Source organism: Gemmatimonadaceae bacterium (assembly GCA_037721215.1).
GTDB lineage: Bacteria > Gemmatimonadota > Gemmatimonadetes > Gemmatimonadales > Gemmatimonadaceae > UBA4720.
The window spans coordinates 1-57,130 of record JBBJNV010000006.1 but is presented as its reverse complement, the minus strand read 5'-3'; the positions used below and the strand labels follow the sequence as shown (position 1 = coordinate 57,130).

At 59.6% G+C, this 57,130-nt stretch carries 56 protein-coding genes and 3 pseudogenes (1 of these 59 cut by a window edge); 19 read left to right on the top strand and 40 right to left on the bottom strand.

The window, feature by feature from the left end; all coding sequences use genetic code 11:
- Positions 1-2,302, top strand: the 3' portion of a protein-coding gene (locus tag WKF55_04345) for a glycoside hydrolase family 9 protein (GenBank protein MEJ7758802.1). The gene continues 428 nt to the left of window position 1, outside the view; the window shows 2,302 of its 2,730 coding nt (coding positions 429-2,730); the start codon falls outside the window, past its left edge; the stop codon is at positions 2,300-2,302.
- Here WKF55_04345 and WKF55_04340 read toward each other — a convergent pair.
- The 4 genes from WKF55_04340 to WKF55_04325 all read right to left on the bottom strand — a co-directional run bounded on the left by WKF55_04340 (position 2,235) and on the right by WKF55_04325 (position 5,256).
- Positions 2,235-3,119, bottom strand: coding sequence for a VOC family protein (locus WKF55_04340; protein ID MEJ7758801.1), 885 nt, complete (start codon positions 3,117-3,119; stop codon positions 2,235-2,237). The two genes, WKF55_04345 and WKF55_04340, sit on opposite strands and share 68 nt — an antisense overlap.
- A gap of 67 nt (positions 3,120-3,186) precedes the next feature.
- Positions 3,187-3,858, bottom strand: coding sequence for a hypothetical protein (locus WKF55_04335; protein MEJ7758800.1), 672 nt, complete (start codon positions 3,856-3,858; stop codon positions 3,187-3,189).
- 125 nt (positions 3,859-3,983) lie between these two features.
- Entirely contained in the window at positions 3,984-4,166 is a 183-nt protein-coding gene (locus tag WKF55_04330) for a hypothetical protein (protein MEJ7758799.1), read from the bottom strand.
- Positions 4,167-4,311: 145 nt separating this feature from the next.
- Positions 4,312-5,256 carry a MerR family transcriptional regulator gene (locus WKF55_04325; GenBank protein ID MEJ7758798.1) on the bottom strand — a complete coding sequence of 315 codons (945 nt, stop codon included), beginning with the start codon at positions 5,254-5,256 and terminating at the stop codon, positions 4,312-4,314.
- A 129-nt stretch (positions 5,257-5,385) separates the two neighbouring features.
- Between WKF55_04325 and WKF55_04320 the strand changes: the two genes are divergently transcribed.
- The 8 genes from WKF55_04320 (at position 5,386) to WKF55_04285 (ending at position 15,036) form a co-directional block, all read left to right on the top strand.
- Entirely contained in the window at positions 5,386-5,862 is a 477-nt protein-coding gene (locus WKF55_04320; GenBank protein ID MEJ7758797.1) for an SRPBCC family protein, read from the top strand.
- 389 nt (positions 5,863-6,251) lie between these two features.
- Positions 6,252-7,460 (top strand): glycosyltransferase, encoded by a 1,209-nt coding sequence (locus WKF55_04315; protein MEJ7758796.1) that lies wholly within the window; start codon positions 6,252-6,254, stop codon positions 7,458-7,460.
- The gene (locus WKF55_04310) at positions 7,438-8,709 is read left to right on the top strand and encodes a glycosyltransferase family 4 protein (protein ID MEJ7758795.1); all 1,272 of its coding nucleotides are present in this window, start codon (positions 7,438-7,440) and stop codon (positions 8,707-8,709) included. The genes WKF55_04315 and WKF55_04310 overlap by 23 nt, the downstream gene beginning before the upstream one ends.
- Positions 8,709-9,890: a glycosyltransferase family 4 protein gene (locus WKF55_04305; GenBank protein MEJ7758794.1), complete on the top strand. Its 1,182-nt coding sequence runs from the start codon at positions 8,709-8,711 to the stop codon at positions 9,888-9,890. The genes WKF55_04310 and WKF55_04305 overlap by 1 nt, the downstream gene beginning before the upstream one ends.
- Positions 9,890-11,725, top strand: a complete 1,836-nt coding sequence (locus WKF55_04300) for an ABC transporter ATP-binding protein (GenBank protein MEJ7758793.1) — start codon at positions 9,890-9,892, stop codon at positions 11,723-11,725. The genes WKF55_04305 and WKF55_04300 overlap by 1 nt, the downstream gene beginning before the upstream one ends.
- Positions 11,709-12,989: a phosphotransferase gene (locus WKF55_04295; protein ID MEJ7758792.1), complete on the top strand. Its 1,281-nt coding sequence runs from the start codon at positions 11,709-11,711 to the stop codon at positions 12,987-12,989. The genes WKF55_04300 and WKF55_04295 overlap by 17 nt, the downstream gene beginning before the upstream one ends.
- Positions 12,986-13,990, top strand: a complete 1,005-nt coding sequence (locus WKF55_04290; protein MEJ7758791.1) for a phosphotransferase — start codon at positions 12,986-12,988, stop codon at positions 13,988-13,990. The genes WKF55_04295 and WKF55_04290 overlap by 4 nt, the downstream gene beginning before the upstream one ends.
- Positions 13,987-15,036: a hypothetical protein gene (locus WKF55_04285; GenBank protein MEJ7758790.1), complete on the top strand. Its 1,050-nt coding sequence runs from the start codon at positions 13,987-13,989 to the stop codon at positions 15,034-15,036. Before WKF55_04290 ends, WKF55_04285 begins: the two co-directional genes overlap by 4 nt.
- A 91-nt stretch (positions 15,037-15,127) precedes the next feature.
- Here WKF55_04285 and WKF55_04280 read toward each other — a convergent pair whose 3' ends face one another.
- From WKF55_04280 to WKF55_04250, 7 genes are all read right to left on the bottom strand, one after another.
- Positions 15,128-16,189 carry a WYL domain-containing protein gene (locus WKF55_04280; GenBank protein MEJ7758789.1) on the bottom strand — a complete coding sequence of 354 codons (1,062 nt, stop codon included), beginning with the start codon at positions 16,187-16,189 and terminating at the stop codon, positions 15,128-15,130.
- Complete coding sequence (locus WKF55_04275) at positions 16,179-17,348, bottom strand: WYL domain-containing protein (protein ID MEJ7758788.1); 1,170 nt, start codon at positions 17,346-17,348, stop codon at positions 16,179-16,181. Before WKF55_04275 ends, WKF55_04280 begins: the two co-directional genes overlap by 11 nt.
- Positions 17,349-17,468: 120 nt before the next feature.
- On the bottom strand, positions 17,469-18,881 hold the full coding sequence (locus WKF55_04270) for a Glu/Leu/Phe/Val dehydrogenase (protein ID MEJ7758787.1): 1,413 nt from the start codon (positions 18,879-18,881) through the stop codon (positions 17,469-17,471).
- A gap of 102 nt (positions 18,882-18,983) precedes the next feature.
- Entirely contained in the window at positions 18,984-19,592 is a 609-nt protein-coding gene (locus tag WKF55_04265) for a DUF1697 domain-containing protein (GenBank protein MEJ7758786.1), read from the bottom strand.
- A gap of 66 nt (positions 19,593-19,658) precedes the next feature.
- Positions 19,659-20,603, bottom strand: a complete 945-nt coding sequence (locus WKF55_04260; GenBank protein MEJ7758785.1) for an NmrA/HSCARG family protein — start codon at positions 20,601-20,603, stop codon at positions 19,659-19,661.
- Positions 20,600-22,729, bottom strand: coding sequence for a M3 family metallopeptidase (locus WKF55_04255; protein MEJ7758784.1), 2,130 nt, complete (start codon positions 22,727-22,729; stop codon positions 20,600-20,602). The genes WKF55_04260 and WKF55_04255 overlap by 4 nt, the downstream gene beginning before the upstream one ends.
- The gene (locus WKF55_04250) at positions 22,726-23,208 is read right to left on the bottom strand and encodes an MOSC domain-containing protein (protein MEJ7758783.1); all 483 of its coding nucleotides are present in this window, start codon (positions 23,206-23,208) and stop codon (positions 22,726-22,728) included. The genes WKF55_04255 and WKF55_04250 overlap by 4 nt, the downstream gene beginning before the upstream one ends.
- On the opposite strand from WKF55_04250, the gene WKF55_04245 reads away from it, so the two are divergent.
- Positions 23,198-23,473, top strand: a complete 276-nt coding sequence (locus WKF55_04245; protein ID MEJ7758782.1) for a hypothetical protein — start codon at positions 23,198-23,200, stop codon at positions 23,471-23,473. The genes WKF55_04250 and WKF55_04245 overlap by 11 nt on opposite strands.
- A 14-nt stretch (positions 23,474-23,487) precedes the next feature.
- On the opposite strand, the gene WKF55_04240 is transcribed toward WKF55_04245, so the two are convergent.
- From WKF55_04240 to WKF55_04225, 4 genes are all read right to left on the bottom strand, one after another.
- On the bottom strand, positions 23,488-23,856 hold the full coding sequence (locus WKF55_04240) for a BlaI/MecI/CopY family transcriptional regulator (protein ID MEJ7758781.1): 369 nt from the start codon (positions 23,854-23,856) through the stop codon (positions 23,488-23,490).
- A gap of 84 nt (positions 23,857-23,940) precedes the next feature.
- Positions 23,941-24,753, bottom strand: a complete 813-nt coding sequence (locus WKF55_04235; protein MEJ7758780.1) for an SDR family oxidoreductase — start codon at positions 24,751-24,753, stop codon at positions 23,941-23,943.
- 79 nt (positions 24,754-24,832) lie between these two features.
- On the bottom strand, positions 24,833-25,984 hold the full coding sequence (locus tag WKF55_04230) for a DUF5937 family protein (GenBank protein MEJ7758779.1): 1,152 nt from the start codon (positions 25,982-25,984) through the stop codon (positions 24,833-24,835).
- 23 nt (positions 25,985-26,007) lie between these two features.
- Positions 26,008-27,381, bottom strand: coding sequence for a retropepsin-like aspartic protease (locus tag WKF55_04225; GenBank protein MEJ7758778.1), 1,374 nt, complete (start codon positions 27,379-27,381; stop codon positions 26,008-26,010).
- Between the two features lie 142 nt (positions 27,382-27,523).
- On the opposite strand from WKF55_04225, the gene msrB reads away from it, so the two are divergent.
- Positions 27,524-27,925, top strand: a complete 402-nt coding sequence (gene msrB / locus WKF55_04220; GenBank protein MEJ7758777.1) for a peptide-methionine (R)-S-oxide reductase MsrB — start codon at positions 27,524-27,526, stop codon at positions 27,923-27,925.
- Positions 27,926-27,993: 68 nt separating this feature from the next.
- On the opposite strand, the gene WKF55_04215 is transcribed toward msrB, so the two are convergent.
- A complete protein-coding gene (locus tag WKF55_04215) occupies positions 27,994-29,511 on the bottom strand; it encodes a family 10 glycosylhydrolase (protein MEJ7758776.1) in 1,518 nt (505 codons plus the stop codon).
- A 213-nt stretch (positions 29,512-29,724) separates the two neighbouring features.
- On the opposite strand from WKF55_04215, the gene WKF55_04210 reads away from it, so the two are divergent.
- Positions 29,725-30,531, top strand: coding sequence for a hypothetical protein (locus tag WKF55_04210; GenBank protein MEJ7758775.1), 807 nt, complete (start codon positions 29,725-29,727; stop codon positions 30,529-30,531).
- A gap of 126 nt (positions 30,532-30,657) precedes the next feature.
- Here the strand turns inward: WKF55_04210 and WKF55_04205 are convergent, their stop codons facing one another.
- The 13 genes and pseudogenes from WKF55_04205 to WKF55_04145 form a co-directional block, all read right to left on the bottom strand.
- Positions 30,658-31,818, bottom strand: a complete 1,161-nt coding sequence (locus WKF55_04205; GenBank protein MEJ7758774.1) for a serine hydrolase domain-containing protein — start codon at positions 31,816-31,818, stop codon at positions 30,658-30,660.
- A gap of 119 nt (positions 31,819-31,937) precedes the next feature.
- Complete coding sequence (locus WKF55_04200) at positions 31,938-32,492, bottom strand: hypothetical protein (GenBank protein MEJ7758773.1); 555 nt, start codon at positions 32,490-32,492, stop codon at positions 31,938-31,940.
- A gap of 1 nt (position 32,493) precedes the next feature.
- On the bottom strand, positions 32,494-32,790 hold the full coding sequence (locus WKF55_04195) for a hypothetical protein (protein ID MEJ7758772.1): 297 nt from the start codon (positions 32,788-32,790) through the stop codon (positions 32,494-32,496).
- A gap of 174 nt (positions 32,791-32,964) precedes the next feature.
- Positions 32,965-33,931: pseudogene (locus tag WKF55_04190) on the bottom strand (AMP-binding protein).
- 98 nt (positions 33,932-34,029) lie between these two features.
- The gene (locus WKF55_04185) at positions 34,030-34,998 is read right to left on the bottom strand and encodes a PHB depolymerase family esterase (GenBank protein MEJ7758771.1); all 969 of its coding nucleotides are present in this window, start codon (positions 34,996-34,998) and stop codon (positions 34,030-34,032) included.
- Positions 34,988-35,407, bottom strand: coding sequence for a MaoC family dehydratase (locus tag WKF55_04180; GenBank protein MEJ7758770.1), 420 nt, complete (start codon positions 35,405-35,407; stop codon positions 34,988-34,990). Before WKF55_04180 ends, WKF55_04185 begins: the two co-directional genes overlap by 11 nt.
- 3 nt (positions 35,408-35,410) lie before the next feature.
- Complete coding sequence (locus WKF55_04175; GenBank protein ID MEJ7758769.1) at positions 35,411-36,940, bottom strand: hypothetical protein; 1,530 nt, start codon at positions 36,938-36,940, stop codon at positions 35,411-35,413.
- Complete coding sequence (locus WKF55_04170) at positions 36,937-37,398, bottom strand: hypothetical protein (protein MEJ7758768.1); 462 nt, start codon at positions 37,396-37,398, stop codon at positions 36,937-36,939. Before WKF55_04170 ends, WKF55_04175 begins: the two co-directional genes overlap by 4 nt.
- Before the next feature lie 53 nt (positions 37,399-37,451).
- Positions 37,452-38,450, bottom strand: a complete 999-nt coding sequence (locus WKF55_04165; protein MEJ7758767.1) for a ketoacyl-ACP synthase III — start codon at positions 38,448-38,450, stop codon at positions 37,452-37,454.
- Positions 38,447-39,187 carry a substrate-binding domain-containing protein gene (locus WKF55_04160; protein MEJ7758766.1) on the bottom strand — a complete coding sequence of 247 codons (741 nt, stop codon included), beginning with the start codon at positions 39,185-39,187 and terminating at the stop codon, positions 38,447-38,449. The genes WKF55_04165 and WKF55_04160 overlap by 4 nt, the downstream gene beginning before the upstream one ends.
- Before the next feature lie 36 nt (positions 39,188-39,223).
- Positions 39,224-39,466, bottom strand: coding sequence for a methyltransferase domain-containing protein (locus WKF55_04155; GenBank protein MEJ7758765.1), 243 nt, complete (start codon positions 39,464-39,466; stop codon positions 39,224-39,226).
- A gap of 15 nt (positions 39,467-39,481) precedes the next feature.
- The gene (locus WKF55_04150) at positions 39,482-39,856 is read right to left on the bottom strand and encodes a hypothetical protein (protein ID MEJ7758764.1); all 375 of its coding nucleotides are present in this window, start codon (positions 39,854-39,856) and stop codon (positions 39,482-39,484) included.
- 214 nt (positions 39,857-40,070) lie between these two features.
- Entirely contained in the window at positions 40,071-40,532 is a 462-nt protein-coding gene (locus tag WKF55_04145; GenBank protein MEJ7758763.1) for a hypothetical protein, read from the bottom strand.
- A gap of 6 nt (positions 40,533-40,538) precedes the next feature.
- Here WKF55_04145 and WKF55_04140 point away from each other — a divergent pair, with 6 nt between their 5' ends.
- Positions 40,539-41,336 (top strand): tetratricopeptide repeat protein, encoded by a 798-nt coding sequence (locus WKF55_04140; protein MEJ7758762.1) that lies wholly within the window; start codon positions 40,539-40,541, stop codon positions 41,334-41,336.
- Positions 41,337-41,412: 76 nt separating this feature from the next.
- Entirely contained in the window at positions 41,413-42,423 is a 1,011-nt protein-coding gene (locus tag WKF55_04135) for a hypothetical protein (protein ID MEJ7758761.1), read from the top strand.
- Here the strand turns inward: WKF55_04135 and WKF55_04130 are convergent.
- Positions 42,405-43,472, bottom strand: coding sequence for a glycosyltransferase family 4 protein (locus tag WKF55_04130; GenBank protein ID MEJ7758760.1), 1,068 nt, complete (start codon positions 43,470-43,472; stop codon positions 42,405-42,407). The genes WKF55_04135 and WKF55_04130 overlap by 19 nt on opposite strands.
- A 191-nt stretch (positions 43,473-43,663) precedes the next feature.
- Between WKF55_04130 and WKF55_04125 the strand changes: the two genes are divergently transcribed.
- Positions 43,664-44,620, top strand: a complete 957-nt coding sequence (locus WKF55_04125; protein ID MEJ7758759.1) for an NAD-dependent epimerase/dehydratase family protein — start codon at positions 43,664-43,666, stop codon at positions 44,618-44,620.
- 21 nt (positions 44,621-44,641) lie between these two features.
- Here the strand turns inward: WKF55_04125 and WKF55_04120 are convergent, their stop codons facing one another.
- A complete protein-coding gene (locus tag WKF55_04120) occupies positions 44,642-45,721 on the bottom strand; it encodes a hypothetical protein (GenBank protein ID MEJ7758758.1) in 1,080 nt (359 codons plus the stop codon).
- On the opposite strand from WKF55_04120, the gene WKF55_04115 reads away from it, so the two are divergent.
- Together WKF55_04115 and WKF55_04110 are read left to right on the top strand one after the other, a co-directional pair.
- Positions 45,700-46,539 carry a glycosyltransferase family A protein gene (locus WKF55_04115; protein ID MEJ7758757.1) on the top strand — a complete coding sequence of 280 codons (840 nt, stop codon included), beginning with the start codon at positions 45,700-45,702 and terminating at the stop codon, positions 46,537-46,539. The two genes, WKF55_04120 and WKF55_04115, sit on opposite strands and share 22 nt — an antisense overlap.
- Before the next feature lie 73 nt (positions 46,540-46,612).
- Complete coding sequence (locus WKF55_04110; protein MEJ7758756.1) at positions 46,613-46,888, top strand: PqqD family protein; 276 nt, start codon at positions 46,613-46,615, stop codon at positions 46,886-46,888.
- A 10-nt stretch (positions 46,889-46,898) separates the two neighbouring features.
- Here WKF55_04110 and WKF55_04105 read toward each other — a convergent pair whose 3' ends face one another.
- The 5 genes and pseudogenes from WKF55_04105 to WKF55_04085 all read right to left on the bottom strand — a co-directional run bounded on the left by WKF55_04105 (position 46,899) and on the right by WKF55_04085 (position 52,331).
- On the bottom strand, positions 46,899-47,024 hold the full coding sequence (locus tag WKF55_04105) for a hypothetical protein (protein MEJ7758755.1): 126 nt from the start codon (positions 47,022-47,024) through the stop codon (positions 46,899-46,901).
- 63 nt (positions 47,025-47,087) lie between these two features.
- Positions 47,088-48,809, bottom strand: a complete 1,722-nt coding sequence (gene asnB, locus WKF55_04100) for an asparagine synthase (glutamine-hydrolyzing) (GenBank protein MEJ7758754.1) — start codon at positions 48,807-48,809, stop codon at positions 47,088-47,090.
- Positions 48,810-49,143: 334 nt separating this feature from the next.
- Positions 49,144-50,403, bottom strand: coding sequence for an ABC transporter ATP-binding protein (locus tag WKF55_04095; GenBank protein MEJ7758753.1), 1,260 nt, complete (start codon positions 50,401-50,403; stop codon positions 49,144-49,146).
- On the bottom strand, positions 50,400-51,272 hold the full coding sequence (locus tag WKF55_04090; protein MEJ7758752.1) for an ABC transporter permease: 873 nt from the start codon (positions 51,270-51,272) through the stop codon (positions 50,400-50,402). The genes WKF55_04095 and WKF55_04090 overlap by 4 nt, the downstream gene beginning before the upstream one ends.
- A gap of 382 nt (positions 51,273-51,654) precedes the next feature.
- Positions 51,655-52,331 (bottom strand): annotated as a pseudogene (locus WKF55_04085) (transposase).
- 216 nt (positions 52,332-52,547) lie between these two features.
- On the opposite strand from WKF55_04085, the gene WKF55_04080 reads away from it, so the two are divergent.
- Positions 52,548-53,741 (top strand): nucleotidyltransferase family protein, encoded by a 1,194-nt coding sequence (locus WKF55_04080; GenBank protein MEJ7758751.1) that lies wholly within the window; start codon positions 52,548-52,550, stop codon positions 53,739-53,741.
- A 241-nt stretch (positions 53,742-53,982) separates the two neighbouring features.
- Here the strand turns inward: WKF55_04080 and WKF55_04075 are convergent, their stop codons facing one another.
- Positions 53,983-54,294, bottom strand: a complete 312-nt coding sequence (locus WKF55_04075) for an integrase core domain-containing protein (protein MEJ7758750.1) — start codon at positions 54,292-54,294, stop codon at positions 53,983-53,985.
- Positions 54,291-54,557 (bottom strand): transposase family protein, encoded by a 267-nt coding sequence (locus tag WKF55_04070; GenBank protein MEJ7758749.1) that lies wholly within the window; start codon positions 54,555-54,557, stop codon positions 54,291-54,293. The genes WKF55_04075 and WKF55_04070 overlap by 4 nt, the downstream gene beginning before the upstream one ends.
- A 59-nt stretch (positions 54,558-54,616) precedes the next feature.
- Between WKF55_04070 and WKF55_04065 the strand changes: the two are divergent.
- Positions 54,617-54,979, top strand: a pseudogene (locus tag WKF55_04065) (IS3 family transposase).
- A gap of 415 nt (positions 54,980-55,394) precedes the next feature.
- Here the strand turns inward: WKF55_04065 and WKF55_04060 are convergent.
- Positions 55,395-56,564: an SGNH/GDSL hydrolase family protein gene (locus tag WKF55_04060; protein ID MEJ7758748.1), complete on the bottom strand. Its 1,170-nt coding sequence runs from the start codon at positions 56,562-56,564 to the stop codon at positions 55,395-55,397.
- Between the two features lie 338 nt (positions 56,565-56,902).
- Positions 56,903-57,130 (bottom strand): hypothetical protein (locus tag WKF55_04055; protein MEJ7758747.1); only part of this gene is annotated, 228 nt, incomplete at its 5' end.

Genomic DNA, 57,130 nt, shown 5'->3' with positions numbered 1-57,130 from the left:
TCACAATGACGGAAAGGAGAAAGTGCCGGATGCGTACTACCGTGAAGGCATCCACTACGTAACGCTGGAGAACGACAAGTGGCAGCAGGTGGTCTGGGAGATCACCCCCCTCGCGCGGGACAAGGTCACGTCGCTCGAGATTGGCTATTGGGTAAACAAGATGCTGGCGGCGCCGACCGACCGGGTGGCATTCGAAATCGGCAGCGTCGAGTTGCAGCGAGTGACCCCTGATCACTATGAAGGATGGAAAGTTGCTCCGGGCAAAATCGCTTACAGTCACACGGGATATCAGTCGGGGTCACAGAAAACCGCGCTTGCCAGCGGTCTCTCCGCCCGCCGCTTCAGTTTGATCCGTATCGGTGATGGCACGTCAGAAAAAGTGGTTCTCGAGAAGCCGGTCCAGACTGTGAACACGCGCTTCGGCGAATTCCAGCGAATTGATTTTTCCGAGGTTCGCGATGCGGGTAGCTATGTCATTGCTGCCGGCGACGTGCGTACGCGGTTGTTCCGTATCGACGACAATGTCTGGAAGGGAACCCTCTGGAAAACGATCAACTTCTTTTACGCCGAGCGCTGCGGGTATGCAGTGCCGGGACATCATGGCGTGGATCACAAGGACTGGTTCGCTACGCTGGGCGACAGGAAGATCGTTATGAACGGAGGGTGGCACGACGCGGGCGACCTGTCGCAGGGGGTGATCAACACCGGTGAAGCGACTTACGCCATGTTCGCCCTTGCCGAGCAGTTAATGGCCAGGGGCGGAGAACCGGAGTTGTCGCGACGGCTCATCGAGGAAGCGAAGTGGGGCCTCGACTGGGTGTTGAAAGTCCGGTTTCCCGGCGGATATCGCATTGCGTTTGCTTCGCACAACCTCTGGTCGAACGGGATAATCGGGGACGAGGACGACCGTTCTCGAGAAGCAAAGAACAACCCGAACGCCAACTACATTGCGGCGGCTGCCGAGGCGATTGCCTATCGCGTGCTTAAACGGACCGACCCGGTGCTCGCTGCGCGCAGTCTTGCGACCGCAGAGGAGGACTGGCGTTTCGCCATTGCGGGCACGGAAGGTCCAGGGACGTGGCACACCCCAGCATTTGCGGCGTCGCCCGTAGAGCTGGCTGGCATAGGCATCCTCGCGTCGCTCGAGCTTCACAGCGTCACTGGGAAAAAGCAGTATGCCGACAAGGGTTTCGAGCTCGCGCGGATCATTGTGGCTTCTCAGCAGAAGAGTTTCGTCGGCACGACATTTCCGCTTGCAGGTTTCTTTTACACCGGACCTGATCGGGACACGCTGTTCCATCAGTTCCATCGTGGTAACGATCAGGCTCCGATCATTGGCCTGAGCAGGCTTGTCGCCGAGTTTCCCCGGCATGAGGACTGGATGAGCTGGTATTCGGTTGTAGCGTTGTATTCTGAATATCAGAAAAAGAGCTCGCGCGCGACCGCGCCGTGGGGCGTTTTGCCTGCGTACGTTTACCACGACCGGGAATTTCTGCAGGTGCCTGAAAAGGGCGCGCTGCATATGGCAACGCGTGATGCATTTCGCGATCAGGTTCTGAACGGCATGCCAATGGGTGGCGGGTACTACCTGAAAGCCTTCCCGGTGTGGTTTGCGCGACGCGGTAACTATGGTGTGCTGCTATCTCAGGCGAAGGCGCTATCGGCAGCCTCGCAGTTACGCGGCGACCGGCTCGGACTCGAGCTGGCACAGACTCAGGCACAGTGGATTGTCGGCCGAAACCCCTTCGTTCAAAGCACCATGTATGGCGAGGGTTATGACTGGGCCCAGCAGTACAACGTTTCTTCCGGTGACATGGTTGGATCACTTCCCGTCGGAATGCAGAGTCGCGGCAACACCGATCTCCCGTACTGGCCGTCGCAGAACATGTACGTCTACAAGGAAGTCTGGATACACCCTGCAAGCCGGTGGCTGTGGCTCATGCAGGATCTGGCTGGCCCGACGTCAAGCGATGATTCTACCCCGATCGCTGCAGGCGCGGCGCTGAAGTTTGCGGTAGTCTCAGAGACGAGTGCGAAAGGGGAAGTCACAATCAATCTCGAAGCGTCGGGCTCGGGTGTTCACACCTTTTCCGTCCGTGCAGAGAACCTCGTGACGAATCCGGTTGCCAGGTCCGTATCGCTGCGGCCAGGAAAAAGCCAAAAGCTTCAATGGAGAACGCCGATACTTTCAACCAGTGCGCCCTGGGTTGCGGTTGTAATTCCGGATGGAGACGTCAAGCGCCGGCGCGAAGTGCTGGGCTCACTCCCGAGGTTCGCTGGAAAACATGTAACCGAGCTCTGATTCCCCACGGATCAGTGGCAGTCACGCATCCGTCGATGCGATCTACGGCGAATCCCGCGCTTTCGATGCTCTTCGCGGCCGATTCGGCGCTTCGCGAGTCTGGCAGCACGAGTTCCCAGTCGAGAAGGCGCGCGTCGTCATCATTCGCGAGACGGGCTCCCGCGGCCCAGGTGTTGACCGCCACATGATGATGGTAGCCCCCGGCCGCCATGAACAGCGCTCCCGGGTAGCCCCATACGGTCTTGTCCAGGCCCATTGCTGCATGATAAAAGGCAGCGGCTTCCTCCAGATCACCAACATGAAAGTGAACGTGGCCGATCCTTGTGCCTGCAGGCGGCCCGGTCCATCGCTCGCTACCCGCGGACTCGACGAGGCTTTCAGTGTCGAGCGGTTTTGTCGCAATCTCCCGCTGCCCGCCGGCCGACGTCCAGCTTTCCCGAGGCCGGTCGGCGTAGACTTCTACTCCCAGGCCGTCCGGATCAGTGAGATAAAGTGCCTCGCTTACCAGATGGTCGGCCATACCGGGCTGGATGCCGATCGCCGAAAGGTGGAGAAGAAACTGGCCGAGTGAAGCCCGATTGGGCAGCAGCACTGCGAAATGATATAGACCGATCAATCCGCGCCGGGGCATCCGCGCTACGCCATGCCTCTGGCATAATTCGATAAGCGCAGTGTTGTCGTTTGCGGCTGTAAGGGTCGCCGACCCCTCGGATCTGTGGAGCGTGCGAAATCCGAGAACCGTTTCGTAGTACGCGACTGACTGGCTGAGATCACCGATCTGAAGTCTGACCCGGCCGATGTGCGCCGATGGGGGCAATCGGTACCCAGGGGGTGGAACACCGATGTCATTCATCAAAGAGAATTCTGTCAAACTCGGCCGGGTGCTAGGTCCGGTGTGCTTCTGCCTGATGTGATATCGATCCGATCTTGCCGACGGGCGCGGCTTCGGAAAGCAACCGGGTCACGAACCGCTGGCCTTCGGCCACTCGCTCGATCTCGATTGCAATTGACTCCATTCCCTGCTCCAGGCGTTCCAGACGTTGCGCTGATTCCGGTGGAAACGACGTCTGCAAGGGAGTACGGCTGGAACCTTTCCATATCCGCCGCGCGTACGCAAGCGCGATTGGAAAGAGAACGAAGACCGTGAACGCACCGGAGAGGGCGGCGACGTTTTCGGGAATGTCGTTGCCAGGTAGCGGGCCTGCGCCTGAAACAGTTGCCAGCGGAGCAGCGGAGAGCTGGCGGCCTGTCGCCGCGATATCGGTTTCCAGCTGCATCAGGCGCGTATCGAGCACGGCAAGCTGGCCTTCAATTCCAGCGCGCGGTGCTCCCTCGGGCTGGGCGCGAAGCTCCTGTGACAGCCGGCGTCGCCGGCCTGCCGATGATTGCTGCTGGTTTGACAATTCCTCGCGCCTTGCGCGAAGGTCGGCCACGCCCTGTTTCGTGAGCGGAATAGCCAGTGTCTGGCTTGTTCCATCGGCGTTAGTGACGGTTACCGTTGCGCGACCGCTCGACGGCGCTGGTGTCGCCTGCGCGGGACCACTGGAGGCTTGCATGAGACAAACCTACGGCATGGTCACCGCCGGCGTTTCACGGCTGCAAGCGTGCTGCATCGCCCGGACAATGGCGGAGAGATTTGCCGGTGCAGCAATTCGTGGAGCGTTACAATCGCACAAATCGATTACTGGCGGGAGACCTTTCTCATTTTCGTCTCGGGGTTCGTCGAGAATCGAAAGGTGAACCAGGCGAGGTCGGTAACGAGTTCATCGTACAGAGCAGGAGTCATGGCCGAAGCCAGAGGATCGGTCCTGCCGGCGATCTCGGCTTTCAGATGGTCTATCCACTGCTGGGTGAAGTCCGCCATACAAGGGTTCCTTTGCAGATGAGATTTCGCGCCTGAAACTGTCATGTAGATCGCGCCTGCACACAAATTAGCGTGCGGCTGACTCGCCGGAGTTGCGAGCGCATCCTCGACGCTGCTGATGCTGGCGAAGCCGCAACGTCGCGGGCTACGGTGTGGGTGCCGGCGAGTGAATTCTTGCCAGCTCGTTATGAAGCTCGAACATGCTTTCGATGAAAACCATTCGGCTCCGTCTCAACCCATGACTCAGACGCTTCGATCCATCGCCACCTACAAACAGTTCCACGTCGTCGGAAATGAGGTTGTCGAGATCGCGAAGTTCTGCTGCGACACGTGATGGTTTCCCGGAAAGCACGACGCTCACGCCCACTACGCGGGCCCCGGTTCTGGTAGTCGCGTCGGCCAGGTCGGACAGCGGAAGATCCGAACCGAGGTAGATGACTTGCCAGCCGGCATTAGCAGCCGTTGCGGCCGCCATGAGTGCTCCGTTTGCATGACGTTCCCCCTGGAGCGTCGCAAGCACGATCGTCGGACTTCCCGCCGGGTACGTGGGTAAGGGCGCGGTCTGGGAAACAACTCGCTGAACCAGCGCGGTTGCAAGATGCTCCTGTGACACCGTGAGCTTTCCTGCGTGCCAGGCATCGCCGATCTCTCTAAGAAATGGTGCCGCGACAAAGTCGAGGAAATCGATCGTGCCGTAGCGGGCGAAATTTCGTCGCAGCAGAATCTCGAGGCCCGCAGGGTCGAGCATCTCTGTGAACCTGATCGCCTGTTCGACAGCAGCTTGAGGCTCGCCGGAGCTTTCGAGCGACCGGATGGAATTCCGCTCGACAGATGCGATGTCGCGCACCAGTTCATCGAGTTTCGAGCTGCTAATACTGGCGACAAGGCTGATTCCGTGACCACCCTGGGTCGCGCGGCGCAGCAACACCAGGCGTTCGATGTCCGCATCAGAGTACAGCCGCTGTCCGCCCGGTGTCCTTGTTGGTTCAACTACTCTGTGCCGGCGTTCCCAGACGCGCAGGATATCGGGGGTGAGGCCTGTTCGATCGGAGACTACTCCAATCGGGTGACGTGCTTCAACTGATGCCATAAGGGATAATCCAAGTCTGTCGAGGTAGTGTCAAGGCTATAAGCTGAACTTTTGCTTGACAGATGGCCCGATGATCGATAAATATCTCGTCCGCGCGTCCGGTTGCGTGCTTTCCACTCGGAGCATTTGATGAAAGAGTATGTGATCGAACGCAGCAGCCGGGTGCCGCGCCGCCTGCCCGAAGTATTCTCGTTTTTTGCAACCGCGGAGAATCTGGAGCGGTTGACACCGCCTGAACTCGGATTTCGTATCAGATCCGAAGTTCCTATAGTAATGAGACCGGGCGCCCTGATCGTTTACACGATCAAGCTGTACGGAATACCGATGAACTGGCTCACGGAGATTACGCGGTGGAATCCTCCCTACGCATTCGAGGACAGCCAGCTCACCGGACCCTACGAAAAGTGGGTGCATTCACACCGTTTCGTGGAAGACAAGGGCTACACGATCATCGAGGACCGCGTCGTTTACGCCCTTCCTTTCGGCGTTCTTGGAAGGCTGGCTCACCCGCTGGTGAGGCGCCAGCTGAGGCGTATTTTCGACTATCGCAACGCTGCCCTGGAGCAGATTTTCCCGCCGGGCCTGGTGCCAGAAACCGCTCGCTGAGCGCAACCATATTGATTGTGTTAATCCATTCACATAGTGTCAATGGATTAACATATTGGCGCCAGATTCTTCACGGGGGTCTCCCTCGATGTGAATTGGTTCGACTTCCTCGCGCCTTGTGCAGAGGTCGGCCACATCCTGCTTCGTAAGCGGTTGTGCTGTATTGCCCGGACACTGGTGGAGAAGATTTGCCTGTTCCGGCAAGAATTCGGTGGAACGTGACGCAGCGCATGGTGTAATCGTCCCACTCAAGACATCCCTGTTACCACATCGTGACGTTGCACGAGACGCAGGTGTGATTCGCTGCCAGCGTCACCGCGAACAAGGGATTTTTGCGGAAGGTTACCGGGTTGTTACTCAAGGCGTGGAAGATGCACTGCAATACCAGAATGACTGCACCGGACCAGGTTGCCTCCCCCGCCTGCAGAAAACCGCGAATTGCCCTTTATTCGCATGACGCCATCGGAATGGGCCACATGCGGCGTAATTCTCTCATCGCACAGACTCTTGCCGGGGCACCGGCTAATGCCGTTGTGCTGCTGATTTCAGGTGCCAAGGAAATGAACGCCATGGCGCTGGCGCCGGGGATCGACTGCATCACCCTTCCCGCGCTCACCAAGGCCGCCAGCGGCGAATACCGCCCGAGGAATCTCGAGATTCCGAGAAGCGATCTCACGAACATCAGGGCGCGGACGATCGAAGCTGCTCTTGAGGCGTTTCAGCCGGATTTGTTCATCGTGGACAAGCTGCCCCGCGGCGCCCTTGGTGAGCTGGACGCCACGCTATCGGCCCTTCGGAAGGCCGGTACGCGGTGTATTCTGGGACTTCGGGACATCCTCGACGATCCCGGCACCGTCGAGCGGGAATGGGTGCAGGGACGCAGTGAGGAAGCTATCGCCGAGCATTACGACCGGGTGTGGGTCTACGGCGATCCGACGGTTTACGACCTCCTGAACGAATACCGGATGTCCGACGAAACGGCGGAGCGCGTTCGTTTCACCGGCTATCTAGACCCGTCGGGCAGGTTTACTGGCGAGCCGGATTTTACCTCGACCACAGTTCTCGAATCCATTGACGAGTCCAGCAGAATGGTCCTCTGTCAGGTGGGCGGCGGGCAGGACGGTGAGCAGATCGTTGCGGCGTTTGTGGAGTCAGAACTTCCAGACGATACGGTCGGAGTGATTATCATGGGCCCCTTCATGCCGGAGGCTGCGCGCGCCAGGCTCACTAAGCGCGCGACCGAACACGGGAGAATGCATCTCGTCGAATTCTCGTCCGAACCCACCCATCTTCTTCGGCGAGCCGACCGTGTGATTGCGATGGGAGGCTACAACACGGTTTGCGAGCTGCTTTCAATGGAGAAGCCGGCGCTGATCGTCCCCCGAACGCGTCCGCGTACGGAGCAGCTCATTCGCGCCGAGCGATTACGAGACTTGGGCGCGCTGTCGGTCATGATGCCCGATGAGACGTCGCCTGCTGCGCTTACCGACTGGATGCGACAGGACGTTGCGTCGCCGGCAGGCATACGCGACCGCATCGACTTCAACGGTCTTGCCCGGATCCCGCATCTCGCTGATGAGCTTCTTGCCGTCGCATGATCCCGTGTTTCGGGGGGCCCCCGCGGAAACGTTCGAGCACTGCAAGGTCGCCTACATCGTCAAAATGTATCCCCGCTTCTCGGAAACTTTTATCGTTTCGGAGATCCTCGCACATGAGCGCGCCGGTCTGTCGCTCGAGATTTTCTCCCTTCGTCCGACTGTCGATACGCATTTTCAGGATATGTTGGCCCGCGTCCGGTCGCCTGTTCGCTTTGTCGCCAGTGCACGGCCAAGGACGGCCGACTTCTGGGCCGCGCTATCGACTGCAGGCAACAGTCTTCCCCGTTTCTGGCAGATGCTTGGTCAGTTCGCGGGCGAGGACGAGCGGGACGTCTATCAGGCTGCGTTGCTCGCACGCGAATTGGCAGCGGGTGGCTTCACGCACATCCACGCGCACTTTGCGAGCGTTGCGGCGACAGTCGCGCGAATGGCGTCGCGGTTGACGGGAATTCCATTTTCATTCACTGCTCACGCCAAGGACATCTATCACGAGACTGTCGACGCCGCCGAACTGAGGCGAAAGCTCGGCGATGCTGCCGCCGTCGTAACGGTCAGCGATTTCAATGAGAAGTTTCTCCGGAAAGCCTACGGTCCGGCTGCAGGCCGCGTCCGCAGGATCTACAACGGCCTGGATCTCGAGAATTTTCCGTTTTCCGCGCCCCGCAATCGGGAAAATATCGTTGTCGCCGTCGGGCGTCTTGTTGAGAAGAAGGGTTTCGACGACCTCATCCGTGCGATGGGGGTCCTGCGTGATCGCGGCGTCAGCGCGCGTTGCGAGATCATCGGATCTGGCGAGATGGACGACGAGCTGCGCGGGTTGATCGCCAATCATCGACTGGGAGAAACGGTGGCCCTCATCGGCCCGCTGCCGCAGCGCGAGATGGCGAACCGGGTTGGCTTGGCGAGTGTTCTCGCGGCGCCGTGCGTCAACGGCCTCGACGGCAACCGCGACGGACTGCCGACTGTTCTGCTCGAAGCAATGGCACTTGGAACGCCCTGTATCTCAACCGCGGTCGCCGGCATTCCCGAGGCGGTGCGCCACGGGGAGACTGGGATCCTGGTAGGTGAACGAGACGTTTCAGCACTCGCCCTGGCGATTGAATCACTGCTGTCAGACATTGACATGCGGTGCAGGCTCGCAGCCGCAGCCCGACAGATGATTGAAGCCGAGTTTAGTGTCAATCGTAACTCAGCCGCGGTGAGGAAGCTTTTCACGGTCGGCCGTATCAGCGGTGCAGAAGCGGCCTGATGAGGGTGGCTTACGTTTGCGCCGACCCGGGTGTTCCGGTCTTCGGCACCAAGGGATCGTCGGTTCACGTCCAGGAAGTCGTGCGGGCGCTGATCGCGCATGGCGCCGAAGTCGAGATCTTTGCCACGCGCTTCGATGGAGATCCTCCGGAAGATCTGCGTAACGCGGGAGTCTACTGGCTGTCGGCGCTTCCCAAAGGCGACATAGCGTCTCGCGAACGGGCGTCGCTCGGTGCCAACCTCGGACTCCAGGCCATGCTGCGCGGTGCCGGGCCGTTCGACTTCGTTTACGAGCGCTATTCCATTTGGAGCTATGCGGGAATGGAGTACGCTCGCGAGGAGGGGATACCGGGGGTGCTCGAGGTGAACGCGCCGCTGATCGAGGAACAGGCGCGGCATCGTGGGCTCGTCGACCGTGGAAGCGCGGAGCAGGTCGCGCAACGTGTGCTCGATGCGGCTTCCGCGATTGTCGTCGTATCCGCTGAAGTTGCATCATACCTCTGCCGGTACTCCGGAGTGAGCCCCCGTGTGCATGTCGTCCCGAACGGAGTGAACCCCGACCGGTTTCATCCGGGAGTCCTACCACTCTTCCCGCGCGAGCCTGGGGTCTTCACAGTCGGCTTTGTAGGGACGCTCAAGCCGTGGCATGGACTCCCGGTTCTCGCCGACGCCTTCACCCAACTGCATGCCCGTCACGCTGACACACGATTGCTTGTTGGTGGCGACGGACCTGAGCGGGCAACGCTTGGAGCACAGCTCGCTGCCGATGGCATGCAGGCCGCGGTGACGTTTACCGGGCCGCTCGAGCCGGAGTTGATTCCCGCCCTGCTCAGGTCCATGGACGTGGCGGTTGCACCATATCCGCAGGGTGATTTTTATTTTTCGCCATTGAAGGTTTACGAGTACATGGCGAGCGGACTTCCAGTGGTTGCGAGCGCCATTGGGCAGATTCCCGATATCATCCAGCACGGCGTGAACGGATTGCTGTGCCCGCCGGGCGACGCGCGGGCGTTTGCAGACGCGCTCGAGTGGGTGCGTGAGTCCCCCGGGGTGGCTGAGCGGCTTGGATCGGCAGCCCGGCAGTCGATTGTCAAGTCGCACACGTGGCGGATGGTCGCGGGGAAAATCCTTGCGTTGGTGGAAGCCGCGATGGCAACCCCGGTGCCAGCCGGAGAGCGATAATGGCCCACGCTTCGCCGTCGGGGCTGTTCAACTTCTTCCGGAGATTCCGACCGCAGATCATGGCGGAAAAAAAGTTGCTCGCCTTGTCGACTGTCGGCGTAATCGGCGAAGTCGGCATGCGCCTGCTCGAACCGTGGCCGATCAAATTCGTCATCGATCATGTCCTCGATCCTGTCGGGTCTTCCAGCGATCTTCCTCGGATCCTCCGCGGCGTATCACCCCTGACTCTCGTCACGATTTCGGCGCTGATGATCGTCACGTTCGGGGCTTTGCGGGCATTGGCGGCATACGCGAACACTGTCGGGCTTGCCCTCGTCGGTAACCGGGTATTGACGCAGGTGCGCTCGGATCTTTACCGGCATCTCCAGGCCCTGCCCCTTTCTTACCACACGAGGGCGCGGAGCGGCGACCTGCTCATCCGTGTGATCTCGGATGTCGGACTTCTGAAGGACGCCACTGTCGGCGCCATGCTGCCCTTTCTCACCAATATTCTGATGGTGACGGGAATGATCGGCGTGATGATGTGGCTCGACTGGCGCCTCGGTCTGCTGTCGCTCATGACCCTTCCGATATTCTGGCTTCGCACGGCTACGCTTACCAGGCGATTGAGGCATGTGGCCCGGGAGCAGCGGAAGCGCGAAGGAGCAATGGCCGCCACGGCGGCTGAGTCGATCGGATCGATCAAGCTCGTGAAAGCGCTGTCGCTCGAGCAGGTTTTTTCCTCTGCATTTGCGGTCGAGAACGCGAAGAGCCTGACTGACGGCGTGAAGGCAAAGCGAATCGAAGCAGCACTCGAGCGTACCGTCGATGGACTCATCGCGGTCTCATCCGCGCTGGTTCTGTGGTTCGGGGCGCGAATGGTTCTCGACGGCACAATGACGCTGGGCGGGCTGGTCGTGTTTCTCACTTACCTGAAGAACGCCTTCAAACCGGTGCGCGATTTCGCGAAGTACACGGGGCGCCTGTCGAAAGCCGGGGCGGCGGGTGAGCGCGTGCTCGACATTCTCGATACCGTGCCCGAGCTGAGAGACCGGCCGGATGCTGTTCCCGCGCATGCGCTCACGGGGGCGATCAGGTTCGAGCAGGTTCGCTTCGGTTACGAACCGGGCCATGACGTGTTGCGGGGATTCAATCTCAGCATCGAGCCCGGAGAACGAATAGCGCTCGTCGGGGAATCCGGCGCGGGCAAGTCCACAATTGCGAGTCTGATGCTTCGCCTCTATGAGGCCGGCGAAGGCAAACTGCTGGTTGACGGCCGTGATGTGCGGGAGTACACAACCGAGTCGCTGCGAGGGCAGATCAGCGTCGTGCTTCAGGATACGCTGCTCTTTGCCGGGACGATTCGCGACAACATCGCTCTTGGATCAGAGGGCGCGACGAGTGAGTCCGTCGAGGAAGCAGCACGTATCGCGAGAGCGGATGTTTTTATCCGTGCGCTGCCCGATGGCTACGATACACTGGTTGGGGAGCGCGGCGTTACACTCTCGAGCGGACAGCGGCAGCGAATTGCAATTGCCCGCGCCGCGGTCAGGAACGGTCCGATTCTTCTTCTCGACGAGCCAACCACCGGTCTCGATGAAGACAATCGGGCGATGGTTGCCACGGCCCTGGAACAGCTCGGCCGCCACCGCACCACGCTGCTCATTACCCACGACCTTGCCCTTGCTCCGTCGTGCGACCGCATTGTCTTCCTTGAGAACGGAGTAGTGGCGGAAAGCGGCGTTCATTCCGAACTCATGGCGGCCAACGGCAGGTACGCGCGGCTGTATGTCGCTCAGTCGCGCGCCCGCAACGAGCTGACAAGAACGCCGGTGCGCAGTGCTCGCATCGCCTGATCTGGGTCTGACGAAGCGCCAGCCGCTGCTCCCGGGTCTCGCGACTGCATTGGATGCCGAGGCGCTCGCAGGCGCAGCAGCCTCTTATGGTCTCACGCTGCCGGCAGATGCGGCGGTGTCCTACGTGAGATTCAAGCCATCCACGGCCTGCATTGTGGCCTATGCATCAGCGCGGGATTCGCGGCACCTACGGTACTACGCAACGGCGTTTCGGCGGGACAGCGCCAAACTCGTCAAAGCTTACCAGCGCAAGGTTGTGCACACGGCAGAAGGCCCGGGTCGCGTGGTGATGGGCGAGCATGCGATCGAGCTTTGCGTATTTCCAAACGACGACCACATCCCTGTGCTCATCCGGCTTGCCGATGCGAAAACGCGGCAGCGACTTCTGCTCCGAATCAAGCCGCTGAAGACAAGAGCCATCGAAACTGCAGTGACGGTACTCGCATACAAGCCGGAGCGGCGGTGTGTTCTCGTGCTGACGCCGGTGGAGAAACGCCCCGTCGTAATCAGAGCGTATGAGGCACGCGGCTTCGGGCCTGCCCTCGCGAGAGCCATGCACTTTTCCGACAGCGGTGCAGCTGGAATTCAGCGACTGATCGGCTGCGACATGCACCATCGTCTCCTGGCGATGGATTGGTGCGAAGGCGTGTCACTTGCCGCCGGGCTGCGTGACGGACTTTCGAGCCGAACGCGCTTAACATCAGCTGGTGGGGAACTGGCCAGCCTCCACGCACAAGACCCGGCCGCGCTCCCGGAATGGAGAGCCGACGACGCAATAAAGCGACTGAAGCAAACCGTGAAGGCGCTGGGATCACTCTGTCCGGATCTTGCACCACGAGCGGCCGCGCTCGGGCGTGATCTGGCGCGGGTCGTTGAAACGGTCGAACCTGCGCGAGCCACGATTCACGGGGATTTCGATGCAAGCCAGGTGCTGATAAACGAAACGGCGGCTACGATCATCGATCTCGATGAATGCTCGAGCGGGCCTCCTGCAATCGATATCGGCAATTTCGTTGCTAAACTGAAGGTCAGTGCAGCGAGGAGTGAAATTGCTGAATCGGACGCCCGCGAGGCAATCGACGGTCTGATCGGCGGATATGAGTCGCGCGCACCGCTCCCACCGGCGAAGGACCTGCGCACAGCGACGGCGATGGCGTTGTTCGCGATGGCGCTGGAGCCATTCCGCCGCCATCGCACCGCCTGGCCTCAGGAAATCGAAGTGATTCTCGAGATGGCGGAACGGCATCTTCGAGGCGACGAGTGACTGGATTCGCCGATCCGGCAATGCCATGGCTGGATGACGCGCTGAACCTGGAACGTGCGCAGGCGATGCTGCGAAGCTCCGTGACATTGCCCACCCTCGATCCGCCATCGCTGAAAGTCCGCGGTGTGCGCCTGGTGCGACATCATCTAGGACGAAGATGCCTGATCGAGTATTGTGTCGACGTGCAACACCGCGGCCTGCAACGCCAAATCTGTCTCCTCGGCAAGGTAAGAGCAAAGGGGCTGAACCGCGAAACGATTCGGGTCATGACCGCTCTCCGGGACGCCGGATTCGGATCGCATTCCGCAGACGGCATATCGGTCCCTGAGCTTGCCGGCGTAATTTCTGACTGGCGCATGTGGCTGGCGGTAAAGGTGGAAGGAACTCCGGTAAGCGAATATCTGGCCGGTGCGGAGCGCACATGGTTTGCGGAGCGCGCAGCGGATGTCGCGCAAAAAATTCACCTGTCAGGTGTCGCGGGTGCCACCAGGCACACAATCGAGAACGAGATTACGATCCTCGATGCAGCGCTTTCGAAGGCGGCCGACGCGAGACCTGATCTGGATCCGCGGATCCGCGATGTCGCGGCGGCGTGCGGGGAAATGGCAGGCAGTGCACCCACCGGTCGTTTCGCGGGGATACATCGCGATTTTTATGGCGACCAGATCGTAGTGGCTGGTGACCGGCTCTACATCCTCGATCTCGATCAATTCTGCGAAGGCGATCCGGCGCTCGACATCGGCAATTTTCTCGCGCACATGACGGAGCAGTCGATTCGTCTTCGCGGCGAGCCGTTCGCTTTCGACGACGCTCGAACTTCGTTGCTCGAACGCGCCGTTCGCAATGGCGTCGGGAGAACTACAATTCTGATTTATGATTTACTCACTCTGGCACGACATCTATGGATCAGCACACGAATTCCGGACCGCGGCCACATGACGCCGGCGATTCTCGCCGAGTGCGAGCGACGCCTGGAGCGGTCTTTGGTGGAGACGCGATGATCAAAACCCTGATTTTACCTCTCGTTGCCTGCATCGCTTCTGCTCCGCTCGATGCGCAAGTTCGCACTCCACCACGGAAAGCGCCGACCGCGACCAAACCTGCAAAACCGCCGGTCGCGAAGCCGCAAGCTCCTCCGGTGACTGCAACTCCTCGTGTTCCCACCGCGACTAAACCCGGGAAGACCGCCGCGAAGGATACCGTCCGTCAGGCAAGCCGCTGGCGTCCATACGGGTTTTCGGCTTTCACCGCCGAGGTCTTCGACAGCAACATCGATCGTGAGAGAGAAGATCCGACTCGCGCCAACGGTTTCGTCATTGGTGGTGTCGTGCGGTACCAGAGCGCGGAATCGCGGCCCGGATTTGCAGTGGCGTACGAGGCGGCCCGGCATTCTTACACCGCCAGCGAACAGTTCGACAGGATCAGCCAGAACCTGAGTGTTGTGCTGTCGAGGCGCCTTACGAAGCAGGTCACTGCGGAGACGATCGGAGAGGCGGCGCTGAAGGGATCGTCCGAAGATCGCGACGTGGGCAACCAGTTCCTTTTCCTGCCGCGGCTGAATTACCGGCTGGACGCGGCTCGCAGGCTCCGCGCATTCGGCGCTTATCGCATCCGCCGTTACGAAACCAATCCAGACCGGGACGCGGCTAACAGATACGTCGGCGCGGAATTGCGCAGCGACGTTGGTCGACACTCACGCGTTGACGTTGGTTACCGATATGAGACGAACAGTGCGCGGTCGGAGCGGCGAAGTTACGTCCGGCGCACGTATTCGACCGGCCTGGAGCGATCGTTTGGACGCAACGATGATATGTTCGCGGAGTTGAAGTTCCGGTCCCAGCGCTACCCTAAGCGGCTCGTCGAGGTGGATGACGAGGATGTGCCGCGACACGATTACCGTCTCACTCCGACCCTCGAATGGAATCATCGTTTCGGCGCGGGCTTTTCGCTGATCGCGAATTACAATTTCGAAAACCGGACGTCGAACGACCCGGACAACGGGTATCTGGATCACGTATTCGCGTTGACCGGGCGGTACGACTGGTAAGCTGCGGTCAGTCCTTTTTCGCCGGTTGCCCGGTTATGGAAGACCTGAGGCGGAAAGATGTACCACATCAAACGAAGGGACGACCACCGTATCAGACCGCCGTCAATCGTCTCAAAATTTCCTCTCGCAACACTGGCGGCTCCAGCACTTCTGCATCCGGCCCGTACTGCAGCACATGCCGCACCCCCCAATCCGCGTCTGCCAGCGGATGTTCGATCGTAAGAGATCCATCCGCATCCACCTCGACGCCTTCACGCTCCGCAATCCACCGCGCAATTTTCGCTGAGTAGCGGACTTTCATTCCGGCGGCCGGCGTGTCGATCTGAAGAGCTTTGCCATCCCGCAATGTCTCGCGAACGGAAAAAGTCGCAGGGATCTCGTACCTGTCCGGGAGAGATGTCAGCCCTTCCACCCGGTCCATGCGAAACACCCGGAGACCTTCGCTGGCCTCACAATACGCAACTGCATACCACATTCCGCTGGCGGGGACGATTGCGTACGGTCGCACCACCCGGGTTGTAGCGGCATTCGCTCCCGCCCGGCGATACGTAATCCGCGCCTTGTGATGATCTCGCAGCGCCTTTCGCAGCTCCTCGAGATGCGGTAACCCCTCCGTCGGTGCAAGCTCGGCGAATCGCGTCTCGATGTCGCCGTGGTCCACCGGCAGTCTCGAAATCAGCTTCCGCAGCCGGCCGCGCGCGCTTTCGATCACAGCAGTCTCATCCGGCGGCCGCTCGGCACGCAGAATGGCGAGGCCGAGCTCGAGCGCGCACAATTCATGAATTGTGAGACCCATCGGCCTCAGGAAATGGTTGGACGTGACCTCGACCATCTCGGGCCCGATGTAAATCTGCATGCCGTCGACGAAGCCACCTGGCGCACCATGACGGTCGGCAAGCGATTTCAGATCTGCGAGCAATACCGCCTTTTCAACGCCGGCACTCCTGGCGACCTTCGAGAGACGGTGTGCGTTACCGTCGGCAATCCCCGGAATAACCATGAGGATTCGTCGTAGCTGCCGGGCTGCGGTGTCGGGCACGCGAGCAGGTCGTGACATCTTCGCTGCTTTATTGCTTACCTTACCGCGGCGCGACGCCCCCGCACTACCGTCCGACTCCGCGCGGCGGGGGCGCTTCGCTCCGCTATCGCTCATCGCCCGCTCCATACAGCGCGCGCGTCGCGCGAGCCTGCCGCCTGAATTCCGCCACCAGCGCCGGCGGCTCGACCGGAATGGCTTCACCCCCGAACGACAGGAGCCACCTCGCAAACGAATCCATGCGGCGGAACTGAAACGCGCGACGATCGGGCGATCCCTCGATCTCCATTCCGAGCCGGGCAGCAGCCTGAGCCGCGCCGGTGGCATTCTGGAAATCAACGACTGCATTTTCATGCACGCCTCCGCCAATCTCCCACGCATGACGCGACTTTGCATGCTCGCGAAGATTGAACCCCAGCGGGATTTTGTAGTCCGCCGTCTGTGATGTCGCGCTGTTTACGTCGACGTTCCGCATGCGGTTCAGCCGGAAATTCCGCAGCTCGCCCTTTTGCACGTCCCGTCCAGTGACATACCAGTGCGCCGAAAGAAAAAAGAGTCCGTACGGTTCGAGCGTGCGCCGCGCATCGCTGTTCGTCGCCATGCCGCTGTAGTCGAACGTCACGATCTTGCGCCGGAATAACGCATCGTTCAAAACCGGGAACACGTCCGCAGAGGGAACGCTCCGAATTGCCGGGCTTGAATAACGCGGTTGCGGTGCATCACTGAGCATTGAAGAAACTGTCATCGCTGGCGATGCCATTACCTCCATCGCGGGCCCTTCAGCGGCATTGCCCGATTCCGGCAACGGCAAATCGAACGCGAGCTTTTTCATCGCCGATTCAGCTTCCTCAGCGAGCACCGGGTCGCCCAACGCTATCACCCGTTTTGCTGCTTCCACGATCACCGACAGCTCATCCGGCTCGAACACCAGCGACGCCAGCGCACGAAAGCCGTATTTATCCGGCTTCCTCGGCGTCGACCCTGGTTTCCCTTCGCGCGCGGCGAGCGACAGATAGGGTAGATAGAAACTCTTCGTATCCAGCCGGTACCCCACTGCCTCGCCGTCGTCGAACGCTACTGTCTCGATACCAATTCCGAACGACCGCAGCTCGTCCTTGTCGCGCTCGAACATTCGCATTCTTGCGTCGTGCCGCGTGCCTTCACTGCAATACGCGGGAACATCGGGGGCGAGCTGTTCGAAGGTGGCCGGATATCGCCGCGGCAGAAGCGCGGCAATCAGATCGGTCCAGCGTTGAAGCTTGGAGGGCCGGGCCATTTCTACTCTGCTGTCTCAGTAAAACTCGACATAACTACTTTCTGTTAGAGAATGTCCGCCGGGGACCGCTGCTCCGACAGCAGGAACATCACGCCGGTGTCTGACAGTTGGAGCAGGCACTCACGGAAAAATTCCCCGCTGCTGGTATGCCATCGCGACTTTCCCGATCGCGTTCATGAAAGCCGCCGTGCGCAGATCCACCCCGTGACCATTCTGTATCGACCGAAGCTCTGTGTACGCTGCTACCATCGTCTCCTCGAGCCCTGAATTGACGAGCTCCTCCTCGCCTGCCGCCGCGGTGGCGATTCCCCGTGCATGCGATGTAAACCTGGTACCGGTCAGCTCCTCGATGCCCTCCAGAATCCGCTCGTTGCTTCTCTCCGCGAATCGCTTCTCCATGCGACCGAACCGCATGTGCGAGAGATTCTTTACCCATTCGAAATACGAAACGGTGACGCCACCCGCATTGGCGTAGATATCCGGAATTATCAATGTGCCGCGCGAAAGCAGTCGCTCGCTCGCGTCGGCAGTTATCGGTCCATTCGCACCCTCAACGATGATCCTGGCCTTGATACGATCCACATTCTCCATGGTGATTACGTTCTCGAGCGCTGCGGGAACGAGAACGTCGCAATCGAGCTCCAGTGCATCGGAGTTCATTGCGATGTCACGGGCACCTGCAACGCCGAGGATCGAACCGGTCTCCTTTCGGTGTGCCATTACCCGATCCACGTCGAGCCCGGAGTCGTTCCAGATCGCTCCCTCACGCTCGGCAAGCGCGACGATGATGCCGCCGCCCTCCTCGATGAACTTCGCGGCGTGGTAGCCGACGTTTCCGAGTCCCTGAATTACCACACGCTTACCCGCGAGACCTGTCGCGAGCCCCATCGATTTCATGTCATCTGCATATCCGCACGCCTCGCGTAACGCAAAGTAGACGCCCCGGCCCGTGGCCTCTGCCCGCCCGCGCACTCCGCCTTGTGTCACCGGCTTCCCCGTGACGCAGCCCAGCGCATCGATGGACCCCGGCGCGAGCGTCGAATAGGTGTCCATAATCCACGCCATCTCGCGCGGTCCGGTTCCATAGTCAGGCGCGGGCACATCCAGGCCGGGACCAAGCAGGTTCTTCGCGAACAACTCATAAGTGAATCGGCGCGTGATTCGCTCCAGCTCATCGACGGAGTATCTCACTGGATCGATCCGCACTGCCCCCTTGGCACCGCCAAAGGGGACATCGACAAGCGCGCACTTGTAGGTCATCAACGCGGCAAGAGCAGAAACTTCGTCTTCATCCACCTGCGGAGCGAACCGGATACCGCCCTTCGTGGGAAGCCGATGCACGCTGTGTTGCGCACGCCAGCCGTTGATGACCTGGATTGTGCCATCATCGCGCTTGAGCGGAAAGCTCACCCGGAATACAGAATTGCAGGCCTTGATCTGCGCCAGCAGTCCAGGGGACAGATCGAGATACGCGGCGGCTTTGTCGAAGTACTTGTTGACCTGCGCGAACATCGGGACGTGTGAAGTGCTCATATGTCCTGGAGGAAGAGTAAGTGCAGCTTTCCTGTCACCGCAGGCGTCAACCGCAGCAACGCTGCCGCACCGGTATTACAGTATCGAATGGCAGGGCCCGCCTCACCGACCGGGCATTCGTTTGTTTGCCCGCGGTCCCACCGTCCGCGCTTCCGCACGAGCTCCCGCATCTCCTGCATACTTCGCAGCGAGGTTTCGTACCGTATTGATGTTGCGCAGCGTTGCCGGTGCACCGAGTGTCTTCGCCAGCAGCGGCCTGGAATACGGAGAATCCGTCATCCTGGTCCGGCATAGCCAGTAGACTTCACGCCCATTGATAGCGAAGTCATCGAGCTCGGAGCGGAAACCGCGCAGCTGCCGCTTGACTGCGTCCTTTGGCGGACTGGGAAGGAAGGCCACGAACATAGTGGTCCCCGGGGCCCTGGCGTCCGCCTCGGGAAACGCCTCATACTCGGCGATTGCCGCCACCTCGGCAGGAGTACGGATAAACACCGTCGCCTCGTAGCCGAGTGATCTCTGGAGATGCCGGCCGATTTGCTCCTCGAGCTGCGGCAAATTTCCCACGGGCGCTTCGAAAATGACATTCCCGCTCGCGATGAAAGTCTCGACGTTTCGAAATCCGAGCCGTTCGAACAGAACGCGCAGGTCCGCCATCTTCACATTGTGGCCGCCGACATTTATGGCCCGAAGAAAGGCAATGTACCGCTGCATGATCGATCAGTGACCTCCCACTGTGCTCGCCAGCTTCGAAGTCGGCGGTGCGGTGTTTTAAAGCGATTACTCTAGCGGAATCAGCTTCGCGTTGTTCTCGAGCCACATGTCGAACGACTGAAGCTCGGGATTCAATGCCCGTGATTTGTCCACGTTGCGGCTCGCATTCACGACCTCATCGAATTCGGCATAGAACTGGAACATGTTACCAAGGTCTTCTGCGCCTGGAAACCCGAAGCCGCGAAATGTCTCCGCCGAAACACCGTTATATGCAACCTCACGGCCCAGCGCCCGCGACAGCTTTGCCGCCATCTCCTCACCCGTCAGCTGCTCGCCTGCTATTCCGACCCTGTGGCCGACGAGTTCCACGCCCCGCTTGAAAATTCCATACGCACATTTGCCGATATCCTCAGTGGCAATGCCTGCCAGTTTCCTGTTCTGTAGGGGGAGCGTCAGCAGGAGCGGCCCATCACCGGATTTCTTCGGGCCGGAGTGGATGAAATTCTCCCAGTAGAACGCCACCTGCATGAATGTCGTTGGCACTCCCATCTCGTCGAACACGAAGTCTACCTGACCCTTCGAGTCGAAATGCGGAACCTTGTACTTGCCCATAAGCGTCGGCATCCGGCTATCGCTGAGTGGAATCCAGTTACGCGTATCCTCTAGTGTCGACCAGATCACGTGCTTCAAACCCGCCGCTTTGGCGGCCTCGGCCATCGTTTTTGCCTGAGCTCCCTCTGTGTCCGGCGACATGTGTGCCCAGTAGAAAGTGACACAAAAAGCACCGTAAGCTCCGACAAAGGCCTTGTTCACACTGTCGGGGTCATCAAGATCCGCCTCGACCACCTCCGCCCCCAGGTCCGCGAGCTCCCTGGCCTTGTCTGAATTGACGTTACGCGTCAGGGCCCGGGCTGCGAACCCGCCATCCGGCTCAGCCAGAATCGCACGTACGAGTCCGCCTCCCTGTGCCCCTGTAGCGCCGGCGACCGCAATGATCTTTGCCTCGCTCATGCCTGAATCTCCTGAGGTTGTCCGGGTCCCGGCGCGAAACCGCGCTTCTGCATCAACGCTTCAATCCCCGGATCACGTCCGCGAAATGAGCGGTAGGCCTCTGCAGGATCGACGGTGTTTCCCGCCGAAAAGACTCTATCGCGCAGCTTTGCCGCAACTATAGCATCGTAAGGACCGCTGCTTTCCATAAACGCCTGCCACGCATCTGCCGTCAATACATCTGCCCAGAGATAGCTGTAGTACCCGGCAGAGTAACCATCGCTCGAAAAAACGTGAAGAAAATGTGCACTGCGGTGGCGCATCGAAACTTCGTGAGGCATGCCGAGTGTGGCGAGTGTATCGCGCTCGAAGGCGCGAGGGTCGATGGGATGCCCGGTAGCCAGATGCATCTTCATGTCCATCAGAGCGCTTCCCAGATACTCGATCGTGTCGAATCCCTGATTGAAGGTCAACGACTGCTCGATGCGGTCGACGAGGACCCGCGGAATCGGCTCCCCCGTCTCATAATGAACGGCAAATCGCTGTAACACCTCTGGCGTGACGAGCCAGTGTTCCAGCAGCTGTGATGGAAACTCCACATAATCGCGCGCGACCGCAGTGCCGCTCAATGCAGGGTATGTCACGCTGGATGCGAGTCCGTGCAATGCGTGCCCGAACTCGTGAAAGAGCGTTCGCGCATCGTCCCAGGAGATCAACACCGGTTCCCCCTGCCTCCCCTCCACGAAATTGGAGTTATTCGAGACAATCGGAGTGATGCCGCCCTCGAACGTTTCCTGGCTCCGAAACGAGTTCATCCACGCGCCGGACTGTTTGCCCAAACGGGCGTAGGGGTCGAAATACCAGAGTCCCAGAGCCGTGCCGGACGACCTATCGGTCACTTCCCAGACGCGTACGTCGGGGTGATAAACCGGCACCTCCACTGAGGCAAACCGAAACCCGAACAGTTCTCCGGCTACCCAGAACATCCCCTCACGGAGCTTTTCCAGCTGCAGATACGCTTTCACCTCGTTTTGATCGAGATCGTATTTCAGCTTCCGAACTTTTTCGGCGTAATAGCGGTAATCCCATGGCTCGATCTGGAAAGTCTGCTGCTCCGAGCGAGCCAATTCCTGCATGGCCGCAATTTCCTCCTTCACGCGTGACACCGCGGGAAGCCACATCTGCTCCAGCAGAGAAGCGGCACGCTCTGGAGTTTTTGCCATCGTGTCATCGAGATGCCAATGCGCATGAGTTGGGTAACCAAGGAGAATCGCCCGCTCGCTGCGAAGAGCGAGTATCCCGGAGATGATCTCGTTGTTATCGTGCGCCCCGCCCATATCGCCCCGGCTCGTGAACATGCGCCAGCCCTTTTCGCGTAATTCGCGACTGCTCGAATACGTAAGAAGAGGATCGATCGCAGACCGGGAGTTTGCTATGACCCACCCGCCCGTCATCCCTCTCTCTCTGGCGGCAGCGGCAGCTCCGTCGCGCGCCGATTGAGGCAGGCCGTCCAGCTCGGCCTCATCGTGGAGAACGAGATAATGGTCGGTCTCGTCAGCGAGTACGTTCTGGGCAAACCGCGTATACATCGCGGCCAGCGCCTGGTTGATCTCCGAAAGCCTTGCCTTGGCCGATAAGTCGAGCCGCGCACCTGCGTGAACGAAGTTCGTATGGTAAAGCCAGGCAAGCCGTCGCTGCTCCGGGGTCAGCAGACCGGTGTCCGACGATTTATAAACTGACTCGATGCGTTCGAAAAGTGCGCTGTTCTGCGTAATCTGATCAGCGAATGACGCCATCCTCGGCGCCATCTCCAGCTCTACCTGCTGGAATTCGGACCCGCTCATCGCCGAGCTCCAGACTCCAAACACCGTTGTCACCCGCTCGTACATGCGACCTGAGCGTTCTAGCGCGAGCAGGGTGTTCTCGAAAGATGCCTCGCTGGAGTCGCTCGCGATTCGTTCCACTTCGGCGAGGTTTTCCTGCATCGCCGCGTACAGCGCAGGTTCGAAGTGTCTGACTTCGACCAGATCGAATGGCGGGACGCCTCCGTGGGATCCGCTCCACACGGCAAGCAGTGGGTTAGGGTCGATGGCTGGCTCGTCAGCACCCGATGCCGCTGACGAATCTTCTGCCGGTGCCGTGGTCACACAGGCTGAAGTGCACGACGAGGCCCGTCAGGCAGCGTGACATGTATCGGGTCACCAGCCTTCACATCGCCTCCAGCAACGACAATGCTCATGACTCCAGTCTTTCGAATCAGATTTCCATCTTCATCCCGCCCGAGCACCGCCTTCATCAGCCCCATTTTCAGTCCGTTGAGCTGAAAGCAGGGATTACGAAGACCGGTGACTTCTACGATGGCCATGTCTCCAATGTGCAACCGGGTTCCGGCCGGCAATGCCAGCAGCTCGACCCCACGGGTCGTGACGTTCTCACCCATCTCTCCAGGCAGTATTGTAAATCCGGCGGAAAGCAATTCGTCGTGGAGCTCAGCATGAATGAGGTGAACCTGGCGCAGATTCGGCTGCGACGCGTTACGAGCAATCCGCGAGCGATGTTTGACCGTCTCACCCATGTGGATGTCGCCGTCGACCCCCAGACCCGCGAGCAGGCGAATGCAACTCACGTTGGGCTTGCGGATTGTGTGCACCGAATTCCGGCTCACCGCCGTAACCATCCCCACCATTAAACATCTCCAGACGCAGGTGAATGGACTGCATAGTAATGTTGCCGCGTCGTCCGGGACAGGCGTCGATGGAAGAGCAGAATCTTCCGGGGGCAACGAGACCAACTATGGTGCGCGGTGTCAGACCGACGGGCGGCTTCTCGCCGATCGCGCGCTTTCCCAACTACTGAAACAGGACTGGCCACGGTCGATCGACGAGCTCTGACAGCCTGCCAGGATTTACCTCGCTGCCTCTTCCTTCTTGATCTGCTTCCGGATCTTCTTGAGACCGGCACGGGATACTGCTTCGGGCCCAAGGGCGCTCATGATGAGCCGGTGCGTGGAACCATCGAACACCTCGTCAACCAGCCGCGCGACAAGCCTCTGTTCCGTCACTTCTCTGGAAACCGCGGGCGAGTAGATGTGGCCGCTTCCCGCGCGCTCTCGCTCGACAATCCCCTTGTTATGCATGATCTGAAGAAGCTTGAGCACAGTGGTATACCCAACCTTCCCCAATTCCTGATGGACGTCACGCACCCGGCTGGGCCCCTTCTCCCAGAGTACCTTGAGAATATTCAGCTCACTATCTGTGGGGAGGGACGACTTCACCGGGAACCTTCAACCTTGCAGTAGGTACGACAACTTTCGTACGAACATATATATGCGGGCCGCAAATGGCTATCTCCCAAGGTCTTAGGCACCTTGGCCGGACATGCCGACGCGTCCAGCGCCCATGCCCGCAAGTGATTGACCTCCGTCGCAAACCATCACTGTTCCGGTTATGAACCGAGCCGAATCAGAGCAAAGAAAAAGCGCCAGATCGGCGATCTCGCTTTTTTTCGCGAACCTTCCCAGGGGAATCGCTTTTGTGAAAACCTGGCGTGCTTCGGGGGTTGGTGCCAAGCGACGCATGCCTTCCGTATCGTCTACCGCACCTGGCGCGATTGAATTCACCCTTACTCCCTCCGATCCCCACTCGAGCGCAAGAGTTTTCGTCAGCATATCGACCCCCGCTTTTGCCGCGCAAACGTGGGCTTGCATGGCCATCGGCACAAACGCCTGGGTCGCCGAGATGTTGACGATGGATGCTCCGGGGCGCTTCAGGTGCTCAAACGCCGCGCGACAGGTGTTGAAGGTCCCAAGCAAGTCGATATCTACCACCGCTTTGAACCCATTCGCCGACATTCCGAGTGCCGGAGCCGGGAAATTGCCGGCCGCACCGCAGATGACGATGTCAAATTCGCCAAAGACCTCGCTGGCGGACGCGATCGCAGTGTTGAGTGCTTCGTAATCGCGAACATCCGCCGGAAATCCCTGAGCACGTCCTCCGCCGGCCACGATTCCTGCGGCAGCCCCGTCGAGTCTGGCCAGCGTACGCCCGACAAGCGCGACGCTTGCGCCATGTTCCGCAAACCGCTCGGCGATAGTAAGGTTGATACCGCTGCCGCCGCCGGTAACGAGTGCCACTTTTCCTTCGAGAATTCTGGTGCCGAATACGGCGTTCATGGTACGCTCCCTATCATTCATTGATTTTTTCTCGACCGATGGCTTCGGTTCCACGGCCGCCGGATATTGAGCAACCTGTTCATTTGCGGGAACGGCGCACGGCTGGCGCTTTTCCGGTCGCGGAGAACATCTCTGTCGCGGCATCTCCCGACGCTCGCTCGAGGGCTACCCTGTTCAAGCTCAAAACGACGCCATGCTCGCCCGGAAGCTCGTGGAGAAGTCGCGCCGACCGCAGGATTTGCACATGATGCGAAATCGTCGGCTTCGAGACTCCGAATATTCGCGCCAGATCGACCGACGTCGTGGGGGTGCGCGCGATCACGGACGCAATCGCGTAACGTGTCGTATCTCCCAGCGCCCTGAAGACCAGCGATGGCTCTGCGGCGCCCTCACCCATGGGGCGGAGCGCAGCATCGAGGAGCGGGATGAAGAAGCGCGTCCGGGAAGATGTGTCTGTGTACGCCGCCCAGAAACGACGGCGGTTGAAAGCCGACGGGATGACGTGGATGCCTTCCACATTGCCCAGCGGTACGCGCATTGTGCCCTGCACCGACGCGACTGAACCATCTTCGATTTTCAACGGAAGGCGGGTGATGCGTGCGAACTCGTCGAGCGAGGAATTGGAGAGTATTTCCTCGAACCGATCGCCTGAATTGAGCATCTGGGGCTTCATGGATTCCCAGGTATCTGCGAACGTCGTCGTCCAGAACGATTCGAGCGAATCTGCAAGCTCCGTTTTATAGTCCTTCGGATTGCTCACAATGCGATCGAAAGCGCGGGTCCCAGGAGCGCTTTTCCGGAACGGCAGCAGCCCGAACAGCGAAAGCAGTTGCTTCCGGGAAGAGGCTTCGGCCGCTATTGTCTGCGAAAGGGTCATCTCCCCAGAGAGGAGACACTCCACTGACTCGACGTTTTTAAACGCCCCGCCCAGAACCGCGCGCTGAAAATCTCCGTTTTCCATTGTTCGCAGCTCCTCCATCATTCCCCTGAACTGCACCATGGGCGGTGCACTGCGAAGGGAGTCAGCAAGGAGGGGCCATACCAGAGGTGAAGGGGCCAGCCGCGCCAGCCTCGACCTCAGGTCTTTCGACAGCTTGCGGCTGGTTTCCTTTCTCCAGGAAGAGTCTTCAAGGCTTTCTGGTTGAGCAAGCACCTGAAGGGCGTAGAAGATCTCGAACCGGGGTGTAATCGCGAAAAGAAAGAGAGATGCTGCGTTCGACGAGAGCGTCATGATAGTTAGATAACTGACTAATCCTAAGGACGCAATCCCGAGGCTGGATGGCTTTCCTCAATGAGGAAAATTCCATTCGTGGCATCGATTCGTACTATTCCGGTCTTGCCGATATCGCTGCCAAATACCCCGTGCAGAGTGACGAACGATGAATACGCCGGAACGAACACCAGCATCCTGCGAAACAATACCGGACGGCCAGCGAGGAATAGCCGGAGGTTGTCGACAAAGGTACCCTTTACCCGCTGCGTGCCTGCAAATCCGGCTACCATGCGCCGCTCGCCGGCGAAGCTCCGTACTTTGACCTTGAACGTCAATGCCTCCGTCGCATATGTCTCCTGTGCCCCTGTGTCCAGGTGAAAGTGGAGGGGAACGCCTTTGCGGGTCGTCAACTGGACGATGGGTTTTCCAATCCAGAACAAATTCCGCGGACGGTGGACAGCGCGGGCGGGACGCACCGGTTTTGCCAACGTCACCTGCTGGTTCCTGTAATCAATCCTGATGTCCAGGCGACTAATGACATCAAACCCGATGATCCCATCGATCTTCACGACGTGATCCGGGTTCCCGGCGTCCGGCCCCATTCTCACACGCATGAGGTTGCTGTCGATTATCATCGCCGTCGAATTGGCGATAGCAATGGCGCCGAGGTCGATGCGTGATATCGAGGCTGGCTGGGCGCCGACCCTGCCAGTGGCGGTCGCCACCTCGAGCGTGTCGGATATAAGGGGTCTTACACCTGAGGCAGCTGCCACATCGGATGCGATTATCGACATGCTGGACCCAGTGTCGAGCCAGAAAAGTCTTCGTCGTCCGTTGATCGACACTGGAATCACCGGCGCTCCCGACGCCGATATCGTGAGAGGCAGCGATACGGTTCGACCAGGAAATGAAACCGTCCGTGCGGGTACGTTTCCGAACGCGGCAGCCCATGCTTCGACTTCCGCCTTGTCTCTCCACTGGCTGCTGTCCCGTACAGCGGATGCAGGGTTGAGCTCAGCGAGAATCTTCCATTTGTCCTGGTATTGGAGCATTGCCGTCAGGAGCACGCGCGACGCAGACCTCACCAGCGAGTCGGTGCCGCTCGAGCGAAGGCTGTCGAGCAGCAGTTCCGCCTCGTCCACCTCTCCGGCGACAATGAACCCAAGCGCGGCGGCAAACGCACGCTCCGAGCTGCTGACGTCGTGAGTCTCCGGGAATGCCGGGTCGAGCGATGACATCGCCTGCCAGAATGTCTTCGCATCGGATTTCCGCGAGGCCCCTGAACGCGCGGCAGCGGCTTTGTCGAGCGTCACGCTGACCGGCTCGTCCACCATCACGGGTCTGGGTGGCGCGCATCCGGATCCGGATAAAGACAGTGCCACTGCGAGCCCGAGACACGCCAGACTGATCTTCATCCTCGTCAGCATCTGCTCGATGGGTCACCTCGATGGATCAATCAGGGGTAGTAATATGTCGCCCTGCACATGTATCCACACGCGAGTGGTGCAGGTGTTGCGAGTCCAGTCAGATCAGTAGTTCAACTTTACGGAGCCACTCATGAGCGAGAAGATCACGAAGACCGAGGAGGAGTGGAAGCAACAGCTTACTCCCGATCAGTACCGCATAGCACGCAGAAAGGGGACTGAGCCTGCGTTTACGGGCAAGTACAACGCGGCGAAGGAGCCCGGAATTTATCGGTGTGTCTGCTGCCAGAACGAACTTTTCGACTCCAATACAAAGTTCGAATCGGGGACTGGATGGCCGAGCTTTTACGCGCCAGTTGCCGAGGCAAATGTGAGCACCGAAACGGATTCGAGTTTCTTCATGAAACGCACTGAAGTGATGTGCAGCCAGTGTGACGCTCATCTGGGTCACGTGTTCGACGACGGGCCAGCTCCTACCGGTCTGCGCTACTGCATCAATTCTGCGTCACTGGAGCGCGCCGACAAACTGAAGTAGCCGAACATTGAAATCGCTGAAACTGCCAGAGACGCGCGCCTCAACGGCCGCAGCGTTCTCTCTTTCGGTCAAGGTCGCCGGCTGGGACCCAAAACGCTGGTTGCCGCATCGCTCTCATTCCCCGTGCGGTCTACCGCCGACACTGTGACGGCATCAGGCTCTGGCGAGTTGCTACCGCCCGCGAACATGTGCGAGCGTTGCCAGCCCGGTAATACTCGCACCGTCCAGTCGGGCCCATTCCGATAGCGCAGCACCCACAGCCAGACTTTTTCCACGCCGCGAGGTGTGAAGCTCGCAACGAGTGCACGGGTTGCCGCGTCACGGGTAATTGAAACGCGAGGCGAGCGCGGTGCAATACTGTCGAGCCATGGCGAGGCGGGTACGAGCGCGGGCCCGGAATAAGGGCCCGCCATAAGCCTCTCTACCAGACTGTCCTTGCTGTTCATCAATGCTTTCGCGCTGAAATGCACATTTCCCGAGGCACCGGGCTCACGGCGCGTGACGGAGATCTGGTCGAGGATTTCCTGGGCGGTAATTCCAGTAGGGGCTGCGCCGCCCACTCTGCTGGTGAAGTTGCCCGGCCAGATGTTGCGCCCTCTGGTGTTCTGGGAAACCCACCATCTCAGCAGCACCGGATAGCTGACATCCGCGCGCGCGATAGGCCAGTAGAGCTGCGGAGTGAAATAATCCAGCCATCCTTCATTGATCCACTTTCGCGAGTCGGCGTACAATTCGGTATAGGCGTCGAAACCTTTTATCTGCTCGGGATAGCCCGGTCGCCACACGCCGAACGGGCTGATGCCAAACTTGACCCAGGGCTTCACCCGCTTCGTCTCCGCGTATAGCTCGCGGATGAACGTGTCGACGTTATTCCGCCTCCAGTCGTGCCGGGCCAGTTTTCCCCCGGATTTTTCGTAGCGGCTCCACGTAGCGTCGTCGGGGAAGTCGATCAGCTCATTGGCCGGATTGCGTTCCTTGTAGGGATAGAAGTAGTCGTCGATGTGAATGCCATCCACGTCGTAACGGCGTACCACGTCCATGATCACGCGCAGCGAATGTCGTCGTACCGCCGGATCGCCGGGATCGAGCCATAGATGCTTGCCATATGTGCGCACCATCTCAGGACGTGCATTGCTCAGATGATTTGCGGAAATTTCCGATTTCGCCGATGGGTGCCGTGAGCGATAGGGGTTGAACCAGGCGTGCAGCTCGAGTCCGCGTTTGTGTGCTTCCGCGACAGCGAATTCGAGTGGATCGTAGTACGGCTCGGGCGGTCTGCCCATCTGTGAAGAGAGGTACTCGGACCAGGGCTCCAGATCCGACTTGTACAGTGCGTCGGTCGCTGGCCGGACCTGCAGGATCACCGCATTCATGTTGAGGGCGACGGTCCGATTCAGGATCGCCACGAGCTCTGCCTGCTGTTCCCACGCACTCAGCCCCGGGCGCGAGGGCCAGTCGATGTTGGATACGGTGGCAATCCATACTGCTCGGAATTCCCGGGCGACTTCGGGCGTCGGGGTTGACTGGCTCCACGCGGTCGATGACAGAAGCAGAGTCAGTGAAAAAGCGGGAATGAATCGTGGCATTGCTGAATGATGTTTAAGAACCGGTGTTTCGGGACGGAACAATAGTATCGCTTGACGTGCGTTCCCGTGGTTGCGAAGATTTACCGCTTCATTCCCCCTGATTCGCTTCAAGGAGACACCATGGCTTGCTGGAAGCACCTGAGAGTTTTGTCGGCAATGGCGTTTTGCACTGTTGCAGGTTGTACCGCCAGGGAAGGGCCGGCCGATACAGCAGTGACCGCTGATTCCGGAGCGGGTGCAGCCGCGAGTACGCCGGCCGTGCCAAATGTGGTAACGATCACCGCCAGCGATTACGCGTTCGCTGCACCAGATGAGATTCCCGCGGGTGTCACGGAATTCAAGCTGGTGGACACCGGCAAGGAAGTTCACCACGCCACACTGATCAGACTGAAAGACGGGAAGACCCACGCCGATCTCGTGGCCGTAATGAAAGCAATGAAGCCCGGCAGCCATCCCCCCGCGTGGGTCGAGCTTGCAGGCGGACCAAATGCAATCGCCCCGGGTGGTGAATCGAATGCAACGGTAATGCTCGAGCCGGGAAACTACGCCCTCGTATGTTTTGTCCCCGACGCAAAGATGGTCCCGCATTTCATGCTCGGGATGACAAAAGGCATCACCGTGTTGCCGGCGTCAGGCACTACTACCGCAATGGCTCCCGAGCCGACTGCCGATATCATGTTGACCCTCTCCGACTATAAGTTCGAGTGGTCGAAACCGCTCACCGCCGGCCGCCATGTCATCCGGGTGGAGACGGCCGCTGGTCAGCCACACGAGCTGACTTTGTTTCAACTGCCGCCGGGGAAGACGATGAAGGATCTCGAGGCCTGGCTCCCGACCATGAAGGGTCCGCCGCCAGCGATGCCCGTGGGCGGAGTTGCGGGTGTCGTCGCGGGAAGGGCCAATTACATCACCGTGAACCTGCAGCCGGGTGACTACGCGGCAGTGTGTTTCCTGGAAGACCACAAGGATGGAAAACCTCATTTCATGCATGGCATGACGCAGGCAATCAAGGTGTCGTAACTCCAGTCCCTTGAACATGCGTGGTGCGGAACGTCGGCTTCATTGACAATGCCGCGAGCACAAACCTCGCGGCATTCACCGGCAACACCTTCACCCGCATTCGCTGCCCGCAACGGCGCGACCTGATCAGCGCGGAATCGGCTTGTCGAGGGAGTCCCATCCATATGCAGCCGCTATACGTGACTCCAGTTCAGCGATCAGCGCCCCTCCGCTATCGCTGTTGGTCATGATTACGACGCCGTAACCCTTCCTGAAGTGCGCGAGCAGATTGCACCGAAAGCCCCAGTTTGCACCGCCGTGCATGAAGTACCAGCCTTCGCCGCGCTGCGCTACCGACAACCCGACGGCGTATGCTCCAGTCCCGACGGGTGACAGCATTTCACGCGCAGACGCCTGAGTGAGGACCACACCGCGCGGTCCGCGAATCGCGCGCTGAACCTCTATGGCAAAGCGAGCCAGGTCGCTTGGCGTCGTCCATAACCCTGCCGCCGCTTGCTCGGCGTAAACATGCCAGGGAGCGCCCACGCGTACCCCCGCCCCGCTGTGAGCGCGAGCCGCATTCGACGCAATCACGCTTGATATTGGCTGCTCGAAAGAGCTCCTCGACATGCCGAGCGGCCCAAGCAGGATGCTCTGAGCGAATTCTGCGAAAGGACGCCGAACAACATCCGTGACTGCGAGTTGAGCGAGTGTTACGCCTCCACCTGAATATTTGATTCCCGCAAACGGAGGACGCGCGAATCGAACTGCTCCAACGTTCGACGGCTTTTCGCCATTCAGAATCTGCACCAGCGTCGGCCGCGGCTCGGCGGGGTCGTAGCCAGGAAATCCAAACCCGTCGTCGGCACCGGAGGTGTGACTGAGCAATGAGCGCAGTGAGACAGGTTGCAAACGTGTGTGCTCGCTGTCCGGTATGCGCCACGACTTCAAAAACAAGTTGACGTCGCTGTCGAGCGACAGACGGCCGTCCTGCACGAGCCTGACCGCCATCATGGCAAACACGGGCTTGCTGATCGACGCCGCCTGGAACGCTGTGCCGGTGTCGACCGGCTGACCCGACTCGACATCCGCAACGCCATAGCCCTTTGCCCAGTGGATGCGATAATCCATGATTACCGCAACGCTCACCCCCGGAACGCGAAACCGCTTCAGGAGTTCCGGCAAAGTGAGACCGTCGTACCCTTGCCGATTGGGGGATTGCGCGGCCTCTATCCGCGAGATCAGGCTTGCTGGGTCAGGAATCTGACGTTGGGCCTGAAGCATGCTCGACGCAACTGTCGAGATCACGCATGTTCCGACCCACATTCCGAAACTCAGGGTGCGCATCGCTCATCCATATGACATCTCCTGGAAGTATTTGCCGAAGCCGGACGCGGAACAGTCCGGGATGTCGATTGACCCTGAAACTACCGCCAGCGCAGCTCCCATTCACAGAATGCATCCCCCTCAACCACACACCGTACATGTGAGGTCATCGGTTCCTCACCCCCGGCTTCGGTCAGCGCCCTTCGCAGTCCTCCGGTCTGACGCCGGCAGAACAGCGAGTCCGCCTGATCGAATCCCACCAGGCGCAGGACGGCGTGTTCTTCCTGCTCTTCCACCACTTCCATGTTGCCGGGATTGTAGTAGAGGCGGAAAAGAGAAATGCGCTGCGTCAAAAACTCTGTCGGTGATGCCTTGCGGATGATTCCGCGGTAAAGCCGCGCGGCCGTGAATTCGATTGAATGCCCACCAGCCCTCTCGACCCATTCCGGATCGTCGTCCCGCAGTTCGTCATCGGTTGCATGCCACAGGGCCAGCAGTAGATCGAACGGTATCTCGTCGGTCGGCGCGGAATCGGCGATGCGCGCTCGGTCCCTGGCGCCTAGCCGGGCGAGAATCGATTTCAGCACGGCGTCGCCTTTTTCGTCGCGCACGAAATCGAGCGTCGCCTTGAGCGCCGAGGCTTTCGCGTACGCCATCCTACATCAAGGCCAATGCGCGGCGGTCGGGTTTGCCCGACCCCAGCCGCGGGAACTCTCTGACAAACATCATCGACTTCGGCACCTTGTAGCCCGCGAGCCGCTGGCGGGTAAATCCCGTGAGTTCCTCGCACGATGGCAGACCGGGGACATCCTTCAATATTACGAATGCCCTGCCGACCTCTCCCCACAACGGATCTGCGACTCCCACCACTACGGCTTCACCAACACACGGGTGCGCCGTCAGCACCGATTCGACTTCAGCGGGAAATACGTTTTCGCCTCCGGATATGAACATCTCCTTCCGGCGCCCGGAGATCGAGTAGAGTCCCGCTTCGTTACGCGTCGCGAGGTCGCCGGTACGGAGCCAGCCTTCGCCGGCGATCGCCTCTTCAGTGCGATCAGCGTCGTGCAGGTAGCCTCCGAACATCTGCGGCCCGCGCAGCAGCAACTCACCCGGCTCACCAGTTGCGGCGTCACCGCCGTCTTCGGTGACAAGCCGCATCTCGAGAAACGGCACCGGACGTCCGACACATCCGGGATTCGCCGGTGATTCGGCGTCAGAGATCGCGAAGCAGTTCGGCCCACACTCGGTTAGACCATACCCCTCGCGCAGCGTATATCCAGCTTCGCGTACCGCTGCCGACAGCGACGGCGGGCACGTGGCACCCCCGGATATGAAGTAGCGCAGCGCGGGCAAGTCAATGCCCCAGCGCGCGCTCGCCCGCAACATCACAAGCTGCGTTGGAACCGTCAACGCTACCGTGCACTTCTCCTCCGCCAATCCTTCCATGAAGCTGGCCCTCGAATTGGTCGAACAGCACAACCGTTCCGCCGCGATGCCAGAGCGGCGTGGCGAAAACATTGAATCCGCCGGTGTGAAAAAAGGGCGTCGCCACCGGCGCGATGTCGGATGGCCCAAGCTCCCACGCGGTCGCCGTCGCTACCGCGTTGAAGAGAATCTGCCGGTGCGGGATGATCACACCCTTCGGGAGGCCAGTACTCCCCGACGTGTACAGAATCAGCGCTGGATCATCGGGCGCCAGTTCGGCGTCGGCGATGGCTGCACTGGGTGTTGAGTTGGGCGTGAGATCGATGGGTGGATCATCGAGGTCGACGTACATCGATCGACCGCGGATCGCCGGATTATTCGGAGAGATGAGGTCGAGGAATCTTGACTCACCCATCACCAGCACCGGTCTGGCATGCGTTAAGATCGCGTCGAGTTCCGCGCCAGCAAGGCGCCAATTAAGCGATACTAACGAAGCATCCACTCGGCAACAGGCGAAAAACAGTTCTGGGATCTCATGTCGGTTGGTAGCGATAACGACGACTCTATCGCCGCGTTTTACTCCGCGTTCTCGCAGGTTGCCTGCCCAGACGTCGGCGGCGGTATTGAGTTCGGCGTAGGTCTGTCTGCTGTTGCGCCTGCGGTCCACCAATGCCACGCGGTCTGGAGAAAGCTTGCTCCAGTGTCGCAGCGGATCGGTAGATCGCGGGAAGACGGGCCAGTTTGTCGTTGCGGTCAAACGGCTGGTCAACGTCGGGGATGATCGAGAAAAAATCGAATCATCTCCGCGGTTGCGTCCGGCCCCCTGGCATCAGTGTACGTACCGTCGGGCGATCCACCTGACCAGGCGTGCGCCAGCTCGTCGACGGTCCAATGCTCGACGGTCGACTTACCCTTCCCATGAACGACGCGATCGTAGTGATAACCAGTGCTCGTTTCTCCGTGTGAAACGGGAGTCACGGCGGTCGCCGCCCCTTTTTTGCGCGTTCCTGTTATGGAATTCGCTGCGACGATCTGGCTCACCACCTGTGCTCCATTCACTACTTTCACTACCGGATCGGCTCGACCATGGAACACAATCGCAGCTACTGGTCTGGCGCGGTCACCCATCGCACGCACCGCCGCTTCGCCAAGCAGTTGAGAATTGCCTGCCCCGGTGCTCATCGCCTTCACTCCTTCAGAGATCGATGAGGCGTGGCCGTACGCAATCCCTGAATGCGCACCGAGGGCGGCATACAGCTCCGGGTACGTATACATGACGTTGAGAGCCATCGCTGCTCCCGCTGAGACTCCCGCGATGTATACGCGAGCCGGGTCGATGCGCATATCGTGCAGGATCTGGCGGGTGATGGCGGCGATCGATGCCGGCTCTCCTTTATCCCGTTGCTGATGCGCAGGTTCAAACCAGTTCCAGCATCGAAGTGCATTTGCGGACGCAGGCTGCTCCGGATACGCAACGATGATCTTCTTCACGTCCGCGGCGGCGTTGAATCTTGTTCCACGCGCAATATTGTCCGCGCCCTGCGTGCACCCATGTAGCACCACCACCAGCGGCAGCGCCCGTTTTTTGTCGTAGCCTCGCGGTATGTAGAGCCGGTAGCGACGAGTTACGCTCCCGGTTGCCACTTCCCGCCAGACGAACTCTCCGTTGGTCATCGACGACGTGTCTGCAGCCCACGCGACTGCCGGCGGAGGTGCGGGAGAATCAGGGATCATGGCTGTCTTCCACGAGCACTGTGGCCTCACCGTCGAGGACCGTTGCACCGTTCTGATTTCGGCATACAGTTGAAAGACGGACGCGCCGTTTTGCTGTAAGAATCTCCAAAATGGACACTGACGCAGTGACGGTATCGCCAATCCGCACCGGTGCGGTGAACCGCAACGTCTGGGACAGATAAATCGAGCCAGGTCCAGGCAATTTCCCGGCAATCGTCGCCGAGATAATCCCTGCGCTCAGCATGCCGTGAGCAATGCGCCCGCCGAAGCGTGATCGTTGCGCTGCCGTCTCATCGATGTGAACGGGATTGAAGTCGCCTGTCACTCCGGCAAACAGGGTCACATCCGCATCGGTAATGGTCTTCGCGAACTCCGCGGTTTGTCCAACCGCCAGATCTTCCAGTCGCATCAGTCAGAGTTCCATTATCAGCCGGACGTCGGGGTCGATCGACGCGTCTGCGGTACTCCGTGTCACCCACGACACGACGAAGAAAACCAGGAACGACAGCACCAACGCCACCGCCGACGCAGTTACACCCGACGGAAAAGAGAAAGCCTTGAGATATGCGGCCGTCTCGAGCGACAACGTCACCACCAGACCAGTCGCGATTGATGCAATCGCGCCCGCCCGCGTCGCGCCCTGCCAGTTCAGTCCGACTGCCAAGGCAGGCACGAGAGTGGAAGCGAACAAACCCCAGCCGAAGATCCCCAGAAACGCGACCATCGAGCCCGAGTTCTGAGCGATCACCGCTGCGGCGATCGCAATAAAAACAGTCACCACTCGCCCCCAGAACAGCTCATTCTTCAGTCTCTTTCCAAAAGCGATGGGCAGGTCGTGCATAACTACTGCGGCACCGATGTTGATGAACGAGTTCGCCGCGCTCATTGTGGCTGCAGCGATTCCCGAAAATACGAGCGCCGCGAGCAGTATTGGCGTGATGCTGAGCAGCAGCGCCGGGGTTGCCTGATCATTTGCGGTGAGGGGCGCCATACGGCCGCTGAGAACGAATGCCTTGACGCCCACGCCGACAGCGAAGTAAAGCAGCAGCACGAGAATCAGGCCGAGCGTTTTGAGAAGTGGATACCATTTCAGCTGAAGCGGATCGCGCAGCATGTAGTACTTGTGAACTCCCTGCGGCTGTCCGAGTGATCCCATTGCGAAGACAAAGAAGAAAGACAGCGCGGCGAGTGGGGTGATCTTCCCCCAGGGGCTGAGGAACTGCGGATCGGTGCCGAGGATGGTGCGCGATATTTCGCCAAGGCCACCGCCTGCGCTGAGGACGAAAAGGAACACCAACACCGATGCCGCGGCCATCAGCGTTCCCTGAAACACATCGTTGTAAATGCCGGCGAGGATTCCCCCTGCCACCGAGTACGCGAGGGTGAAGCCCATCCCCAGCCAGATTCCCCAGCCAATTCCAATCCCGAATATCGCGTTGATGACCACACCCATGGCGAGCGCGTTGGTCGCCATGTAGCCGATGATTGCGACCAGCATCGCAAAGCCGGCGAGGCCTTGCGCCGCAGGCGAGCGGTATCGCGCTCCGATTGCATCGGGCACGGTCATCAGACTCCGCGCTTCTCCAAGCAGCCGCATCCTTTTTGCGAGCACCCACGCGCCCATGACGTTGGTTACCGACGCGGGCAGTACCAGATACATCGCCCCGAGCCCGATTGAGTAGATCAGCCCCGGGCCTCCGATGAACGCGAACCCTGACACGGATGTTGAAACTGATGCGACCGTGAGCGCGATCAGGCCAATGCCATGCCCGGCAACGAAAAAATCGCTGGCGGTTTTCGTCCGTCGCGATGCCCATACGCTGATGCCGATGATTACTGCGAAGTACGCAATACCCACCGCAATCACCGCTGGCTGCGCAACGCGGGGCAGCGACGCTTGTATGATGGCCCATACATTTATGCCTGGGATCAGGGCCGTCACGATGCACCCTCACTCGTGGTTGAGCCGGCCGCTGTCTTGCCCCCTTTGCGGTCGGTTTCCTCGCGAATCTCACGGGCCAGGGTGCGAACCCGCTCGATGTCCGACGCACTCAGGGTTTGCGTCTCGAACGTGAGCGCGTACGCAACGGGGAGCACTACAATCGGGAGCAGCCCGATACCGTATATGACAATCGCCGCGCGTGCTGGCAGCCCGAGCCACAGTTCACTGAGCGGACCCTCGCTGGCGGGCAATGCCAGAGCCGCGCAGAACCCGGTCGCCAGAACCAGGAATACGAATACGAATGGCACCTTGAGCTGCCCGATACCGGCACTGCCTCGTGCAGCGCCAAGTGCCATCACACCCCCGAGCGCGGTGGGGATGCCAAGAGCCAGCATCCACGGCGCCCACGCCGGTGCGCCTCCGGGTGTAAATGCTGATGCATATCCCAGCGCGATCATGCATATGGCAGCGATCAAAGCGAATCTCGCAACTCGCCTCGTGAGATCCGGTTTTACCATTCGAGCGCCATGCATCCCATCGTCAATCCCGCACCGGAGCCGGTTAGAAGAATGAGATCCCCCTCATTCAGCCGCCCGCCCCGAACCGCATCGTCGAGTGCCATCGGCAGGCATGCAGCCCCCGTATATCCCCACTTTCCCATGACGGTGTGCGCCTTCTCCATCGGCTGCCCCAGCGTTTCCATGACTCCTCTGATGGTCGAGAGATTTACCTGTGTCCAAAGCCACATGTCGACATCGGTCTCATCACGGCCGATTCGAGCAAGCACCGAGCGCGCAATCCGCGGCCATCCCTCTTCGTTCACTTCGCGCGGATACTTTGTCACGAAGCGAAGCCTGTTTCGCTTCCCATCACGAATGACATCTTCGGTGATCGGCTCCGCCGTTCCGCCCGCAAATATCCCCATTCCCCCGGCAAGCCGGCCATCAGCAAACAGCTCCGAAGCTAGCATCCCTGGTTTGTCGGATGCTCCGACGACTACCGCGCCCGCACCATCCGCGAAAATGGTTGACGTTTTCTTGTCAGCCTGATCGATGAATTTGGACATGGCATAGGCGCCGACCACCAGCACCCGTTCGTACCGTTCGTCTGCGCGTATGTACTTCCACGCTACGTCGAGTGCAGTGACGAAGCCCGCGCAGGCACTGTTGATGTCGAACACGCCTGCTTTCCACGCGCCGATCCGCGCCTGCACTACAGCCGCTGTTGCCGGCGATACATACTCCGGTGTGTCAGTTGCGACTATCAACAGATCGATGTCCATGGCGGCAAGATTCGCGGCATCCAGTGCCTGAAATGCAGCAGCCGCCGCGAGATCCGCCGTGGACTCATTCGGGGCGCAGTAACGCCTCTCCCTGATGCCGAGGTTGTTCGCGACAAAGTCGTCGATATCTTCGCCGAGGATCTCGGAAAGCTCGGCGTTGGTGACGATGCGGTCGGGTACGTAGGAACCCGTTCCAAGAATTGCTGCGTTACGGAGACCTCTACTCACGAGGGCGATTTCGGGCTTTTCGGTTTTGGAGGCACGGCCGTCGATCCACGGATCACCAGCCGCGAGGCAACCATTCGCTGTGGCCTGGTATCCGGACGGGGTTCCGCTTCGTCACTCCTCATATGGTTGAGGAGAAGTCGGGCCGCACGCGCTCCGAGCTCCCGCGCGGGGATCGCAACCGTTGTCAGCTCGGGTAGCAGGAGTGACGCGAGCTCGATGTCGTCGCAGCCGACAATCGACATGTCCTGTGGCACGCGAACAGAGTCGACAGAACAAACCTTGAGCGCACCGGCTGCAACGAGATCGTTGGTGCAGAATACCGCTGTCGGTCGTGACTCGAGCGCGAGCAGTGCCCGCATGCCCACCTGGCCGCCTGCCGCTGTAGCGGGTACTCGACGCAACGCTGTCGAGCTGACCGCAAAGCCACGCCCGCCGATTGTTCTCACGAAGCCGCGTTCGCGCATCCGGATCGCGTGGACATTGGTCGCGGGACCCAGAAATCCGAACCGCTCGTGACCGAGCGATAACAGGTGCTCTGCCGCGACGCGTCCCGCACCAAAAGCATCGCTCGCCACGCCGGGCCATTTGTTGGGAGGTTCGTCGATGAGAACAAGGTTAGCGCCTTCGAGCATCGCTGCCGGCAGTGACGCTCCACCGATGGCATCGACCATGATTCCATCCACCTGCCGCTCGAGCAGCGTCTGAATGTGCCGGTCGCGCGGAATTTCGCGAGTCACGCGTAACGTTATGCACCGCCTCGCTGCATAAGATGACTATTTAATCCACACATACTTCCGCTCCACGACTCGGGCTCCATTGATGGCATCCTGTTTTCCGTGATGCCGCACGAGCCCTTTGAAGGCTTTTTCGCAATCCGGCGTATGGTGCAGCACGCCGAGGCTATAGATGAAGTCGAAGACGCCTTCCCTGAAGGGCAGGTCGAAAAGGTTCACCTGGAAAAAATTCAGGTTCTCTGGCCAGATTGCGCTGGATGTCGCCCCGCAGCGCGCGCTCAACCATGTCTACGCCGATCACTTCCGCGCCGAACCCGGCGAGATACTCCGCGAAGCGCGCCCCTCCGCACCCCGCGTCCAGCACCAGTTTACCCGCGAGGCTGCCCGCCGGGTCTGCTGCGAGAACTCCCGCTCGGTGAGCTCGCGTACAAAAGTATCCCCGTGTGCTACCGTCAAGTCGCATGAAGGCGTGGACCACAGGAACTCGAAGGCGCCCACGTATCCCAGCGCCGGCGAGAATGTCGGCAGGTAATCCGCGATCGGGAAGGAATGGCCGGAACGGCACTCCAGCGCGCCCGATTTAAGGCGGCCATTGCCGATATCTGTCCGCTCGCAGCTAAGCTCTCCCTCGCAGCGCGGATAGCGCAGATAGGCGGCAATCTCAGGTTTCATCTCGCCTCGAAGTTTTCGGGATTATCCATAGCGATCCGGTCCTCCGCATCCGAAGTTATCGTTGCGGCGCGCCGGCGGAAGCTCGCGGGCGAAGCACATGCTATAGGAAATAGCCCGGAGCTCGCTCAAGGTTTTCTTGTTCCGCAAACAGCGCTTGCGAGTTTAGATAATTATAATTAGGAGAAATTGCGGCCTGGCTGAAGGCGCCTCCATCCTAATGGATAAGCGGCATCCGCCCGCCAGTGCAATGCGGAAACGACAGCCCATCCGCCAAGGGCGTAAAAACTACCCGAGTCTGGAGGCTGCGGGCGGGCGGCGAGCATCGCCGCTTCGAACCATGCCCATTTGAACTATGGCTAGCATCGCGCTCTGCATGGTTGTAAAGAACGAATCGCTCCTCATCCAGCGGGCGATCGCCAGCGTCGAGCCGATAGTAGACGAGATACTCGTAGTAGACACCGGCTCGAGCGACGGCACGCGCAAGCTCGCCGAGGCCGCGGGCGCCAGGGTTCTGCGATACAAATGGGATGGCAGCTTGGGGCGGGCGCGGAACCTCTACATCGAGGAGGCTACTTGCGATTGGATCCTGGTGCTCGACGGAGACGAAAGCGTTGCCCGCAAAGATCTCGCCGGGCTTCGCGCCCTGGCAAGGCAGCCTGCCGCCACGGGAGTCCATTTTATCGTGCGGGAGTACTCCGATCAGATGAACCTGTTGAGCGCCTGGCGCAAGAACGACGGGCGGTATCCGCCCGAGGAGAGCTTCAGCCGCTGCTCAGGCTTCTCCGAGGCGCGCATTTTCCGCATGTTCAGAAGGGTTCCCGAGGCGCGGTACATCGAAGGATTCAGCGTCCACACTAATCCGAAGCGATCCCTGCGAGCCTATAGCGATGGGTTCTGCGAATCAGCCGCCGTTATCCATCACTTCCATTCGCTCAAAGGCGGCGGCGCATTCATCCGGAAAAAACAAGCTGCGCGCCTGCGGAACGAGATCCGCCACATGCGGCTATACCCAGGCGACCATTGGAATCACTACAACGTAGCCATCGGCCATTTCTCCCTGGGCCACGACGAGGAAGCTCTCGCGGCGGCCACCAAAGCCGTCAAGCTCGACCCCGTCTGTTACCGCAGCTGGCTGCTCCTAGGGTCGATCCGCAAGGAGCTTCGCCGTTACAAGCTGGCGGAGCGCGCCCTGGAGCGCTGCAAATCCATCGCGCCGCGCCGTCCGGAAGCTTGGATATTGCTGGGAATGATCGCTGATGCGGACGGTCGGGCGGAGAATGCCGAAGCGTTCCTGCGGAAGGCTCTCAGCCTCGACACTTCACATCCCTTGGCATTGAATAGCTTGGGCGTAGTGCTCGAACGGCTGGGGAAGCTCGCGCAAGCCGGCGCTTGCTACGAGCGTGCGCTAAAGGTGCTTCCAAATAATTCCCTTTTTGAGCAAAACATGGCCAGGCTGAAGGATGCCCGGCAGGGTGGCTAAGATGTTGAGGTTTCCGCGGCTCCCCTTCCGCCGCCGTTTCCAAACTTTCCCGCATTCGCGGCCGAACGCGAAGCACTTGATCCAATTCGGCTGGGACATGCCGGGCACCGGCTTCTTCCGCGCGGACCCGCCTGCTGGCAGCCCTTTCGCTGGCTGCGTCTTCCAAATCTTCGCCAACGGGGAGAACCAAACCTACAAAAACTTTACTTGGAACGCCTGGGGGAAGAGAGCTTACGAAAGCAGCGAGCTCAAAGAAGCATTCGAAGACTTGCGGGCGGGACGGTCCAATCCCCTACTAACGGGCAGTTTTCTGCGGATGAACGCCTCTCCCGGCGATCTCGATTGGTTTGACGATTTCGGATCAGTGCTGGGCAACTTCCGCCTCGCAGCGCTGCTCACGGCGGTGGGCGGGGCGCGAGGCATCTTCCTCGATGTCGAGGAATACGCGGGCCGTGTCTTCACCTACGCGAACCAACCGCTGGCGGCAGAGCACTCCTGGGCGGATTACGCGCTCCAAACTGAGCAACGCGGCTTCGAAATCATGTCCGCAATCCAGAGTGGCAACCCCGGCGCTAAGCTCGCGCTGAGCTTCGGGCCGAGTTTGGTCTGGAAACTCTCCAGGGAAGGCAAGCTCGCAGCGCGCGAGATCAGCTATGGCTTGCTCGTACCATTCATCGACGGCTTGGTAAGGGCGGCCGATCGAGAAGGCCAGCTCATAGACGGGTACGAGCTCTCCTACGGCTACCGGACGCCCGTGCAATTTTGGGAGGGCTACGAACGGATGCGACAAGCCCGCGAAAGCCTGCTCAGCGATCCTGCTAAAGCGGCAAGCGTAATGTCATTCGGGTTTGGGATCTGGCTCGACTTCGATAAGCGCTGGAGCCACGCGTGGCATTGGAGGAACCATTTCAGCCCCGCCAAGCTCGAGCGCTCCTTGCGCGCAGCAATGGAGCAGACCGATTGGCTGGTTTGGATTTACAACGAAGCCGTCCATTTCTGGCCAGGGGAACACGGTATCAAGCCGATCCCGCCGGCGTACCTGGCGGCGATACGCTCGGCCGCGAGCACCTATAAGAGCGAGGCGTAGAGACGCGCGTATCTCGCGGCTGACGCTTCGATAGAGAAGCTCCGTTTGGCCGCTTCGCGGGCGGCTTGCCCGATCCGGAGTCGAAGCCCGGGATTGCTGGCCAGGACCTCGATTGCCGCCACCAATGCACGCGGCTCCCGCGCCGGGATGATCAGTCCCGTCTTCCTGTGCGCCACAAGCTCGGCATTGCCTCCGCTGCGCGCCACGACCGCAGGCAGGCCCAAAGCCATGGCCTCCAAGATCGCGTTGCTGGCGCCCTCGTTTTCGGCAGGCAGCGCGAAGGCGTGGCAATCCGCCAACGCGGCGGACGCATCGCCGCTGAAAGCGCGGATCTTGATTTTGCCGCCCGCCCCCAGCTCGCGAGCCATTTTCTTCAAGCCCGCGGCATACGTCCGCTGATCGGCTAGCGCATTCCCGAAAATGACGAATTCGTACATTCGCGGTCCCCGGAGAAGCTCCCCCGCCGCGCGGATGAAATCCTCATGGCGCTTCTGCGGGTGCAGATGGGCGACCATCGCTATTTTGAACGGGTTCCCTTCGCGAAAAGCAGGCAGCGCACGCGATGGGAGGCTCACTCCGTTGTTGATCACCGCCGCATCCTCGAGCCCGGCCGCGGCGAAGGGCCTGGCGATGAACCTCGATGCGCATATAATCTTGTCCGACAAGAGCGACATCATCTTCAGGAAAGCCTCCCTATCTGGCGCGGAGAGATGCGCCAAAACCAAGTCAGGATGGCCGCCCACCCTCCAAACATGCGGAACGCCCAATTCCTTGCCCGCCATCGCCATGAACGGCAGATAGTAGTTGGATTGCAGGAGCGATGGCGCGATCTGGAGTAGCTTGCGGGCGGACCCGCGCCCCTCGCGCACAAGGGCGGTTTCAAAACCGAAGCTCGCCGCGCGGGAAAGGGCCGGCCCCAAACGCGGGGAGATGAAAACGGGAGCGAAATCCTTCCGTAGCGCGACCGCCAGCCTGAGAAAGAACGACTCGGTGCCGCCGAATACGCGCGGATGAAGGTTGAAGACCAAGCGGGGTTTATGTCGCGCCATATATATCGCGGGATGCCTTTCGGCTCATGGGAGGCCTCGTTTCAGGATGGTTCAATACCCCGAGATTTTCTATCAATAGCCTTAACATTCCCCGTAGGAAGCTATATGTATAGATCAGAACGCCGAGATGCGATGCTATGAACTTTGGCCGGATGCCGGAAGGCACTTCCGGCATTCACAGGATGCCTCGATTGAAAATTCTAGTGACTGGCGGCTGCGGTTTCATCGGCTCCCACCTTTGCGAGTCGCTGCTCGCGCGCGGCCACGCGGTCATGGCGCTCGACGATCTGTCCTCTTCGAGCGCCGGGAACCTGCGGGCCGTCGCCGAAGATCCGAAGCTGGAGATAACGATCGGATCGGTCTTGGACGAGGATCTGGCCGGGAGACTCGTCGCGCGATCGGATTACGTTTACCACCTGGCGGCGGCCGTCGGCGTGAGGAAGATACTGGCCGACCCCAGCGGCACGCTGCGCGGCAACTTGCTCGGCTGCGAAGCCGTGTTCCGCCTCTGCCGCGAACATCGCAAGCCCGCGCTGTTCGCGTCTTCTTCGGAAGTCTACGGGCGCAGCGTTTCCAGGAAGTCGCGAGAGAGCGATCCGATCGAGATCGGTCCGCCCGCCCACCCGCGTTGGGCTTACGCCGCCGGCAAAGCCGCCGGCGAGCACTTGGCCTATTCTTACCACGCGCAGTACGGCCTTCCCGTGGTAATCGCCCGCTTCTTCAATATCATCGGTCCCAGGCAATCATCCGATTACGGCATGGTGGCGCCGACCTTGGTCCGCCAGGCGCGCGCAGGCGGGGACATGACGATTTTCGGCGACGGCTCGCAAACCCGCTGCTTTCTCGACGTCCGCGAGTGCGTCGAGGCGCTGGCAGATCTAGCGGAGCGGCAGGAGGCCTTCGGCCAGGTTTACAACATCGGCAATCCTTTGGAGATCTCGATCCTCGAGCTCGCGCGCCAGATACGCGAGCTTTGCGCCAGCAGCTCGCGTATCGTGACGCTGCCCTATGCCGAATGCATGCCGGGAGGCTTGGAAGATTTCCCGAAGCGCTCGCCCGATATCTCGAAGCTCGCCTCTTTGCTAGGCTTCTCTCCCTCCATACCCTTGCGGGAGACGCTGATGGGGATAATAGAAGCCTCATCCTGAATATGCCGGACGGGAAGTCGCTCAGCGGCCTGAAGGCTTTCGGCCGCGCGGCGGCCGCGAACCTGGCTCGCGCTTTCGAATCCCCGCGCTCGCTCCCTTCTTCTTGGACGCCGGGCTCCGGCCAGCGCCGCGTCCGGAAAGTTCGCCCGCGAGGGAATCGATCAAGGACGGCAGCTCTTCAGGGTTGCCCGCGAAATTCATGGCGAATGTCCGGGCGCTCGCCACGAGCCTTCCGCATAGCTCGAGCTCGTTTGTAAGCCCCGCTCCGTCCGCTAGCATCACGGGATATTCAATCGGCTTGCGCTCAAGCAGCCGCGCGAGCGCTTCCGCCTTGGGCAAGGGCCGCAAAACCGTCGCTTTCCCGCGACGAGGCTCCGTGAAGATCAGGAGATGTGGCTTCACTGACCCACTCCCAACTTCCCTCCCGCGGATCGGCGAGTAGATCCGCTTGCCGCTTTTGCCGCGCCGGCGCATCTCAGCCGGCCTTAGGAAGCCGAGAGGGGAGAAGAGCTTCCGCGATTGGTCGCTGAGCGAGATGCGCGGATCGTTCGCGTACAAGCGGGTCTGCCGCCCTGCCTTGGCCAGGAATGCCCTGTCATCGGAAAGCAGGCTGTAGCCGCCCCCCACGAGCGCGGCGCTCGCGGTCGACTTGCCGGTACCCGAGGCTCCAGCGATCAGGATGCCCTTGCCATTCCGCTCCAGGACCGCGGCGTGAAGCTGTAAGACATTCAAGCGCCGCAGCAGGTAGAGAAGGAGCGGCTCGATCACGTAGTAGTGCGCGAACGAAGGCTCCATATCGGCCTTCAACGTCAGGAATGCGTTCGAAGGGGGCCGCCCGAAGTAGCAGGCCAAGGTTTTCTGCGCATCAGCGATCACCGTAACTTCGTTATCGTAGAAGCACTGCTCGAATTCCGCGTGGCACGGCAGATCGCCGCGCTCTTCCTGCCTGATGTTGATAGCAGCATGCGGCGCCTTCGCGTGAACCGCTCCTGCATCGAAAGGCGCCCATTGCTGTGATACAAAGCGCTCCAGGCGCCTGCCGTCGATGTTGATTTGGACGAGCTTGTTTCCGAAGCGGTATGTACGGGCGCTCGACGGCATCGCTATACTTTACGCCCGCCGGCGGAGCGGCTCCAGTAGTTTACTTCAAGCTCGGAGGCTTCCCGCATCCGCTCAGGATCAAAATGCCGCGAAAACCCCCCGTTAGCCGTCCCAGGATCGCCGTTATCATGCCGGTCTTCAACGCTGCCGCATACCTGCCGCAGGCGATTGAAAGTGTGCTCGCGCAAGCGGGTCCGGCCTTCGAACTGCTGGCCGCCGACGATCGCTCGACGGACGGCAGCTTCGAGATCCTGCGCCGCTACAGCCGTGATCCGCGAGTGCGGATCTTCCGGAACCGCCGCAACAAAGGATCGGGCGCCACGCGCAATTTCCTGCTCCGTCATGCCCGCGCGGACTATGTCACGCCTTGCGACGCCGACGATCTGCTCTTGCCCCGCAATCTTTCGCGACTGTGCTCCGTGCTAGACGAAGAGAGCGAGATCGGAATGGCATATGGCGATATCTTGGCGATCGAGATCCATCGTGGGCGCATGCTGGATTTCCCGCAGATCGTCGCCAAGGATCATACGCGCAGCTGGGATCTGATCGAAGATACGGTTAACCATGGCGGCTGCATGATGCGGCGCGCGCTAGCCCTAACGGTTGGAGGCTACGACGAGGGCGCCGGTTCACTGGACGACAAGAGCTTGTGGCTCAAGATGAGCGAGATTACCCGGTACAGATATCTGGCAGGGGAGATTTACTACGTCTGGAGGCGCCACTCGAAAGGCCAGACCCGCACCGACAAGAAAGTGCCAGAAACCATGTGGCGCCTTGTGTCGGAAGCTGGCGAGCGCCGCTTGCGGAAACAGCGCTGAACCGGCGGCGAGAACAAAAAATTTCGGAAGCCTGCTATTGCGGCTGCCGCGAAATCCGGGATATTCACAGGTCATGAATCGGACATCGATCGTCAGCAAAGCTAAGAAAATCCCCGCAAAAGAGCTCGAAGGGGAGATGGTCTTATTGAACCTCGAGAATGGCGACTACGTCGCCCTGAACGAGCCGGGCATGGAAATTTGGAAGCTGCTGGAAGGCGAAAAATCAGTCGAGGAACTGGCGCGGGAGCTCGCAAAAGTCTATTCGATCCCAGCGACCACTGCCCTGAAGGACGCCCTGACCTTTCTCGGCAACCTTCAATCAAAGGGCTTCATCGAAGTTTCGAGCTAGTGCGCCTGCCTCAGCTGGGCGAATACATCTGCACCATCATGCGGATATTGCCGTGCCGAGTAACGATCGGAGCCGAGTATTTCTTGGCTGGTTTCTTGGCGGGTTTCTTGGCTTCGCCTTTCGCTTTCTTGTCCATAGGGGAAAATGGGATGGGATGAGAGTGGATAACGGTAACATCACGGCAAGAATCGTTCAATGTCTAGTTCCACGATCTGAGCCAACGCTCCATCATATATAATGTAAAGAGCCTGTAGCCGTGCAGCGCAATCAGCCTCTCGTGCTCGCTCCGCATCAACTCGAGCCGCCGGTAATCGAAGAGCTGCCTGCATTTGGCGTTTCGATCGAAAAGCGCCCCATAAATGAGGTCCTTGAGCGGCGTGTCCTGCCAAAGCCACAGGTCGAGCGGAATGGAGAACCCCTGCTTTGGCCGCCCGACGATAGACTCCGGGATCAAATCCTTGAAGGTTTCTTTCAAAGGTATTTTCCTAACCTCCCTCGAAATTTTGCCCGCTGTCGGTATCGCCAGCGCGGCATCCGCCACCGCGGGGTTGAGATACGGTACCCGCGCTTCGACGGAGCACAGCATCGACATGCGATCAGCCTTGACGAGCAAGTCCGAAGGGAGATATAGCCCGAGGTCCAAGTCGATCGCGCGCGCGATCGCGTCGGAGCTATCGCCAGCGGCGAGCCCCGCGATGTATTCGCAGTTCTCCCAAGCCGCGCCTGGGGAGTCGGGCCAAAAGCTTTCAATTTGCTCGTAGGAAAAGATCCTGCGCGACGCCGGAACGATCGCGCCATCGGCAGCTCCGGGCGCGTGCCAGGGGCTGCCTGCGAAGAGCTCATCCGCCCCTTCCCCAGTGAGCAAACCTTTTACGCTATGGCTGGCCTCGCGGAAGATCAGATAGCTCGGCAGGAAGGAAGCGTCGGCGAAGGGTTCGTCGATCTGCCCGCCGATGGCTTCGAGCGCGTCCGCGATCGAAGCTACGGTGGCGGTAACCTCGTTGTGCTCCGTCCCGAAGCTCCGGGCCGCCTCCCTGCTGTAAGGGCCTTCGTCGTAGGCAGCGTCCTCCATGCGGAGCGAGAAGGTGGGAATACCGGGACGCTCTCTAGCCGCTAGCGCCGCGACGATTGTGGAATCCAGGCCGCCGCTCAGCAGCACTCCCAGCGGAGCTTCGGAGATGAGGGTGCGCCTGACGCTCACGGCCAAGACGTCGCGAAGCTCGGACGGCGACACGCCATGTTCTCGCGGCGCGGCCCGCGGCATCCAGTAACGCTCGATCTTCATCCCGGACTCGCCGACGACCATGTAATGCGCAGGCGGAAGTTTTGCGATACCTCTGAAAATCGAATATGGCTCGCTCACCGCGAGTGTGGCGAAGTAGGAAGCCAGCGCGTTCGCGTCGACTTCCTTCCGCACTCCGTCCAGCGCTACCAAGCTTTTCAGCTCTGATGCGAAGGCGAAGGCCTCGCCTGAATCGGCATAATAGAGAGGCTTGATCCCGAAGCGATCCCTGGCGACGAAAAGCTCGCCGGAATGCTCGGACCAGATGGCGAAGGCGAACATCCCTTCCAAATGCGCGAGGCAAGCCGCGCCATGCTCCACGAAAAGATGCAGTATCACCTCGACGTCGGAACGGGTGGAGAAGATATGGCCCTTCGACTGCAGCGCGGAACGGAGCTCGGGAGCGTTGTATATCTCGGCGTTGGCGATAATCATGCGCTGGCCGGATTCGTCCCTGATAGGCTGGGTGCCGCCGGCGATGTCCGTGAAAGCGAGCCGGCAACAGCCCAAAGCGGCCCTGCTCCCGGTGTAAATACCTCTGCCGTCGGGCCCCCGATGCGAGATCTGGTCGAGCATTCTTTCCAACGCCGCCTTTTCGGGGGCGCGGCTCTTGGTGAGTATGCCGGCTATTCCGCACATCGTAGATCTTCGATTAAAAGGTGACTCCGGGACTGCGGCGCTACTCGAACCGCGCGGTCGCGCTGGGCATACTTGAAAATGCCAAGAACGTGATTCCTAATTCCATCCGATCGATTGACGTTAGCTCCAAGAAGGACCTCAGGAGGGTTCGCTCCATGACTTTCCAGCCAGCCAGCGAGAATCCGCCGCTTCCGTGCCGACAGGCGCTTCTCCCTCCAACGTCCCCACGCGGCTGGAGGTCCATATCGAAGCTCGTGGCGAATCGCATCGACGCGGCGCAAGGCATTGTCGCCTGCGACTCTCGAGATGACCCTGCGCCGCGCGGACGAAGCGCTCAGCTGCCCGTCGCCTTTTGCTGGCTCCATTCGGCCACCGTCAAGAAATGGGCACCGCTGGTTGTCTCCGCATCCACTTGGAGGTAAGCGGCGTTGTCATGCCTGCAATAGGTTCTGGTGTGCTCCCGAGCTTCAGCGATGATGCTTAATGTATATTTGCCGCCATTCAACTCCGTTTGCGGCACGAATGCGGTCACTTGCATCAGACGGCTCTCTGTCAGATCGATATACGTCCCTTCCAGGTTTTCTGCAACGACGTCAAGGACGGGAAGCATCTCCGCGTTCCAGAGTACAAACTGGATTCGTGTTCCCTCCAGGTGGTCGATCGAATCGATCGTCACGGTGATACGTAACTCGGCTCCATAAGAAACGGAGCATGTTCCCCCCAGGTCTGCATGCGAGTCACCGCTGTCAATTGACAGTTTCCTGACGACGACTTCGCCGGATCCGCTTACGCTCTGAGGGGCTCCCTGGAACAGCGCCTGATACTGCCCGATACCCCGGGCCAGATCCCGGCCGTGATAAGTGACTTGTCCCCGATCCAGCACGATCAGCTCATTGCACAGGCGCACGATGTTCGGCATGGCATGAGAGACAAAGATGACTGCGGACGTCTGGAGGAGCTGGCCGATTGCATTCATGCACTTGCATCGAAAGGATATATCCCCAACTGCCAACACTTCGTCGATGATCAGGACGTCGGGCTCCAGATGTGCGGCGACAGCAAAGCCGAGCCTCATAGCCATTCCGGTGCTGTAGTTCCGCAACGGAGTGTCAAGAAATTCACCGATATCAGCGAAATCGACGATCGAATCGAATTTGCGTCGTGTTTCCTCCCGGCTGAAGCCAAGCAGCGTGGCCTGATTGTAAATGTTCTCCCGCCCGGTGAGGATCGGGTCGAAGCCGGCGCTGAGCTCGATCAATGCGCATACCCGCCCACGCGTTGTCAGCCGCCCAGTGTCTGGCGTAATGAGCCCGTTGACCAGCTTGATTAGCGTGGATTTGCCGGCACCGTTGTGGCCAATGACCCCGAGGCAATCACCCCGGTGCAACTCGAAGGAGACGTCTCTCAGAGCCCAGAACTCCTCGGTGCGAAGCGGTCGCGCGGCTTCGTCGTTTGGTCCCCGGCCCATATTGCCACGGTGCCATGGGAGAATTGCCGATGTCAGGTCGTGCAATCCGTACCATAGAGAGCGGTGAAGTGAACGACAGAACTTCTTGGAGACATGCTCGGCCACGGCGAGGGCTGGCTCAGTCATGAGCCCAAGCGCTCGGTGAGGAAGGGAAGTGCGATCTTGAACAGCACCAGCCCGGCAAGGAGGATACCGAGGCTGCTGATGCTCACAACAGCGAAGGCTGCGGGCATGGCCTCGCTTGACCCCGTCAGCCAAGCCCTTCCGGTGGTGATTATCGGGGTAACGGGATTGGCAAGCATCAGCGTTCGTGCGGCCCCGCTTGCAGGCACGGCGTATATAACGGGCGTCAGAAAAAAACCAAACCGCAGAACGAACTGAATTCCCTTTGAAATGTCCGGATAAAGGGCCGAGATAGGCAGGGCGACAAGTCCAAGGGCTGCGCCAACGATCGCATTGATCAGGAGCGCCATACAAAATAAGGCGAACTCGGGCCTCAGCTTGTACCCCAATAGAAGCACAGCAACTCCCACGAGGATGGCGGCAATCAGCATATCGAGGCCGGATTTGAGTAGCGCTGAGTAGACCAGCGCTTCGTGCGGAAAGTTCACTTTCGGCAGAAGCATTCTGGCGCCAGACAGCGCGGTCAACGTGCCCATAACGCCGCTGTTGAATGCGGTCCAGAGAGCGGTGCCTGTCAAAGCGAATAATGGATAGGGTACACCGGCCGAGTCGATCGTGATAACCCTCTGGCTCGTCAGGAACACCCACACCAAGGTGCTCGCAACCGGGGGCAGAAGCAGCCAGAAGTAACCGAGCAGACTTTGACGGTGTTCGGCACTGACATCCCGGCGGAAAAGAGTCCACGCCAGGACACTGGCTTGCTTGAAGTTGGCCCTTAAATCACAGACTACTCCTCGAAACGGGGCGCGTGCCTGCTGCGGAGTCGTAACACGAATTCGTAGCGACTCGTCTGGACGTGATGATTCGCTCAAGGATTTGCCTGTCGAACTCTGTTAGTAGGGTTGCTAGAGCGCAGCCTGGAGGTTGAACCCCCTCCAGGCAGTATCATTGTCCCTGGGCATGCTGGCCGCGCGGCAGATGTCGATCTAACATCCCGGGGACTACTGCTGGCATGCAGATCAGCACCGTAGCTCACCGTTCGCGCACAGTTACTTCCCTCATCGTTGATGCCCTTGTAGATGAAAATGAGGTTATGATAAAAGTGCATCGCAACAATGTGCTTATCGTAATACGATGGCGTGTAGCTTGGCTCCAGAAATTCGGCGTGATTGAGTCCATCGGTGAGTTTGCCGCCATACTTTGGCCAATACGATGTCTGGGTGGAGGTCTTGTCATTTGGTTTGTAGATGAGCGTCAGGCGGCGAGCTGCTCTCGGGTGTTAGTGACGGCACGAGATCTCGTCGTGTATTCGATTCCAGCATTAACTTCCGACAGCAGGTGCGGTGCGTTCAGCTTCCGGAAGTTCTGCTCGACGACGAGGAGCATCCTCCAGATCAGCGCGGTCGCGTTTCCCCCCTTCTTGCATCTATTCGCTGCTCCGGTGCGGAGTCTCACCGCCGCAAACGGTGACTCTACGATGTCTGTCGTGCGCAGGTGCTTCCAGTGTGCGGCCGGAAAGTTGTAGAAGGTTACCATTCGCTCCCAGTCGCGTTCCAGCCGTTCAGCCGCTTTCGGATGACACGCGCGTACGCTTTTGCAAACTCGCGCTTCGACCGTTCGCATTCCGTGCGCGTCGGGGCCGATGCGATCTCCTGGAGTTTCCTCTTTAAATCCGGCTGGTGCTTCAGCGAGACCACATCAAGCGCGTTCCGCGTCCTGTGATTCCAGCAGCACTGCTCTGCTGACGACGGGTACACACTCGCCAGTGCGCTCCATATTCCCAGGTGCCCGTCTGCAATCGTCAACTTCGGTGAGCGAAGTCCTCGCGCTTTCAGGTCACGCAGAAGGGCTCCCCAACTCTCGCTCGATTCCCGTTGGCCGCTCTCGACGGCGAGGACGACTTTCTCACCATTCGAGAGTGCCCCTCCCAGTACCAGCAGCGCCGCCTCCGGCTCAGAGGAGTGTCGCGCCGACCAGCCGAGGGCCGAGCGCCAGGAGATCTATGAGCGTGAACGAACTGCACCGGTTGTCCTGACGGGAAGTGGAACTGCTTCAACGAGTGCTTCCAATATAAAACAGCCAGCGCCTCCTGGCTGGCGCCGGCACAAAGGCCCCCAGTCTGGAGTATCTTCAATCGCATGAGGCCCGTGGAAGACCTAGTCCTGGCGCTGTCGCGCACCCCGCTTCCGGAAGATCGCCTCCATGCCATCCGCGCGGCGATCGATGACATGACGGCGTGGGATGCGTTCTTCTCACAGGCCGTTGCGTGGGATGCGTTCTTCTCGCAGGCCGCTGCTTGGGATGTTGAGCCGGTCGTGATGTCGAATCTGCGTACCCATTTCAGCGATACGCTGGCTGAACCCATTCTGAAAAGGGCAGCTGTACACGAGCAGCACGCGCGCACGGAAGCCCTCTCAGGCACGCTTGTGCTCGTTGACCTCGCCGACAGGTTTACAGATCGCCGGATCGACCTGATCATTCTCAAGGGCCCGGCGGTTGCAATCGCCGCCTATGGCAATCCTTCGTTTCGCACTTTTGCCGATATCGATCTTCTCGTAAGGAAGCAGGACCTCGCCAGCGCGCGGGACCTCCTTCTCGCACTCGGCTACGCTCGCGACTATTCGCCTTCGAGCGAGCGGCGACTCATTAGCGATCAGCACGCCCTCGAGTTCTCGCGCGAGAACATCAAGGTAGAGCTGCACTGGGCACTCCTTTCGAAACACCTGCGCTTCGACATTGGCGAGGCCGAGCTGTGGAGCACTTCACGGCTCGTTCCCTGCGCCGGCGCGGAGTTGCGAGTGCTTGGGCCGGCGCATCTCTTCATGTTCCTCTGCGCGCACGGAACTAAGCACGAGTGGGAGCGAATTCGCTGGATCTGCGATATCGTGCAGCTCGCCGAGCGTCTCGACAGCGGCGAGGCGGATGCTGTTCTCGCGCTTGCGGAACGTGCGAATGCGAAAAGGATTCTCGAGCTGGCTCTTCGTGTAGCCCGGGATGTCATCGGCGAAATGAATGGACCCTTTGTCAGTCGTGTCCCGTTCAGCGACCCGGAGGCCGCACGGCTTGCCGCGCAGGTCTCGATGAGGCTCGGATTGACGGAGAAGCGAGACTCGCGAGCCGGCTGGACCGCCCGGCTCGACTTTCGCCTGCGGCCTCTGATTTTCTGGGCAAGGTCGCGCGAGCGCAGGACTGACCAGGTCGCGACGCTTGTCCGCGTATTCCTTGTACCGACCGAAAACGATAGCGGTGCAGGCCCGTTCGCGTGGATCAGTCGCCCGCTACGGCTGGGACGGCGCGCGCTCAGCAATGTCCTGCGCTCGAGACCGGCGGCATCGGAGTGAGCGCTTCGCCAGGCACCGAACTGTTCATCGAGTTCGGTGGACGTCAATTGTCGGTGACCACAAATGTGCCGGAGGCGCGGCGGTTTCTCGAGGACGCTTTCCGTCACATGCTGGTGCCTGAGGTATCGCCTCCACTTCATGCGCTCGCGACCGGATCTGTTGTGGCTTCACGCGGGTGCAGTAGCATCTTCCGGACGTGCTGGATTGGTTCAGCGGAAATGTGACTCTGTTGGATTTGGTGTTAGACTGTGGCAGCCATCTGTTCGCGGCGCTGCCCGGGCCGCTCCCTCGCGGCCTCGACTTTCCGGTCTCGGGCTTCCCATACTTCGTTCTCTGTTCCTCTGAGCTTGTCGGCCGGCGTGATGTAGCCGATCGAGCTGTGAAGCCGCTCGGTATTGTAGTACTCGACGAAGGCGGCGACACAACCCGCCGCGCTTCTTCCAGTGAGCCAGGTGCCTTTGGCCGAATCGTGGTGACCTTCAATGTCTGATCCCAGCGTTCCATCTTTCCGTTCGACTGGGGGATAATAGGGCGAGGTTCTCACGTGTGTCATTCCCGAGACCTGATGAATTCCCGGAAATCCCTGGCGATGAACTGGCGACCGTTGTCAGAAATGATCCGTGGACTCGTGGCCGGATACTTCTCTCTCGCGCGCTGCACGATGGTCTCCACATCGGCCGAGTTCATTCGTTCCCTGACCTCCCAGTGGACCAGCACCCGGCTGTAGCCATCCAGGAAAGCGCAGAGATAGTAGAGCGTTCCGGCAATGTTGATGTAGGTGATATTACGTGTGGAGTTGCCCCGTTTCGTGGACACTTCACTCTTTGAGAGAGGAGGTTCACAATGGGAAAGGAGGAGCAGCGCGAGCTGAGGCTGCTCCTGACCTGGTGGATCGTGACTTCACCGCGAAGGCTGTGAACCAGCTCTGGGTGGCTGACATAACCTACGTGCCGACGTGGGCGGGATTTCTTTACCTCTCGGTCGTCCTCGATGCATTCAGCCGGCGAATCGTCGGTTGGGCGATGGCGACTCATCTCAAGACCGCGCTGGTGCTCGATGCGCTGGAGATGGCGCTCGAACAACGCCGGCCGGCTGAAGTGATTCATCACTCCGATCACGGATGCCAATACACGTCGCTTGCTTTCGGCAAACGATGTGGAGAAATGGGAGTAAGGCCGTCAAAGGGCTCGGTCGGCGATGCTCACGACAACTCGATGGCCGAGAGCTTCTTCGCGACGAACTCAGGTCCTGGCCCACCGCTTTTTACTTCATAATCACTCTCTTCCTCGGAGTCGGCTTTTCCTACTTGTTTCAAAAACAGAAGCAGTATCACCCGCTTCGACAAGCTCTTTTTCTGTTAATCCCTTATTCGACGATCGTCATTTTGTTTCCGCAATTTACTTCGACTCACCCCTCTTTTGCGGACCTGCTCTTAGTTATTCCGGCGACTTTTGTCATTTCGTTTTGGTTCTTGCAGAATGAATTCTGGGAAAATTTAGCCGGGAAAATCCTATGTGGCGTGGATACCGGTTTGCGGGCCTGATCTCGATGACCAACCTTCTGACGGTCGCGCAGAACCTGAGATGACAGCTTCCATTTCTGGCAATATGATTCATCTACGTTCCTTAACTTTTTGTCTCATTCAGGGGTTCACTACCTTCGGCTTCTAGCGTTGAGAATCTCTATTAACTTTTGGGCCGTCGCTCGGGCGAGTTCTTCCGAACCTTTTGGGGTCAGGTGCACTACGTCGGAGAAAAATTCATCTCTGCCGTTCAAATCGCTCGAGACATCTATCAGCTCAACATTCTTCTCGACGGATATTTTACGAAGCGTCCCCTCGATCCCGTCGTAAGCCTTGAGAAGCCCTTGATGGTTGAGCTTCACATAATCGAGGTAGGGGTCTATACGGGACTTCTGGTTTTCCGTATTAGTCGGCGCCGTTAGTCTCGCTTCCGTCATCAAGACCGGCACAGCGCCTACCTCTCGCGCCATGTGCACGAACATTATCTGGTTTAGATAGTATTGCCTGAGCGCCGTTTCAGTGATTTCAGAAGAGTGCGCTCCTTTGGATGCCGCCCCGAGCGGGCCGATCCCGAGCCGCCAATCGATATAACGCGACCGTAGTCGGAGGTAGGATTGAGAGTGTTCACAGAGAAAGCGGTCAAGAGTACTACGGTAATTGAGGCGCGGGTCAGTATTCCTCGATGACTGAGACAAGGGCTGGAACTCCCTGAGGAGCGGCTGACTCGACAGGAAATACCTGAAATCATTCCACCCATTATTAGAAACTACATAATCAGGATTGAAATGATGCCCCTCGGAAAACAATCTGCCGAAGCTATCCCAGGAGGCATGCCCCGGGATTCCGGCATTGATGACCTCCACCTCCGGATAGCCGTTTAGTCTAAGGATGGCTTCAACTCTATGGGGCCAGTCTTGCCCTTCCGGCAGATTAACATCGAATGTGGCAGACCCTCCATAAAATATTATTCGAATCGTCTCCCCGGGTTTAACGACTGAGAAATTACGCCCACGGTAGCCCTTCTCATTGATATAGTATTCTACCAAGTTGTTTTCATCTTCATTGGTAGCACGCAGCTCTTTTCGCGGGAAGATGTGCCTGGCGAATAGCGCGGGCGCATATTCCAGTGTCCGCTTCTTCAGTGTCTCCGGCGTGTCGTACCTCGAGTTGGAAGTGTAGCGGAAGATTATTTCAGCAACCGACAGCGCGAGAGTTCCTCCGATAACAGTCATAATTAAAGTGAAAAAGAGTTTCTTCTTGAGGCTCAAGCGGCGCATAGAGACGCCATCAGTTTCCGACATCGAGGTCTCCTTTCAGATCATATCCGGGACTTTAGTGTGCAACGCGATCTGTATATGGTATTGAAACCCAGCGATCACCCACTCGGTGAAAAACTTGGTCAGTGCGCCCATCCATACCTGATAGTCGAATTGAAGCCTGGCGTCTCCTGCGATTGAACTCAGGAAGCACCCACCACCCGGCTAACGAACATTGCAGCAGGCAAGCACTTTTCGGATGCGGCTCCGCCGCAATGGTTGTCGTGTGCTTGCAGCTGAACTAGGCGTCAGCGGGGCCAAACTCCTAAGTGTGTATTTATCTTCGCATTTGGTTCGAACCTGTGCTCCGGTCGTCTGCGTGACTATGGAGTCGTGCCTTTGCGCTCGCGCGACCCAGCTGAACTCTCTGATTCAAGCTTGCGTTCAATAAGCGAAGTAAAATTGATGGTTCGGGGAAAGCGAATCTCCATCCCTCGAAGAACGATAGTGCATCGGGAGTACGTTACGAGATAAGTGAGGCTGACCTGGTCGCGGGTGAGTCCCAGGTCTAGTTGAAATTCAGGTGGTGCCGCGGTACTAGAGTGTGAATC

What these genes read in the sequence shown, in the direction of transcription:
- WKF55_04335 (MEJ7758800.1), bottom strand. Translation starts at nt 3,858, where the DNA reads ATGCAAGCCTCCAGTGGTCCCGCGCAGGCGACACCAGCGCCGTCGAGC.
- WKF55_04330 (MEJ7758799.1), bottom strand. Translation starts at nt 4,166, where the DNA reads ATGGCGGACTTCACCCAGCAGTGGATAGACCATCTGAAAGCCGAGATC.
- WKF55_04325 (MEJ7758798.1), bottom strand. Translation starts at nt 5,256, where the DNA reads ATGGCATCAGTTGAAGCACGTCACCCGATTGGAGTAGTCTCCGATCGA.
- WKF55_04320 (MEJ7758797.1), top strand. Translation starts at nt 5,386, where the DNA reads ATGAAAGAGTATGTGATCGAACGCAGCAGCCGGGTGCCGCGCCGCCTG.
- WKF55_04315 (MEJ7758796.1), top strand. Translation starts at nt 6,252, where the DNA reads ATGACTGCACCGGACCAGGTTGCCTCCCCCGCCTGCAGAAAACCGCGA.
- WKF55_04310 (MEJ7758795.1), top strand. Translation starts at nt 7,438, where the DNA reads ATGAGCTTCTTGCCGTCGCATGATCCCGTGTTTCGGGGGGCCCCCGCG.
- WKF55_04305 (MEJ7758794.1), top strand. Translation starts at nt 8,709, where the DNA reads ATGAGGGTGGCTTACGTTTGCGCCGACCCGGGTGTTCCGGTCTTCGGC.
- WKF55_04300 (MEJ7758793.1), top strand. Translation starts at nt 9,890, where the DNA reads ATGGCCCACGCTTCGCCGTCGGGGCTGTTCAACTTCTTCCGGAGATTC.
- WKF55_04285 (MEJ7758790.1), top strand. Translation starts at nt 13,987, where the DNA reads ATGATCAAAACCCTGATTTTACCTCTCGTTGCCTGCATCGCTTCTGCT.
- WKF55_04280 (MEJ7758789.1), bottom strand. Translation starts at nt 16,189, where the DNA reads ATGAGCGATAGCGGAGCGAAGCGCCCCCGCCGCGCGGAGTCGGACGGT.
- WKF55_04275 (MEJ7758788.1), bottom strand. Translation starts at nt 17,348, where the DNA reads ATGGCCCGGCCCTCCAAGCTTCAACGCTGGACCGATCTGATTGCCGCG.
- WKF55_04270 (MEJ7758787.1), bottom strand. Translation starts at nt 18,881, where the DNA reads ATGAGCACTTCACACGTCCCGATGTTCGCGCAGGTCAACAAGTACTTC.
- WKF55_04265 (MEJ7758786.1), bottom strand. Translation starts at nt 19,592, where the DNA reads ATGCAGCGGTACATTGCCTTTCTTCGGGCCATAAATGTCGGCGGCCAC.
- WKF55_04260 (MEJ7758785.1), bottom strand. Translation starts at nt 20,603, where the DNA reads ATGAGCGAGGCAAAGATCATTGCGGTCGCCGGCGCTACAGGGGCACAG.
- WKF55_04245 (MEJ7758782.1), top strand. Translation starts at nt 23,198, where the DNA reads ATGCAACTCACGTTGGGCTTGCGGATTGTGTGCACCGAATTCCGGCTC.
- WKF55_04235 (MEJ7758780.1), bottom strand. Translation starts at nt 24,753, where the DNA reads ATGAACGCCGTATTCGGCACCAGAATTCTCGAAGGAAAAGTGGCACTC.
- WKF55_04230 (MEJ7758779.1), bottom strand. Translation starts at nt 25,984, where the DNA reads ATGACGCTCTCGTCGAACGCAGCATCTCTCTTTCTTTTCGCGATTACA.
- WKF55_04225 (MEJ7758778.1), bottom strand. Translation starts at nt 27,381, where the DNA reads ATGAAGATCAGTCTGGCGTGTCTCGGGCTCGCAGTGGCACTGTCTTTA.
- msrB (MEJ7758777.1), top strand. Translation starts at nt 27,524, where the DNA reads ATGAGCGAGAAGATCACGAAGACCGAGGAGGAGTGGAAGCAACAGCTT.
- WKF55_04215 (MEJ7758776.1), bottom strand. Translation starts at nt 29,511, where the DNA reads ATGCCACGATTCATTCCCGCTTTTTCACTGACTCTGCTTCTGTCATCG.
- WKF55_04200 (MEJ7758773.1), bottom strand. Translation starts at nt 32,492, where the DNA reads ATGGCGTACGCGAAAGCCTCGGCGCTCAAGGCGACGCTCGATTTCGTG.
- WKF55_04195 (MEJ7758772.1), bottom strand. Translation starts at nt 32,790, where the DNA reads ATGTTCATATCCGGAGGCGAAAACGTATTTCCCGCTGAAGTCGAATCG.
- WKF55_04185 (MEJ7758771.1), bottom strand. Translation starts at nt 34,998, where the DNA reads ATGATCCCTGATTCTCCCGCACCTCCGCCGGCAGTCGCGTGGGCTGCA.
- WKF55_04180 (MEJ7758770.1), bottom strand. Translation starts at nt 35,407, where the DNA reads ATGCGACTGGAAGATCTGGCGGTTGGACAAACCGCGGAGTTCGCGAAG.
- WKF55_04170 (MEJ7758768.1), bottom strand. Translation starts at nt 37,398, where the DNA reads ATGATCGCGCTGGGATATGCATCAGCATTTACACCCGGAGGCGCACCG.
- WKF55_04150 (MEJ7758764.1), bottom strand. Translation starts at nt 39,856, where the DNA reads ATGAAACCTGAGATTGCCGCCTATCTGCGCTATCCGCGCTGCGAGGGA.
- WKF55_04145 (MEJ7758763.1), bottom strand. Translation starts at nt 40,532, where the DNA reads ATGGACTCCCGTGGCGGCAGGCTGCCTTGCCAGGGCGCGAAGCCCGGC.
- WKF55_04130 (MEJ7758760.1), bottom strand. Translation starts at nt 43,472, where the DNA reads ATGGCGCGACATAAACCCCGCTTGGTCTTCAACCTTCATCCGCGCGTA.
- WKF55_04115 (MEJ7758757.1), top strand. Translation starts at nt 45,700, where the DNA reads ATGTACGGGCGCTCGACGGCATCGCTATACTTTACGCCCGCCGGCGGA.
- WKF55_04120 (MEJ7758758.1), bottom strand. Translation starts at nt 45,721, where the DNA reads ATGCCGTCGAGCGCCCGTACATACCGCTTCGGAAACAAGCTCGTCCAA.
- WKF55_04110 (MEJ7758756.1), top strand. Translation starts at nt 46,613, where the DNA reads ATGAATCGGACATCGATCGTCAGCAAAGCTAAGAAAATCCCCGCAAAA.
- WKF55_04105 (MEJ7758755.1), bottom strand. Translation starts at nt 47,024, where the DNA reads ATGGACAAGAAAGCGAAAGGCGAAGCCAAGAAACCCGCCAAGAAACCA.
- asnB (MEJ7758754.1), bottom strand. Translation starts at nt 48,809, where the DNA reads ATGTGCGGAATAGCCGGCATACTCACCAAGAGCCGCGCCCCCGAAAAG.
- WKF55_04095 (MEJ7758753.1), bottom strand. Translation starts at nt 50,403, where the DNA reads ATGACTGAGCCAGCCCTCGCCGTGGCCGAGCATGTCTCCAAGAAGTTC.
- WKF55_04075 (MEJ7758750.1), bottom strand. Translation starts at nt 54,294, where the DNA reads ATGACACACGTGAGAACCTCGCCCTATTATCCCCCAGTCGAACGGAAA.
- WKF55_04060 (MEJ7758748.1), bottom strand. Translation starts at nt 56,564, where the DNA reads ATGTCGGAAACTGATGGCGTCTCTATGCGCCGCTTGAGCCTCAAGAAG.